General features: G+C 40.6%; 46 protein-coding genes (1 of these 46 only partly in view). 11 read left to right on the top strand and 35 right to left on the bottom strand.

The window, feature by feature from the left end; translation table 11 throughout:
• Positions 1-479: 479 nt before the first annotated feature.
• From HMPREF1246_RS09260 to HMPREF1246_RS09245, 4 genes are read right to left on the bottom strand one after another with little or no spacing between them, the layout of a single operon-like run.
• A complete protein-coding gene (locus tag HMPREF1246_RS09260) occupies positions 480-1,970 on the bottom strand; it encodes a tripartite tricarboxylate transporter permease (RefSeq protein WP_021737336.1) in 1,491 nt (496 codons plus the stop codon).
• 17 nt (positions 1,971-1,987) lie between these two features.
• Entirely contained in the window at positions 1,988-2,410 is a 423-nt protein-coding gene (locus tag HMPREF1246_RS09255) for a tripartite tricarboxylate transporter TctB family protein (protein ID WP_035224714.1), read from the bottom strand.
• Between the two features lie 24 nt (positions 2,411-2,434).
• A complete protein-coding gene (locus HMPREF1246_RS09250; protein ID WP_035224711.1) occupies positions 2,435-3,439 on the bottom strand; it encodes a tripartite tricarboxylate transporter substrate binding protein in 1,005 nt (334 codons plus the stop codon).
• Positions 3,439-4,002 carry an HD domain-containing protein gene (locus tag HMPREF1246_RS09245; protein WP_081690385.1) on the bottom strand — a complete coding sequence of 188 codons (564 nt, stop codon included), beginning with the start codon at positions 4,000-4,002 and terminating at the stop codon, positions 3,439-3,441. The genes HMPREF1246_RS09250 and HMPREF1246_RS09245 overlap by 1 nt, the downstream gene beginning before the upstream one ends.
• Positions 4,003-4,764: 762 nt before the next feature.
• Here HMPREF1246_RS09245 and HMPREF1246_RS11120 point away from each other — a divergent pair.
• Positions 4,765-4,980 carry a transposase gene (locus HMPREF1246_RS11120; RefSeq protein ID WP_155883611.1) on the top strand — a complete coding sequence of 72 codons (216 nt, stop codon included), beginning with the start codon at positions 4,765-4,767 and terminating at the stop codon, positions 4,978-4,980.
• A 204-nt stretch (positions 4,981-5,184) separates the two neighbouring features.
• On the opposite strand, the gene HMPREF1246_RS09240 is transcribed toward HMPREF1246_RS11120, so the two are convergent.
• From HMPREF1246_RS09240 to HMPREF1246_RS09190, 11 genes are all read right to left on the bottom strand, one after another.
• A complete protein-coding gene (locus tag HMPREF1246_RS09240) occupies positions 5,185-5,604 on the bottom strand; it encodes a RidA family protein (RefSeq protein ID WP_021737313.1) in 420 nt (139 codons plus the stop codon).
• A 180-nt stretch (positions 5,605-5,784) separates the two neighbouring features.
• Positions 5,785-7,185: a C69 family dipeptidase gene (locus tag HMPREF1246_RS09235; protein ID WP_021737345.1), complete on the bottom strand. Its 1,401-nt coding sequence runs from the start codon at positions 7,183-7,185 to the stop codon at positions 5,785-5,787.
• A 16-nt stretch (positions 7,186-7,201) separates the two neighbouring features.
• Positions 7,202-8,605, bottom strand: a complete 1,404-nt coding sequence (locus HMPREF1246_RS09230) for a YfcC family protein (RefSeq protein WP_035224708.1) — start codon at positions 8,603-8,605, stop codon at positions 7,202-7,204.
• 55 nt (positions 8,606-8,660) lie between these two features.
• On the bottom strand, positions 8,661-9,416 hold the full coding sequence (locus tag HMPREF1246_RS09225) for an aspartate dehydrogenase domain-containing protein (RefSeq protein WP_021737295.1): 756 nt from the start codon (positions 9,414-9,416) through the stop codon (positions 8,661-8,663).
• Positions 9,417-9,461: 45 nt separating this feature from the next.
• Positions 9,462-10,649, bottom strand: a complete 1,188-nt coding sequence (locus HMPREF1246_RS09220) for a Zn-dependent hydrolase (protein WP_021737301.1) — start codon at positions 10,647-10,649, stop codon at positions 9,462-9,464.
• Positions 10,650-10,719: 70 nt separating this feature from the next.
• Positions 10,720-12,105: an allantoinase AllB gene (gene allB / locus HMPREF1246_RS09215; protein ID WP_021737300.1), complete on the bottom strand. Its 1,386-nt coding sequence runs from the start codon at positions 12,103-12,105 to the stop codon at positions 10,720-10,722.
• Positions 12,106-12,132: 27 nt separating this feature from the next.
• Complete coding sequence (locus tag HMPREF1246_RS09210) at positions 12,133-12,765, bottom strand: aspartate/glutamate racemase family protein (RefSeq protein ID WP_035224706.1); 633 nt, start codon at positions 12,763-12,765, stop codon at positions 12,133-12,135.
• Positions 12,766-12,784: 19 nt separating this feature from the next.
• A complete protein-coding gene (locus HMPREF1246_RS09205) occupies positions 12,785-13,807 on the bottom strand; it encodes a TRAP transporter substrate-binding protein (protein WP_021737337.1) in 1,023 nt (340 codons plus the stop codon).
• A 13-nt stretch (positions 13,808-13,820) separates the two neighbouring features.
• The gene (locus HMPREF1246_RS09200) at positions 13,821-15,125 is read right to left on the bottom strand and encodes a TRAP transporter large permease (protein WP_021737328.1); all 1,305 of its coding nucleotides are present in this window, start codon (positions 15,123-15,125) and stop codon (positions 13,821-13,823) included.
• Positions 15,125-15,577, bottom strand: coding sequence for a TRAP transporter small permease (locus tag HMPREF1246_RS09195; protein WP_231368273.1), 453 nt, complete (start codon positions 15,575-15,577; stop codon positions 15,125-15,127). Before HMPREF1246_RS09195 ends, HMPREF1246_RS09200 begins: the two co-directional genes overlap by 1 nt.
• A gap of 48 nt (positions 15,578-15,625) precedes the next feature.
• The gene (locus HMPREF1246_RS09190) at positions 15,626-16,840 is read right to left on the bottom strand and encodes a pyridoxal phosphate-dependent aminotransferase (RefSeq protein WP_035224701.1); all 1,215 of its coding nucleotides are present in this window, start codon (positions 16,838-16,840) and stop codon (positions 15,626-15,628) included.
• Positions 16,841-17,045: 205 nt separating this feature from the next.
• On the opposite strand from HMPREF1246_RS09190, the gene HMPREF1246_RS09185 reads away from it, so the two are divergent.
• Positions 17,046-17,984, top strand: a complete 939-nt coding sequence (locus HMPREF1246_RS09185) for a LysR family transcriptional regulator (protein ID WP_021737280.1) — start codon at positions 17,046-17,048, stop codon at positions 17,982-17,984.
• Between the two features lie 61 nt (positions 17,985-18,045).
• Here the strand turns inward: HMPREF1246_RS09185 and HMPREF1246_RS09180 are convergent, their stop codons facing one another.
• From HMPREF1246_RS09180 to ilvD (HMPREF1246_RS09155), 6 genes are all read right to left on the bottom strand, one after another.
• Positions 18,046-19,380, bottom strand: coding sequence for a TRAP transporter large permease subunit (locus HMPREF1246_RS09180; protein ID WP_021737289.1), 1,335 nt, complete (start codon positions 19,378-19,380; stop codon positions 18,046-18,048).
• A 34-nt stretch (positions 19,381-19,414) separates the two neighbouring features.
• Positions 19,415-21,001 carry an amidohydrolase family protein gene (locus HMPREF1246_RS09175; protein WP_021737343.1) on the bottom strand — a complete coding sequence of 529 codons (1,587 nt, stop codon included), beginning with the start codon at positions 20,999-21,001 and terminating at the stop codon, positions 19,415-19,417.
• Between the two features lie 21 nt (positions 21,002-21,022).
• Positions 21,023-21,868 (bottom strand): MurR/RpiR family transcriptional regulator, encoded by an 846-nt coding sequence (locus tag HMPREF1246_RS09170; RefSeq protein WP_021737335.1) that lies wholly within the window; start codon positions 21,866-21,868, stop codon positions 21,023-21,025.
• A gap of 375 nt (positions 21,869-22,243) precedes the next feature.
• Positions 22,244-23,509, bottom strand: a complete 1,266-nt coding sequence (locus tag HMPREF1246_RS09165) for a GntP family permease (RefSeq protein WP_021737282.1) — start codon at positions 23,507-23,509, stop codon at positions 22,244-22,246.
• A 12-nt stretch (positions 23,510-23,521) separates the two neighbouring features.
• Positions 23,522-24,412 carry a dihydrodipicolinate synthase family protein gene (locus HMPREF1246_RS09160; protein WP_021737277.1) on the bottom strand — a complete coding sequence of 297 codons (891 nt, stop codon included), beginning with the start codon at positions 24,410-24,412 and terminating at the stop codon, positions 23,522-23,524.
• Positions 24,413-24,415: 3 nt separating this feature from the next.
• The gene (gene ilvD / locus HMPREF1246_RS09155) at positions 24,416-26,110 is read right to left on the bottom strand and encodes a dihydroxy-acid dehydratase (RefSeq protein WP_035224698.1); all 1,695 of its coding nucleotides are present in this window, start codon (positions 26,108-26,110) and stop codon (positions 24,416-24,418) included.
• A gap of 274 nt (positions 26,111-26,384) precedes the next feature.
• Here ilvD (HMPREF1246_RS09155) and HMPREF1246_RS09150 point away from each other — a divergent pair, with 274 nt between their 5' ends.
• Positions 26,385-27,161 (top strand): IclR family transcriptional regulator, encoded by a 777-nt coding sequence (locus tag HMPREF1246_RS09150; protein WP_021737342.1) that lies wholly within the window; start codon positions 26,385-26,387, stop codon positions 27,159-27,161.
• A gap of 73 nt (positions 27,162-27,234) precedes the next feature.
• Here the strand turns inward: HMPREF1246_RS09150 and HMPREF1246_RS09145 are convergent, their stop codons facing one another.
• Genes HMPREF1246_RS09145 through ilvD (HMPREF1246_RS09135) form a run of 3 tightly spaced genes read right to left on the bottom strand, consistent with a single transcriptional unit; the run spans position 27,235 to position 31,114 of the window.
• Complete coding sequence (locus HMPREF1246_RS09145; protein WP_021737340.1) at positions 27,235-28,143, bottom strand: dihydrodipicolinate synthase family protein; 909 nt, start codon at positions 28,141-28,143, stop codon at positions 27,235-27,237.
• A 13-nt stretch (positions 28,144-28,156) separates the two neighbouring features.
• Complete coding sequence (locus tag HMPREF1246_RS09140) at positions 28,157-29,416, bottom strand: GntP family permease (RefSeq protein ID WP_021737290.1); 1,260 nt, start codon at positions 29,414-29,416, stop codon at positions 28,157-28,159.
• A gap of 12 nt (positions 29,417-29,428) precedes the next feature.
• A complete protein-coding gene (gene ilvD, locus HMPREF1246_RS09135) occupies positions 29,429-31,114 on the bottom strand; it encodes a dihydroxy-acid dehydratase (RefSeq protein WP_021737286.1) in 1,686 nt (561 codons plus the stop codon).
• A 235-nt stretch (positions 31,115-31,349) separates the two neighbouring features.
• On the opposite strand from ilvD (HMPREF1246_RS09135), the gene HMPREF1246_RS09130 reads away from it, so the two are divergent.
• The 7 genes from HMPREF1246_RS09130 to HMPREF1246_RS09105 all read left to right on the top strand — a co-directional run bounded on the left by HMPREF1246_RS09130 (position 31,350) and on the right by HMPREF1246_RS09105 (position 38,362).
• Complete coding sequence (locus tag HMPREF1246_RS09130; protein WP_021737283.1) at positions 31,350-32,144, top strand: IclR family transcriptional regulator; 795 nt, start codon at positions 31,350-31,352, stop codon at positions 32,142-32,144.
• 55 nt (positions 32,145-32,199) lie between these two features.
• A complete protein-coding gene (locus HMPREF1246_RS09125; protein ID WP_021737297.1) occupies positions 32,200-32,880 on the top strand; it encodes a GntR family transcriptional regulator in 681 nt (226 codons plus the stop codon).
• A gap of 402 nt (positions 32,881-33,282) precedes the next feature.
• The gene (locus HMPREF1246_RS10620) at positions 33,283-33,642 is read left to right on the top strand and encodes a hypothetical protein (protein WP_196800436.1); all 360 of its coding nucleotides are present in this window, start codon (positions 33,283-33,285) and stop codon (positions 33,640-33,642) included.
• Positions 33,643-34,656 (top strand): sodium:solute symporter family protein, encoded by a 1,014-nt coding sequence (locus HMPREF1246_RS09120; protein ID WP_304412277.1) that lies wholly within the window; start codon positions 33,643-33,645, stop codon positions 34,654-34,656.
• A gap of 22 nt (positions 34,657-34,678) precedes the next feature.
• Positions 34,679-36,373 carry a gamma-glutamyltransferase gene (gene ggt, locus HMPREF1246_RS09115; RefSeq protein ID WP_021737325.1) on the top strand — a complete coding sequence of 565 codons (1,695 nt, stop codon included), beginning with the start codon at positions 34,679-34,681 and terminating at the stop codon, positions 36,371-36,373.
• 607 nt (positions 36,374-36,980) lie between these two features.
• Entirely contained in the window at positions 36,981-37,313 is a 333-nt protein-coding gene (locus tag HMPREF1246_RS09110) for a helix-turn-helix domain-containing protein (RefSeq protein ID WP_021737321.1), read from the top strand.
• Entirely contained in the window at positions 37,310-38,362 is a 1,053-nt protein-coding gene (locus HMPREF1246_RS09105; RefSeq protein ID WP_021737316.1) for a DNA cytosine methyltransferase, read from the top strand. The genes HMPREF1246_RS09110 and HMPREF1246_RS09105 overlap by 4 nt, the downstream gene beginning before the upstream one ends.
• A 24-nt stretch (positions 38,363-38,386) precedes the next feature.
• Here HMPREF1246_RS09105 and HMPREF1246_RS09100 read toward each other — a convergent pair whose 3' ends face one another.
• The 11 genes from HMPREF1246_RS09100 to HMPREF1246_RS09050 form a co-directional block, all read right to left on the bottom strand.
• Positions 38,387-38,821 carry a very short patch repair endonuclease gene (locus HMPREF1246_RS09100; RefSeq protein WP_021737319.1) on the bottom strand — a complete coding sequence of 145 codons (435 nt, stop codon included), beginning with the start codon at positions 38,819-38,821 and terminating at the stop codon, positions 38,387-38,389.
• Positions 38,822-38,866: 45 nt separating this feature from the next.
• Positions 38,867-40,717 carry a Z1 domain-containing protein gene (locus HMPREF1246_RS09095; protein ID WP_021737323.1) on the bottom strand — a complete coding sequence of 617 codons (1,851 nt, stop codon included), beginning with the start codon at positions 40,715-40,717 and terminating at the stop codon, positions 38,867-38,869.
• A gap of 15 nt (positions 40,718-40,732) precedes the next feature.
• Positions 40,733-41,878 (bottom strand): restriction endonuclease PLD domain-containing protein, encoded by a 1,146-nt coding sequence (locus HMPREF1246_RS09090; RefSeq protein WP_021737307.1) that lies wholly within the window; start codon positions 41,876-41,878, stop codon positions 40,733-40,735.
• Between the two features lie 851 nt (positions 41,879-42,729).
• Positions 42,730-43,431, bottom strand: coding sequence for a GntR family transcriptional regulator (locus HMPREF1246_RS09085; RefSeq protein WP_021737317.1), 702 nt, complete (start codon positions 43,429-43,431; stop codon positions 42,730-42,732).
• Between the two features lie 32 nt (positions 43,432-43,463).
• Complete coding sequence (locus HMPREF1246_RS09080) at positions 43,464-44,435, bottom strand: C-terminal binding protein (protein WP_021737314.1); 972 nt, start codon at positions 44,433-44,435, stop codon at positions 43,464-43,466.
• 15 nt (positions 44,436-44,450) lie between these two features.
• Positions 44,451-45,722 carry a TRAP transporter large permease gene (locus HMPREF1246_RS09075; RefSeq protein ID WP_021737310.1) on the bottom strand — a complete coding sequence of 424 codons (1,272 nt, stop codon included), beginning with the start codon at positions 45,720-45,722 and terminating at the stop codon, positions 44,451-44,453.
• 2 nt (positions 45,723-45,724) lie between these two features.
• Positions 45,725-46,216 carry a TRAP transporter small permease gene (locus tag HMPREF1246_RS09070; protein ID WP_021737281.1) on the bottom strand — a complete coding sequence of 164 codons (492 nt, stop codon included), beginning with the start codon at positions 46,214-46,216 and terminating at the stop codon, positions 45,725-45,727.
• 62 nt (positions 46,217-46,278) lie between these two features.
• A complete protein-coding gene (locus tag HMPREF1246_RS09065; RefSeq protein WP_021737309.1) occupies positions 46,279-47,298 on the bottom strand; it encodes a TRAP transporter substrate-binding protein in 1,020 nt (339 codons plus the stop codon).
• 35 nt (positions 47,299-47,333) lie between these two features.
• Positions 47,334-47,738, bottom strand: a complete 405-nt coding sequence (locus tag HMPREF1246_RS09060; RefSeq protein WP_014129110.1) for an aconitase X swivel domain-containing protein — start codon at positions 47,736-47,738, stop codon at positions 47,334-47,336.
• A 1-nt stretch (position 47,739) separates the two neighbouring features.
• Positions 47,740-48,945 (bottom strand): aconitase X catalytic domain-containing protein, encoded by a 1,206-nt coding sequence (locus HMPREF1246_RS09055; protein ID WP_014129111.1) that lies wholly within the window; start codon positions 48,943-48,945, stop codon positions 47,740-47,742.
• A 737-nt stretch (positions 48,946-49,682) separates the two neighbouring features.
• The gene (locus HMPREF1246_RS09050; RefSeq protein ID WP_021737339.1) at positions 49,683-50,609 is read right to left on the bottom strand and encodes a LysR family transcriptional regulator; all 927 of its coding nucleotides are present in this window, start codon (positions 50,607-50,609) and stop codon (positions 49,683-49,685) included.
• 182 nt (positions 50,610-50,791) lie between these two features.
• Between HMPREF1246_RS09050 and HMPREF1246_RS09045 the strand changes: the two genes are divergently transcribed.
• Positions 50,792-51,071 carry the 5' end (the start) of a DUF6282 family protein gene (locus HMPREF1246_RS09045; RefSeq protein WP_016459958.1) on the top strand. 611 nt of this gene lie beyond the right edge of the window, so 280 of the gene's 891 nt are visible here — the first part of the coding sequence; its start codon is at positions 50,792-50,794; its stop codon lies beyond the right edge, outside the window.

Here is a 51,071-nt window from a genome sequence, read left to right as displayed (position 1 = left end):
AGCAGCTCGATTCAGTTTCATAATAAATTCAATTTGTTGCTCACTGTGGATGCATTTTTTTATTACGTTACCTTTGACATTCAAGGAATTTGCTATATAATCAAATGTGGACATAGGCCATCTTCCTTTCATTTAGGTTTGGCGATTTAATTGTAAGAGTGGATGCCGTCTATGTCCACTTTTTTATGCAAAAATGGGGTGGGGAAAGAATATTTCCTCACCCCAACATTTATTATAGAACCTGTTAAAACGTATCTCATTTGGTCTGCGCAATTTTGAGCGCTTTCGTCATAGGATCTTGTACATTAACACACGCAACGAAAAAGGACACGCACTGTCTTCAGTGCATGTCCTCTCCAGGAGTGCATAGACACTTTAGCACCCCAAAATTTAACAAAGAATCCCTTTTTATTCTGCAAGGATAGGTTATATCTCGAAACACCTCCTTACTTTTTCAAATCTAGTTCCTATCCATTTCTTTATTTCCTTGCAACAAGCACTTTTTTCACTAATGGCCACAGCACTGTAACAACAATTAGCAACATCAACCCAATACAGATTGGCCTACCCAAATAGTATCCAATCGGATCTCCTTTAGCCATGACCAGAGAAAGCATTAATCCTCTTTCAGCAGTCTCACCTAAAATCAATCCTAAAATTAATGCAGCAGCAGAGAAATCAAACTTGTTCATAAAATAACCTAAAAATCCAAAGAATAAGGTTACAAAAACATCAAACATAGAAGCATTGATTGCGTATGATCCAATCAATGCTAATGATACAACAACAGGCATCAAGATAGAATTAGGGATTTTAGTCACATTAACAACATGTTTCGCAATCAGAAGTCCTACAATAACCATCAAAATATTAGATACTGCAAAACCGGCCAATATCGAGTAGGTTATTTCTGCTTGTGTGGTAAATAACCGATTACCCGGTACTAATCCCTGGATTAATAAACCTCCTAAAATAATGGCTGCATTGGGCGATCCCGGAATAGACAATGTCATCAATGGAATCATTGAACCACCAGTAACAGCATTATTGCCCGTCTCGCAGGCACATAGCCCCTCCAAAGATCCATTCCCGAAAAGCTCTTTATGCTTGGATCTCTTTTTGGCTTGGTCATAGGCAATCCATGATCCAATGTTGCCACCTGCACCAGGCAAAATGCCGACAACAATACCAATGATGGATGAAATAAGCATATTTACGACATAATCTTTCATTTCCATCAAAGTAGGCAGCATCTTTGAGCCAAGAGAAGAATTATTTTGCTCTAAAAGGGACATATTTGCGTGCTTGTAGTCTTCACAGTTCTCTAGCACTTGAGGTATCGTAAAAAGCCCAATTAATGCAGGAACCATCTGAATACCATTCATTAGATAATCAGAGCCAAAAGTAAATCGTAAGACCCCTGTAATATTATCCGTTCCGATAGTTCCTAAAAATAACCCCACTCCACCCATCAAGAGACCTTTTAACATGGATTTCCCTGCTAAGGACCCGATTACAGTTAACCCAAAAACAGCAATTAAAAAGCTTTCTGGTTCACTAAATTTTAAGCTTACCATTGCAAGAGGTGGGGCTACAAGTAATAATGCGATTGCGCTCAAAAATCCACCAACACCAGATGATAACATCGACATACTAACCGCTTCTAGTCCACGGCCTTGTTTGGTAAGAGGATAGCCTTCCATAGCGGTAGCGGCATTTGCAGGCGTGCCAGGCGTATGAAGAAGTATTGCTGAAATTGATCCCCCCGTCATTGCCGATGTATAGATAGCCATCAACATAACAAGAGCAGCAACAGGTTCCATTGAATAGGTAATTGGCAAAAGTAACGCAATTGCCATTCCCCCACTCAATCCCGGCATAGCCCCTACAATCATTCCTCCTACAACACCTACTATTAATCCTACAATAGATTGGAAGGATAGTAAGTTTGATATGATAGTTCCGATCATTCTAACCCCTCCAATCTTTATCCTGGCATGCTAAGCTGCAATTGCGATACAAACAGCAAATAGACAAATGCCTCTAGGCCGAATGTTATAGCAAATATCCAAGTTAACTTTCTTTGTCCCAATATAATCATACCCGCGGGTACAAAAATTGTTGTCGAAATAAAATAACCAGTAAATGACATTACTATGGCATACAAGGTCATAACTAACAAAGCAATCATGGCAGGTCCATAGTGATGGGCCATTTCACCTGATTGAAGATTTCCAAGCCTAAGACCTCTTAGTATTAGTACAACTGACAAGGAAAGACAAAACAGAAGAACTCCCTTAGGCCACACAGCAGAGTCTGGATTATGAAATGAACCAGTCACACGGTAGAAATATACAAATATGGCTGCCAGGAGAGAACCGATAACTACATCTGCATTGATCCTATTCATCTCACAATCCATCCTCCTTCTCTCTTATTTATTCCAACCAAGAATATCAGCAAAAGACTTCATAGCGTTTTCGCGTTCCTTTGCATATGAAGTATATTCATTTGTATCCATATAGTTGACTTCCTGTCCTAACGCTTCCATTTTCTTTACAAATTCCGGATTTGAAATAGCTTTTTTCATAGCCTCATTCCACTTTTTCACAAATTCTTTATCAGTTCCGGCTTTCAATGCAAAACCTCTATCAGAAGGACTGATAACATTCAGTCCAGACATCATTTCATTAAATGTAGGCACATCTGGAAGAAGTTTTGAACGTTTGGGAGCGAACACACAAAGGACCTTAACTTCTTTATCTTTGTAGGCCTGCATTACGTCCCCAACAGAACCCCAACCTACATCAACATGACCACCTAGCAAGGCAGAATAAGTATCACTCCACCCAGTTTGATGCACATATTTCAATTTTAGACCAGGAATGGAACGGTTCAGATTAACTGCGACAAGATGTTTATTAGTACCAACACCATTATCGCCTGCCAAGACCTCATTATTCTTAGCATATTCAACAAACTCTTTTACGCTATTAAATCTCGTATCCTTTCTATTCACTACCATACAGTCATAATCACTAATTTCATTTGCAAGGAAAATGAAACTATCCATTTTTTCGCTGCGTTTTTGCTGCGGGTCCATATACCCGGAATATACAGTTGGAATATTCATCTGAGCAATCGTATACCCATCAGCGGGCGCCTGAAGCAGGTCTTTCCATGCAATCCACCCATTTGCTCCTTTGGTATTGACAACGGTCGTTTTTACGCCAAGTTCCTTTTCAAGATAAGGCATTAAAGTTCTTGCAGCAAGATCCGATCCACCACCTGCACTCCACGGAACAATCACTTTAATTTGCTTATTAGGCCAATTAGCAGCTCCAGATTTAGTGTCTTTAGAATCCTTCCCGCCACACCCTGTCAAAGCAATGCATAGTGCACCAAGCAATGCCGCAGTCAACTTCAACTGTCTTTTCATCACAATACCTCCTTAGTTAATCCTGATACGGTTCCCCTAAAAACGAATTCATCAATTTCCCTAACAAAAGTAGCTTCTTGGGTTTTATAGGATTTTTCGCCTTCAAAAGAATGAAGCGCCACAATATGAACGATTTCTTCTGGTAAGCCTTCACTTGCGACTAGAATAGCCCCCGAAATTGGATGTCTTAGCAGCTCCTTTTTATGTCGATTTACAGGTTTCCCATCAAGCAACGTATATTCCAAAAATTTACCTACATCATGAAGAAGAGCTCCCGCAACGATATAATCTCTATTTAATGGGACTCCATTTTGAGTGTAGAAATCATCAAGAATCTCATAAGCGTTGATACAGGCTTGCGTGACTTTTCTAATATGCGTAATTAAATTACAAGGGCATCCTTTCCAATTAACAGTGACGGGTGCTTTGTCAATAGTGTCAGTTGTCCATCCTCCTATATTAATTCCCTTCACCAACGCGGAACATGTCAGTTTCCTAATCGTCTCATCTTGAATCTGATATAATTCAGAAAACAACTCATATACATTTTTTTCATCCATCATACCAACCCCCGATTATCCCAAAAGAAATATTTTGAAAATTATGCTTTCTCATGGTTATTTTATCTAAAAAGGCTACCATTATAAAACAGTTTTTATTTATAATTCCCACAGTATTCTATTGTTATAAGGTTTCAAATTAATAATACTCTATTATTACAAGAAACTTTTTTTAGTTGACGCACCGAATTCAGCTAAGCGATATACTGTTCCACGAAAACAGCTTGTAATTCCCCCCATGCAATTTCACTTCTATATTTTGTTTCTTCACGGAAATTTGTGGGGTCATGGACAAATAGATATTGAAAAAGGACATCAAATTCTCCAAAATATAAGGTGGCTAAACCAAAGTAAAGGAGAATTGAGATGTCCTCTATTTAGTACATTATTCAAGCAGATCTGTTTTGTCAAGACCCCGATTATCTTATTTGGCTCCCCGAAGATCCTTTAGACGATTCCACGGCATGGGTGGTCACCAGTCAGAAACGCTATACCGATTTTCTCTGCCCTCACTGCGGAGAGCCGATGCATGTCTATGGCACGTACCGACCCCGCCTAAGGACGGTGCCTATGCAGCCGAATGCCCGGTGCACTGTCCTTTTCGAGGGGCACCGCTTCCGGTGCCCTTGCTGTCAGGAAACGATTACGGAACTCAATCCGTACGATGTCCTGGAACGAGAATCACCAAGCGGGCCGCTGTGTGAATCAAATCACTGCTTTCCCAGAGACTTACGATTACCGGCGTGCAGAAGATAACGGGCATCCATTAGGACACCATTCGCCAAGCTGAAGGAAAAGCGAATCGACGGTCTGGTAAACCATGCCAAATACTCTATTGACACAGGTCGATTCGAAGGATACAACAAGATTAAAGCTGACAAACGCAATGCATATGGGTACAAGAACGACCGGTACTTTTTTACCTTGATTCGGAACCTGTCTGTACCTACGTATGATTTGGCATCCCACAAAAATACGTGAATAAACTATATTTTAACTGATCATAACTCTAGCGAACATTAACAAAACTGGCTTCAATATGCTACTTCAATCGAAGGTACGCCGTTTTATCGGAATTTGCTATTAAAGTTTGCGAAGTAAGGTTGAAACCGATACTCTCGAAAGGAGGGACGCATCGGTTTCTTATATCTGAACTCAATAATTTAGTTCTTTACAACAGATATACTACTTATAAGCTACGACCATCGAGACTTCCACTGGCGCATCTTTAGGAAGTCCCGCCATACCAAGAGCTGCCCTAGGTCCAATACCAGCCTTACCTAATTCATTGGCAAGATAACTAGACGCAAAATCTGCCAATGCGGTATGATCAATAAATCCTGGTTCAGCATTAACATACACAATTAACTGCATGACCTGAATAAGTGCTTCATCCTGCGCTAGAGTGTTCTTAGCCGCCACAAGAGCATTCTTTGTCGCTTGCTCAACAGCTTCTTTATAAAAATCAAGGGGTTTATCCTTTTCTACTTTCCCAACAAGAATTAACGTACCATCCCTTCGCGGCGTCATACCAGCAGTAAAAATAAAGCCTCCATGTTTTACAGCAGGAATATATTTACCTTGTGGTACAGGATTCTTGATCATATGAACTGCGACCTCCTTAGCGATATACTATTAATAAAATGAGTTCAGATAATATGAGCATTTTTTAGATAGAACAGTAGATTCAGCAGAATTTTCTATCATTTTATTTCACTTTGTTTTGAGAGAAGAAAAATCTTCTCTCAAAACATTCGCAATTATATTTGCAATAGGAAGTTATAATCACACCAAATTCATTTCCGTTATATCACAGTACTTCTTCAAAAAGTCAATTCGTGTTCCTTGAATCTTATCTACACCAAGCTCGGAAATTGCTGCCTGAAAATCTTCAATTAGGGAAACTAACAGTGTTTTTGCTTCCATTGCTGAATTTACCATCAAATCACTTAATAACTCCTGTGCTTCTTTCTTTTTCCCGCCTGCAATAAGCTTAATTGCTTTTTTCTCTGCATCTTCAGCCTTTTTGTTAATCTTATTTTCCAGAGCATACAATTTTTGATGAGCCACGGGAGAAAAACGGGCTTCATCCATGCCAATAAGTTTATCCAATCGATCAGTCAACCACCACAATGATTCAGAATCAAATTTTCCTTCTCCCTTTGTCATCAACTCTGGCAGCTTAATCCCAGGATAAACTGGTAGATAGATTGAACAGCAAGGCTGACAAAATGCATTTCGCACTACAGGGCCAAGACCATCTCGATAATAAGCAAGCATCGAGGCTCCTGTTTGACTAGCTTCCCAAGTGAGTGCATGACGGCAAACAGTTGGAAAATAACCTGAGGCAGCGCCATATCTTGGCTTAAGAATTGGATCATCTTCATAATGATCTCTGAAAATACGCTTCAAACTTTCAAATGTGTGCTTTTCATATTGATGAGCAAGCTGATTAACCCGTCTCCACCTTGGAATAGCCAGCGTTTGGGCTGGAATATTAGCCATATAAGCTTTAGCAAAATTAAAAGGTTCATCAGGGAAAAGCCATCTATTCTTTCTGGCATGGCTTTCCAAATCTGGACTGGCAAGGTCAAATACAGTTTCCACAGAGTAGCAATTTCCTATATTAAACATGCCTGTTTTAACAAGTTTGGCAACCCACCTTCTTCCCGCGGTTTCGAGAATCCAGATTTCTTTTTCGTCCATAATGATATATGAATTCTCATATCTTGCATCGAATAAAGCATTGGCATTATGGTTTTGCCCATATTCTTCCAGAAGGCTAACGATAACTTGAAGGGCTTCTTTGGCTGTTGCACCACGTTCCAAACCGAGTCTTAGCAGATCCATTCCCAATAGGCCATCATGCTTTTCAAGATTTCTATCTTTACTGTTTTCTGCTTCGTTTCCTATGATGACGCCTTTTTCATTTAAGCCCATTTCAAAGCCCCAGATCCAATAGGGCTTTGAACCAAGAACACCATAAGTATATTCGGCTTGAGGAATAATTGTTCCTGTGCAGTCAAGTCTTTCGCCTTTCTCATGGTGAGCCCCGGGTATCCAAATTAACGGCTGACATTCCCCGATTGGTCTATCACTGTTTTTAGCAAACATATTACTGCCATAGGCACTGGCATCTTTTGCCACAGCAAGGGTATCACATGACAGCTTATCCCAGTTATACATCCATACCACTCCTCTATTAGAACGGTCCATATCCAGTCATCACAGCATAGTATAAGAATGCAAGCTGCATTACAAAGAAGAAAATCTGAAGAGGAATAATGAATTTATACCAAATCTTCAAAGGAACTTTACCCAAGCTGCAGTAAATTAACAACGTTCCGTTTGTGAACCAAAGCGTATTAGAAATACCATCACCAAATTGGAAAGCTAGGACAGCTGTTTGACGAGTAATTCCAAGCATATCAGAAAGAGGAATCATAATAGGCATAACAGCCATGGCCTGTCCAGAACCTGATGGAATCAGCGCATTGATAAAGAAGTTGATAACAAACATTCCAGAAGCGGAAACAAAGGCAGAGGCTTCTCCCATAAAACTAGCGAGATAATAGACAAGCGGGTCAACAAGACTGCCTTGGTTCATTACCCACTGAATACTGCGGGCTACACCAATGATTAGAGCGCCTGGAAAAGCTGCTTTCGCACCTGCAATCAAAGTATTAACCGTATCCACAGCACTCATCCGATTGCTAATTGCAACGATAATACCACCAAATAGGAATACTGCGGCCATTTGATTAAGGCCCCATTTCAATTTCAGGAGTCCATAGATTGTTGCAATAAAGCATGCAACCATAATCAACAGCGAAATCATTTTTATTGTATCCATCCGAACATTTTCATCGATAGGGATACATAAGTCACTGGTATCAATATCTTTCATAAGGCTCTTTGTTGGATCTTTCTTTATTTTTGCAGCATACCTAAGAACCCAGAATAAGCTTGCTCCAGTAACGCAAACAAGCACCAGCATACGTAATTCCCAACCCGAAAACATGGGCAATCCGGCAATCGTATCTGAAATAGCTACTGTGTAAATATTAAAGGGCGCTACTGCAAAAGTAACCAAACATGCAAACCCAGAAATAGCCATGCCAACTAAGGAATCATATCCTAAAGATATGCAGAGTGAAACGATGATTGGGACAAACGGAATAATTTGCTCGCTCCACCCCAAAATTCCACCTATTACAGAAAATACAATCATGATAAGAGCAATAATTGCTTGGCTACCTATTTTATTGGATAACGAAAGAATTGATTTTATTGCTGCACCGATTGCTCCCGTCTTATTATAGATTTCAACGACCCCGCCAATAATCATAACGACAAACATTAAGCTTGCCGCGCCTTCAAGACCAGCAGGAATAGACATAAACATTTGAAGCAGAGATACCGGCGTACGACTGACCGGATGATAGCTATTTGGGATAACAACCTTTAGCCCATTCACTACCTGACGATCAAAAGCCCCCGGAGCAACAATATAAGATGCAATAGTACATAGCACAACAATAGACACTAGTACAATAAATGGATTAAAGCTATATTGTTTTTCTTGCTCCTTACCTTCCACAATCATCACTTCCTTTTCTTTCTATGACACCAACTTCTTCACTGTACTCTTTATTGTATAATTACGCAATAACAATGCCTTTTTTAAAAAGGATTCTCCTTACGCTAGAAGCAGCTGAGACAGGTGTATAAGCACCCGTAACACCAGATCCGGGCGTACTTAAAACATCGATAGCAAAACGGCAGCCATCTGCTTCAATCTCAATTTTGTGCGTATTTCCTGCAACATCAGGATCCGACACAATTTTAGAAACCGTGCGTTCAAAACCAAGACCAGCAAGCGCAAGCCCGGCATGAACATTAACGTTCCGCGGATAAGCTTTGCATGCTCCACGAGTCGGTCCTTCATAAAGGACGGTCCGTTCTTTATCCTCACGGCCTAAGTTCTTCGGTTTTTTAGTAGTGGTGATGGTTACTTTTTGCAGGACCTTTCTTCCGTCAAAGACGCCATCTAGGCCAAGAATAGCACCATGCGGAATATAGAAGGTATGATGATATTCATCGCACAAGGCATCCACCATTTCCTTAAATCCTTCTTCAGCAAATGCTGTCGTAGAAAACGCCATCATGTCCGTGTATTTTAAAATAATAGGTGCGAGCGCTATAACACTTTTTGAAATGGCAGCTTCAACAACTAAATCTACTCCTTGCTTGCATTTTTTCTCCATCTCTTCCGTTGAAAATATCCACAGCTTCTTCACTTCGTTCAAATCAGGTTCTTTTACATCAAAGATAAAAGCAATCTCAGCATCATTTTTGATATCTTCATAAATATGCTGTCCAATCGTTCCGAAACCAATCAAACCAATTTTTTTCATAATTTGCCCCTCCGTATAAAAATAGAAAAACATTTTTTTCAGTTACTACTCTTCTTTATCCAAATTAAGCATTGTATTATAAAGTACACGCACACCGTTATCCAAATCCTTCTCCTCAGTCCATTCCTCACCACAGTGGCTCAATCCATTTTTACTGGGAACAAAAATCATTCCTACAGGAACACGATGACCCATAGGATTAGCATCGTGCCCTGCACCACTCGGCATCACTGCCGAAGTAACGCCGCTGTCTTCACAGCTTTTTTCAATAACCTGCATTAAATGCCCATCACAAGGAACAGAACCCTTATCTACAGTCTTTTCAAAAGTAAAGGATACTTCGTTATTTTTATCAGCATATTGCTTTATTTCTTTTATAAGCCTATCTGTCTTTGCCGAATCCATATGTCTCATTTCAAAAGTACATTCTACTTTTCCCGGGATAACATTTGCTGATCCAGGATAACATTGGATAGTACCTACTGTAAAAACAAGTGTATCATCAATTTCTCGGCATATTTTGTCCCCTTCTGCAATTAATTTGGCCATGGCAACCATCGCATCCTTGCGATTCTTCATCATCGTAGTTCCCGCATGATTGCTTGCACCAATGGCAGTGACTTTAAAACGCACAATTCCAACAATTCCACTAACAACACCAACATCAAGATGCTCATTATACAAACGGTCACCTTGTTCAATATGCAGCTCAAGATAGCACTTAACATTTTTAAGCTCTCTTTGGCAAGCTAGAATTTCTTCTGGAGTATGCCCGTATTTTTCAATTGCCTCTTTAAATCCAGGTTGCTTTACATCTACAAGACCTGTAATTGCACGGGACCCAAACGTGCCTCCGATTGGGTTTGATTCCTCGGCGTTAAATCCATAAATTTCCAAAGGATGCTCTAATTCAATTTGATTGTCCTTGAGTCTGCGCAGGACTTCCAATGCGCCAGCAACACCGTATGCACCGTCAAATAGACCTCCATGAGGAACTGTATCTAAATGAGAGCCTATGATAATACTCTTTTTTGATGGATTTTTCCCCTTATAAAAGCCATGAATATTTCCAGCTGCATCACTTGAAGTCTCCATACCTAGCTGTTTCATCACTTCTTGGACAGCATTAAAAGCCTGAAAATACTCTTTGCTGTAACATCCGCGAGTATACGACCCATCAGGATTTTTGCCAAAATCACCAATTTTTAGGAGCATTTCCTTTATCTTATTCATCTGGAACAGCCTCACTCTCTGTTAGTTAAAACAGGATGGCAACAGATAAAATTGCCATCCTGTTTTCAAGTTACTTAGAGACTGGTCTAACGAATTCGCCCCATCCGGAGGCAGATTCATCAACGACCCCATTCTCCATAACGACACGACCGCGTACGAGGGTATAATCTACAGAGCATGCTAATTTCCAGCCATCATATACCTTGGCAATTTCTTTAGCATGGCTGTAATTCTTATGCCAGTCTACTGTGGTTTCTTTGTTCAAATCAATGATAGCAAGATCCGCATCAGCGCCTGCAGAAATGGTTCCTTTCTGTGGGAAGATATTGAAGCACTTCGCCGGATTTACCGAAAGAAGTTCAACAACTTTTTCTAATGAGATGCGGCCTTTCTGAGCTTCATTTACCATGAGCGGCAGTCTCAGGTCTACACCAGGGAAACCTGATGTTGCCTTGAAAATATCTGATTTTCCTCGCTCCTTTTCTTCCACAAGAAATGGACTATGGTCGGAACCAATGAAGTCTACCGTTCCATCTAACACATATTTCCACAATCCTTGCACTTCTTCAAGACTGCGCAACGCAGGATTACACTTTGCATAAGGACCAAACTTCTTAACATCTTCTTCAGTCAGCAAAAGATAATGCGGACAAGTTTCAACAAAAACCTTCTGCCCTTTTAGTTTTGCTTGCTTTGCAAGTTCCATTGCCCCACATGTAGAAACATGTACTAATTCGATAGGGCAACCAGTTTCTTCACCAAATCGAAGCATTTTAGCAATTGCTTCGATTTCGGTAATCGGAGGTCTGGATTCACAATGGGCTATGTAGTCAGTTCTACCTTCGGCCCTGAGTTTTGCAATATTGCCAGTAATAAGTTCGTTATCTTCTGCATGAGCAGCCAAACAAATTCCAGTTTTTGCCACTTCTTTCATAACATCCATCAACTGTGAATTTGTTGCTGAAGTAAGTCCGTCAAACTCTAATTCCCGTCCTTCAGGAGCCTGATGCAAAAACGTTTTATATGCAATAACCCCTTCTTTAGATAGAGGCACAATATCCTGTGTATACTCACCACCTGCTGCCCCAAAGAAGCAATAATCTACAGTACTTCCGGCTTTAGCTAGATTCATACGATTGTGCAGAATCTTTGCATTATGTTGCGGGGGAATCGAAATTGGATGTTCAAAATATGTCGTACAACCGCCTGCTGCAGCTGCGCGGCTTTCCGTAATAAACGTGCCTCGTTCAGCATGCCCCGGATCACGGATATGCATATGTGTATCAATGTTGCCAGGCAGAACATGTTTCCCTTTTGCATCGATTACCTTTGCCGCCTCAGGCAATGCCCCAGGCTCACTGATTAAAGCAAACTTACCATCTTTAATCCCAATGTCAGCCTTTCTAAAGGCGCCTTCAATGAAAACATCTCCGTTAACCACTGCAAGATCTAACATAGAAACCATTCCTTTCTACACAATCGACTAATTCTTTAATTTGTAGTAACATGCTAACCCACTAGCGAGTATTAGTGCACATGCGACGCCATCAAGAACCGGAACATGAAGTTTCTGCTCTATATACGCATCAGCACCTGCATAATTAGCACATCCTAAAACAATCACATCAACTCCAAACTCTTGAAGAGCTCTCTCTGCAGCCAAGAGCAAATCCTCATTAGAGTCACTTTTTGTTACTTGTATTGTTTTAAGTAGATCATCGCAATGATATTTATGCGCTAGTGCTATCTTTTTAGAGATAGATTTAAGAGATGGAGAGATAACTGCAAATCCATTTCCCATCATACTAGCAAACTTCATTGACGATTCACCTATTCCAACGACCGGTTTCGAAGTGATTTCTCTTATCAAATCAAGATTTGGATCAGAATGACAAGCAATTACATAAGCATCATAGATACCTGCGGTACTCTTTACTGCATTGACCATTTCTTCAATGGAGACAGTTTGCTCTTCATATGAGCAAACTAATTTAGGAGCTGATTTCATATGAATGACATCAACATCGACACCTGGTAACGATAATGCTTTCGCCTTCTCAGCCATTATGGCATCTGTATGCGTGTCACTATTAGGGTTTATTATAAGAATTTTCATGGTTATCGCATCCTAAGCGTTACATCTTTTTGGTGTAGGCATCCCATACATCAGGGGAAACCTGCGCCTTGATTTTATCCCATTCAGGCTTTACACGGTCCTTGAAGGCTTTCTGTTCTTCAGGAGTGAGTTTTACAAAAGTACATCCATATTTCTCAATTTCACTGCTCCATTTTGCTTCGTTATCCAAAGCATAATTTGTAGCAGCTGCACATGCATCCTGAATTGCTTTATCAAGGATCTTTTTATCATCGTCGGACAAGGAATCATAGAATTTCTGGCTAACTAGCCACTGCTGGGTCTGTTGAAGATGATTGGTCAAAGTAATATATTTTTGTTGTTCATAGAATTTTTGAGAATAAATCAGTTCAATTGGGTTTTCTTGAGCATCTACAGTTTTTTGTTGAAGTGCGGTATAAAGTTCACTAAACGAGAACGGTGTAGGAGTTGCTCCCATATCCTTCCACGCCTCAATATGGTAGTCATTTTGCATAACTCTGAACGTCAACCCTTTTAAATCATCCGGGGTTTTAAGTGGCTTATTTGCAGTAGATTGTCTAAACCCGTGCACACTAAATCCGCCCAAATAGATCCCTGCGTTTTTGTATTTTTCACGCATAGTTTTAAGGAAGTTTTGATCCTTCATGTATTTATTCTTTACTTCCTCAATGTTATCGAAGTTGTAGAATAAATCATAGATTGTTGCATCCTTAACATAGTTTACAATAATCGAATTTGCTAAGCACATCTGAAGATTGCCGTTCTGAACCATCTGAACCAATTCATCATCATTTCCCATCGAATTATTGGGGTAAATATTAACCGTAATCCGTCCTTTTGATTGTTCTTCAAGAGACTTTTTAAGTGCCAAGCAGCCAATCTGTTGTGCAGTTGATTCAGCCCCACCATGCCCAATGCTTATTGCAATATTTTGTCCACCAGTAGCCGATTTATTCTCATTAGATAACCCACCACATCCCGCTAAGCTAAACATTAACATTACGCCAGCTACCAATCCAACTATTTTCTTCAATTTCATCATAATTGCCTCCTTTTTATTTTACGCTCAGTATTTTCGGCAAAAACATTGTAATTTCAGGAATATAGGTTATCAATCCCAGTGCAACTAGAAACATCACAATAAACGGGATTGCATGTTTTGCAATGCGCGTAATAGGAATCTTTGTTAATGAATTTGCTACAAATAAGTTTGTTCCTATCGGCGGCGTTACAAAGCCAATAGCGAGATTTACCGTCATCACAATACCAAAATGAATAGGATCAACACCATATTGCTTAACAATTGGCAACATAATTGGTGCAAGGATAAGAATACAGGGAACGGTATCCATTATCATCCCTGCAAATAAGAGGAATAGATTTATTACCAAAAGTACAACGTATTTGCTTCCAACATGTCCTACAACATAACTTGCAAGCGTTTGAGGGATATTAAGTATTGTCAATACGCGTCCGAATACAATACAAATCGAGAGAATTAGCATAACAGGAGTTGCAGTACGTGCGGTATCCACGAGACAGCTATAGAGTTTCTTCATGTCAATAGCACGATAGACAACGACACCAATAAGCAGAGCATAAACTACTGAAACACATGCTGCTTCAGTCGGGCTCACTATACCACCATATATCCCGCCCAAAATAATGACCGGTGCAAGAAGCGCAAAGAAACTTTCCTTAAAGATTTTTGAAAATCCCAGATTTCTCAGTCTCTTCGTGTTTTCAGCTGTTGTGAGCTTAGTATTATCGCGTTTGATAAAGTACCCTATGATATAAATAATCAAACACAGTGCAATTAAAATACCAGGCGCAAATCCACCAATAAACAAATCTCCAATCGATGCACCCGTTGCTAATCCATAAGTAATAAATGGAATACTTGGTGGAATGATGACTCCCAAACCACCTGCCACAGCAATCATAGCCGTAACAAAATCTCTATCATATCCCAGGTCAGTTAGAAGAGGGATACACATAGTTCCAATTGCAGCGACTGTAGCAGGACCGGAGCCGCAAATAGCCCCATAAAACAAACAAGTAATAACAACAGCTATTGGAAGCCCCGCCGGAATGTCACCAAAAAAGTAGGAGAAAAAATTGAACAACCTATCTGACATTCCACTTTCCGCCATTATACTTGACGATAGCATAAATAAAGGAATAGCCAGCAAAACATAGGAATCCATCCCATTGACCATCGTTTTGGAGAAATAAACAGGATCACAAGCAAAAGAAGGATTTATGAGGTTCACTGACAATGTTGCCCAACCTACACTAAAACCAATTGGTATTCCAACTGCTAGAAACAAGAGAAAGATTGCAAACATTATAGAAGTCATTAAACCCTCCCGTCCTTTCTCTTTGTGAAGTATAGAACAAGCTTTTGAATAATGCGAATAACACTTAAACACAATCCCAAGAATAGTGATCCATATACATACTCCATAGGGAGATGTAGTCCAGCCGAAATTTGATGCCGCATGTTAACTTGTTGCAGTACCTTATACGAAGCTGGAAGCAAATAAAGTACAAACAGGGTTGTAACTATAAACTGAATTTTATTGAAAATAGGAACCACCTTAGGATATAAAGTTTCAATGATGTTTACTCGAATATGAGTATCATTTTTAATACCATAACTGATACCCAAAAATACAAACCAAATAAATAAGTACCGTGTGGCTTCTTCTGACCATGTTAGAGGAGATTTAACAACATATCGAAAGAACACATGAACAGCCATCATAATGACAACTCCCGACAAAGAAATTGCCATCAGTAATTCTTCCACATGCTTATCAATAGCAGTTAATATCTTTTTCAATCTCAACCACCCCGCTTAAGCTTTTCTATAGCGTTCCATTACCTTTAATACACGATCGATTGCATCAATGGCTTTATCATGATCCTGCGAAAAATTAACACGGAAGTTCAGAGTAAACTGAGGCCCAAACTCTGTACCAGGCGTGATAACAACCCCCGTCAATTTACGAACGATCTTCGCAAAATCACTGATGGAAACGTCCAGCGGTGGAAGCTGTGGGAAGATATAGCTGCCGCCTTCCGTTTTTCTTACCTTACAGCCTTCATGAGATCGTACAAGTGCCACCAAATCATCACGAATGCGCTGATGTTCAGCAACTCGCTCCTTCATGAATCCCTTCGGTTCATTAAACCAACCGTTGAGGACATACTGGGAATAGCCTGGGGCACGAAGCGTCACGATGGCTTGCAGTTTTTCCATACGGTCAATAATCCATTTCGTGCCAAACGCCGTACCGAGACGGAAACCACTCAAAGACTCCGTTTTAGAAGGTCCCATGATTGTCAGCATATCATCAGGACGATTGTCCAACGCTCTCAGATGAGTGTAGGGATGATTATCAAAAACTTGCCTCGAATAAAGTTCGTCAACGAGAAGAATAACATTATACTTTTTAGCAAGTGCTGCGATGCCTTCAATTTCTTCTTTGGAATAAATGACGCCCGTAGGATTGTTCGGGTTGGAGAAGAGGAAAAGTTTGACCCCTTGCTTAAAGGATTCTTCCAAGTCTTTAAGATTGACGCCAGCGCAGGCATCCTGACTCAGATAATCGAGCTTGACCGGTACAAGTTCTCCTTCAAAAAACTCTACAAGTTTCCGGTTATCGAAGTAGTCAGGTTCTACGATAGCAACCTTGTCACCACGTCCAACAAGGCAGCCTAGTGCCAAGAACAGTGCACCCTGCGTTCCAGGTGTAATAATCAGTTCACTATCTGGATCAATGGGTGCCCCCGTAAATTTAGCAAGCTTTTCCGCCACAACATAGCGGGGTCCCTTCCCGCCACGATATTCTGTATAGGCAACGCACCCGCCCTTCTTGAACCCCTCTACAAAAAGGTCTAACGACCCTGGAGTCGGGATATGGGCATCAACATCTCCATGAGAAAAGTTAACTTCTGGACCTTGCAGAGGTTCCCCTCGTAAATCAAGAACGGTTTCTTTCTGAAGAACCTCTTGCCCAGGCGCATTTTCGATTCCCAATCTCATGAATTTTTCAGCAACATTATCCATCATAACAACTCCTCTCAAATATATTTAGTCTAACTTTCTACCCTTATATTAACATTTTAAACAGTATTAATATAATTGTTTAAAATTGACTTTAATATATATTTAAAGTTATAATATTTTTTACTAAAAGCATGATGAAATCTAGCTTTTTTGTATTTTTATTTTAATATTTTTTATAAATTAATTTGTTATTTGAGGGATGTATATGGAAAAAGCAATGGAATATATTTTAAAAGTTCATGAATGTAAGAGTATCTCCAAAGCCGCGGAACAACTTTTTATATCCCAACCAGCATTAAGTAACATTATAAAAAAAGAAGAAGATAAGTACGGGGTTATATTGTTTGATAGAAATTTTAAACCTATCATCTTAACAAAAGACGGTGAAAAATATATTCATTATGCGATGAAGATAAAGTCACTTGAATCAGCATTAAAAAGAGATCTTCGTAAATCCAGCACATCTCTTACCATTGGGAGCTCCGCATTTTTCTGTTCAAATGTTTTACCTGGTCTCATCCATGATTTTTTAAAGAAAACCAAATACAAAACTAAGATTCAAGTGGTAGAAGGGAATGCCAGCACATTGGTTTCTAAATTTAACAGTGGTGATTTAGACTTTGTCATTACAGTAGATTCAAACTACGGAAAGAAGGCTCATTTTACAGAACTAAAAAAAGAATTATTGATTTTAGCAGCTCCTATCCACATGTTTTCCTCTACGTTCATTGTCCATAACGCTATTCCCTCCCCACTCTTAGGAAACCCATACATGATACTGGACCGATCACCAAAATTATCATTAAGAGAATTCATCAAATATCCATTTATATTATTATCAAAGGGTAATGACATGTATTATCGCGCCCATTTAATGTTTCGAAACATTAAATGCCATCCAACCAAAGTTATATACATGGATCAACTACAAAGTGCATACCTAGCTGCAAAGTCAGGACAAGGAATTACTTTCATAAGAGCAGATCTACTTAATTTCATGGATACAAGTGATTTATGCTTTTTCCAGATTGAAGACCCCCTTTCAATAAGAGAAGTAAAAATTTTTTATAAATCTCTTGACTCTTTAAGCGATGCAGGACAAACATTTCTTAATTTTTGTTTAAATGAATTTGCCAGCATTTAAGGGTTAAATTAAATATCCCTAGAGGGCTAAATCCTCCAGGGACATCTAATATGGTTATTTATTATACAGGGAAGAAAATGGGCATTCCTATAATAGCCCAAAGTATAATGAAAATGATAGATATCAGGGAAACAGCCCAACCACCAAAGAGCATAGCCTTAAGACTTTCACTTCTTGCAAGTCCCATCGGCGCAATCATATTTGAGCCTGGATAGATGGACGTCGTAACACGAGACCCGCAAATAAGCGCTAGTGCCCAAACTTCCATGGGAACTTGGGTCGCTTTCAACGCATCAATAAACAAGTCATTCGTAACTTTTAGTTGAGCTACAGCACCACCATTGATTCCAAAAGAACCAACGAGTGTTCCCATAATAACAACCATTGCACGACTTCCTTCTCCTGCTAAGCTAAGGAAAAGGGCTCCTAAGGCTTCGAAGCCACGACCATAGTTGATATATTGAAGCATTACGTCAAGGAGAATAAACAGGAAAAACGTTCCTGCCATAGATCCCATACCCTTAACAAAACTATTAATTGCCTTTGTAAGACCAATACCACTTACAATTGTAATTTCAAGCATCAGTACAAGCATAACAAAAATGGTATACGCAGTGCTCTGTTTTGTCAGCATGCTATAAATCAATAAACCAATGAAACCTAGGGCGAAGGCAATCGTAGTCAATTTTTCACGTTCTGTGATTTCTATCTCTGTAGATTCATCCTCCCCAATCTCATATTTTTCATCATAGGAAGGATTTTTTTGAATTCGGCATCCCACAAAATAAATTACAACTAACCATATAATTCCATATGGAATTGCAGCCCATAACATCATACGACCATAACTTAGACCAGTAATAGCTAGCAACGCAACGGTTGGGCCAGTAAAGGGTCCCCAAATCAATCCGGTTTCACCAGACGATTGGAATAAAGCTGCAACAGTAGCGGGTTTTAATCCTGCGGTTGCCACAACAGGGATAAGAATAGGAGCAACAATAGCGCATCCACCTGCAAGAGTCCCTAAAAATCCACAAATTAAAGTTGTTGTTACAATGACACAAATAATAGCCCTTTTTTCAGTTTTTACACCAATGTACTTTATAATCCATTTAACAAAGGTGTGACTGACATGCGCTTCACTCATTACAGCCCCTAGACCAGCTCCACACATAATTATCAACCCGATAACACCGAGCGTAGAACTAAGTGATTTTGTAACTGTTTTTGCGAACAAAGCTGGTGTCTGACCTGTCAGGAAATATCCTGTAATAACAGCAAGCAATCCAGCAGTGACAGCATGAGCTTTTGGCTTGAATGCAATAACGATATACACTAGCATCGGTATTAAAGCCCATAGCGATTCTTTTGGTATTAAAGCATAATCTCCCAACATCGTTTTCATCTCCTTTTCAAACACCAGACCTCATTCAACGCCCATGTCGAACAAATTCACCTTTTCTAATGCCTGCATCCTCACCATCCTTTAAAACTAAGGTTCCTCCTAATATTACTGCATTGATTCCTTCCGGCTTTTCTAGAGAATCGATATAGGTACTCTTATCTCGAATTGCTTTTTCGTCAAATATAACAATATCAGCGATATAACCTGGTCGTAGTTTTCCACGGTCCTTGAGTCCTAAAATATCAGCTGTTACCCCGGTCGCTTTAGAAACTGCTTTTTCAATACTCATCATATTATGTTCTCTAATAGTTTGGAAAAATCGTGGAAACGTCCCGAAACTTCTCGGGTGAGGATTTGTCGTCATGTAGGAATGATCATAGGTATATGCATATCCATCAGAACCAACTGCAATATATGGTTCTTGCATAATCGTTAGCATATCCTCCTCTGATAGACAAAAGTAGCAACAATCAACACCACCGCCGGCATCAATGAGTAATTTTGCGACTGCAAGAGAAGGCGACAATTGCAAAGTCTCAGCTATTTCATCTAGCCTCTTACCTTCAAATTCCTTATGTTTTCCGCGGTCCCCCACAATCATAACAGCATGTGGTCCACCACGGCGTTCTATTTCTTCCTCAATTTCCGTAAGGAGCCGTTCGTCTGGCACAGTCAAACGTTCGCACATTTTCCCGGAACCACCATCATGTGCCCACTTTGGAACAAGTGCCGATAAGCCTGTTGAGGTAGCCGTGTACGGGTATTGATCACAGGTTACATTAATGCCCTCTGCTCGGGCCTTACGAATTCTTTGTATCAATTTATCAGCTTGGCCCCACTGACTTTTTCCTATAAGTTTTAGATGAGAGATTTCCAAATGCACACCCGTTGCCTTAGCAACCTCAAGCATCTCATCAACGGCTTCAAAAATCTTTGTGCTCTCACTCCTCATATGGACAGTAAGAAGCGCCTCATATTCCTTCAATACTTGAGCCAACGCAACAAATTCATCTATATCACCATATGAACTTGGAGGATAAATGAGCCCCAAAGACATTCCAAATGCGCCTTTTTTTAACTCACGTTCCAGAATTTTACACATTGATTTAATTTGTTCTATGTTGGCCTTACCCATTTCCATACCAACTACACAGCCGCGCAGAGTTCCATGCCCAATCAGCATCCCCATATTTGTATAGGGCAACGTGGCCTCCAAGTGTTGTGCATAATCATTTAAAGTATCATCTTGAAGTGATCCGTCCAGAGGTAACTGAAGTGCAGTTCCGAAGAAATTCGTTAAACGTTCTCTAGATTCGTCCGTGATGGGTAAGCAAGAAATTCCACAGTTACCAGTTATTTCTAAAGTAATACCCTGATATAACTTACTTTTAGCTTCTGCACCTAAAATAAAAGGACATACATCAGAATGTGAATGGATATCAATGAATCCGGGCGCTACAATATGATCTTTCGCATCCAGTATCATTTCTGCCGGTTCATTAAAATCTCCAATCACTGTAATTCGCCCGCCTTTTATACCAATATTCCCATAGTATTCAAGGCATCCTGTCCCATCAACAATTCTACCATTACGAATAACCATATCGAGCATACAAATCCCTCCTTTTTGTTCTCACTCCGATTTATCTTTGCAATAAATCCTAAGTTTTCTTGTAACGTCGTTCTCCTCTTGAAACGTCGCAATGTTGCTTTCAGGGTTTATTTGGCCAAGCACAATCAACAATGCATTTATAACAGCAAACGTCGTAATAAAATAGATTTTCAATTTATTTTTCACAACTAATACATAAGTGGCAGATTTTGCTATTGGTGAAGTTAGTCTATCTGTGATGCTAATGATTTTACATTTTCTTTGATTAAAATAGTCTACAATTTGCTCACTAAATCTTGTATATTTTGGATAACTGATTACTAATAATACATCTTTCTCATCCACATATTGCAAATCAATCGATAAATCTTCATTTCTATTTTCAATCAATCGAACATTCTCTTTAATTCGCTTTAGGGAGAAATATGCATAATAGGCAATTGAGAACGATGATCTAGACCCCAAAATATAGATATTTTGCGCCTTATTAAGTACCTGTGCTGATAAATAAATCTTTTCATTCAGAGAATTACTATACAGAGAATCAAGAGCAGCCTTCGCATCACCAATTTGATCCAATAGTACATTTTGCTTGGAATCTGAAAGAATATATGATTGATACTCAGTAATCGGCGTAATTTCTGCTTTTGCAAGAGACTCAAGTTCTTTTTGAAAAGAAACATAAGAAGAATATCCAAATCTTCTCACAAATCTTGTAATGGTTGCTGTACTAACGGCTGCATTCTCACTTAATTCACGTATGCCCATAAAGGATACATCTACATAATTATTTAGGATATAATCAGCAACCTTACGGTGTTGCTTTGATAAATTTGAGTAGGATTCTCGAATGACAGCTAAAATCATGATGTGTCCTTTCTTAAAAAATATATGGAAAAAATTTCTTTCTTTATTGTACTAACTCACTGCATTATTTGTCAAATTATTTTCATTATGAAAATAATAATAAAAAATATTTTACATTTTTTGTGTAAAAAGCGGAAAATGATGACGTTTTTAATCAAATTATGAAAAATTTCACCCGTCAAATTTTCACTTTTTTACAGTTAAAATATGAATTATCTCACCTGCTGTATCAAAATTAGACCTATCTTATTTTGATAGAAAATCAAAATAAGATAGGTCTAATCATTTAGCTCTGACTGTTAAGTTTATAAGTTTTAGCGAACGAATTTAAATTAAAGATTCATTCAACTCGCCTATGCTATCTTCGCTTCAAATTCAAAAAGTAAATCTAAGGAATCCAAAAATGATCGTCGCAACAACGGTCATACCAAAACCAATTAAAGATTCATAAGGAAGCACTCTCATTCTTTCGTTGATGCTCATGCGCAAAGTACCCGCACTGATATGGAAGAAGGAACCATGTGGCAAACAATCAAACACACAGCATCCGGTATGAATCATAGCAGCCGCTTGTACTGGTGTTACACCAAAGGAGAGAATTGTCGGCCCAAATACTTGCGAAGCTACGGTTGCGCCGGCTACACAAGACGCTGTTGCTCCACCCATTAAAATACCGGAAAGTGGAGCCAAGATATATCCTGGCATTCCTAAGGCATCTACTGATGTAATCAATAGTTCCTTGAGTGCAGAGTTAGATACGATTCCTGCAATCGTCCCCGTTCCTAAGAGAAGCAGAACAATTCCACTCATTCTAGAAATACCGGTTGTGGCATACTGCAGCATCTTCTTCGTTTGTCCATTAGCGATGGTGCCTACTACTCCGCCCAACGGTAGGGCAAGAATCGGATCAATAGTAATACCTACAATCGGTCTTAACATTAAAAGCACTATTGTAAAAATCGGGCCAATAATGGCTTTACTAAAAGGAGGAAGTCCTTCTTCACCTTGCGGTACTTCCAGTGAAGATTCATCAACTTTCTCACCATACTCCTTTAACATCAATACAAATATGTAAGTTATGGCAAGTCCGACTAGCGCAGGAATAAATCCAGCCATAATAACCGAAGTCATTGGAAGTCCAAGGTTTTCTGAAAGTGCAATGGTATTAGGATTCGGAGAAACAACATTACCAGCGTGAATACCGCCAATCAGTGCAATTGATGCAGCCGCCTTGGAGTAATTTGTTCTGCAGGCAATATCCAAGGCAATTGGTGCCACAATAATTACAACAACATCGCCAAAAGTACCTACAGCTTGAAGAACCCAAGCAGCTACAATGATTGCGAGGAGGGAAAACTTCTTACCCATCTTTTTAACGATAAAATGTGCAATTGTCTGCGCCGAACCAGAATCAATCAAGAATCCCGCAAGCATACCTGCGGCAATAATGCGTAGTATGCCAGACGTCATACCACTTGCCCCTTTGACCATAAATCCAATTGTTGAGGCTAGACTTGCTCCACCAACTAATCCACCAACAATTGCGCCTAACATCATTCCATATACTGGTGGAAATTTGTAAATAATCAAAGCAATTGCAACTACTAGGCCAATAACAGCACCCAATGCAGTAATAGTCATAATTGACACCCCTTACAGCAAATCGAGATCCTTTAATAATTTTCGGATCTTTTTATCTTCAGCATCAGTCGCTACGACAAAAGGACTGCTTCCATACTCGTTTTCAATGAGTCCCCTAATTTTCATGGCACGTTTTACAGCAGTCAGAAATGGAGAACAAATTTCAAATAACTCCATCATTCGGTTTACCTTATGCTGCATAATTTCAACATCATGCCAACGCCCTTCATTCAAGGCCTTTGTAAGTGCTACAAAAAGTTCAGGATACATATTGGTAAGACCCCCAATACAACCGCTTCCTCCAGCTAGGTAATTAGGGACAAAGCAGTCATCAAAGCCGCTATAGACCTCAAAATCCGGAAATTCACGATGCATAGTAAGGCACAAATCTCTCGTGTGAGCAAAATTATCAATTGTATCCTTATATCCTTTAAGGTTCGCATATTTTCTTCTGAGACGCAGTGCAATCTCCGGTTTTAAATCATATCCTGTGCATCCAGGATAGTTATATAAGTAAACAGGGCCATGAATATTTGGTACAATTTGATCATAATAATTTTCAATATTAGCATCGGAGAGTTTAAAATAATACGGACTAATAACAATTACGGCATCTGCCCCTTGCGAAAGTGCAAAGTTCCCCACCTCCACGGATTCAGAAGGAATCATACGAGACGCACCTACGATTACATCCATCTGATGATTAACCGTTTTCAAGGCAAATGCAGCCAGATCCTTTGCTTGGGTAAGGGTGAGGTTAAAAAACTCACCCGTACTCCCCATTAAAACAATACCATCGCTATGATTGCGAATTAAATTTTCATAAACGGACTTGTTGCCGTTATAATCCAGTGATCCATCCTTATTAAAGATTGTCACAACAGCAGTGTAGAACTTTGCCATCGTTTACACCTCTTCATCAGCTATGATTGCGCCTTTATCTGCAGAAGATGCGACTTTGGAATAAAGTCTAAGGTATCCTTTAGGAATGTCTTTATGCGGACGCTTCCAAGAAGCAAAACGTTTCTTAATTTCTTCATCAGAAACATGCAATGTAAGTTTGCCTTCAATAACGTCAATGGAAATTTCATCACCATCTTCAACAATGGCAATAGGACCGCCTTCAGCAGCTTCTGGTGAGATATGTCCTACGAAGCAGCCATTATTCGTGCCTGAGAAACGACCATCTGTAATGAGAGCTGCCTTCTTAGCAAGGCCAACTCCATACATATACTTCATCGCTTTAAACATTTCACGCATACCAGGACCACCCTTAGGGCCCTCATAACGAATTACCACAACATCGCCTTCCTTGATTTTCCCTCCAAGAATGGCCTCCTCTGCCTCTTCTTCGGAGTTGAAGCATTTTGCTTTACCAGTAAAACGATGAAGCTTGGGATCAATTGCACCAGGTTTTGAGATAGCCGTATGAGGCGCCAGGTTTCCTTGCAAGACGGCAATGCCACCAGTTTTAGAGAACGGAGCTTCAACAGTTTTAATAATTTCAGGATTATCAGGGTACTGATAATGGAATCCTTCCAAATTGGCCTTTACAGTTTTTCCAGTGCAGGTAAGGCAAGAGGGATCCAACAAATTGCCTAATCTGGTCATGACTCTAGGAATGCCACCAGCCTTATAGAAGTCTTCCATATCCCATTTAGCAGCAGGATTTACTTTCGCAATCTGAGGTGTAACTTTGTTCAGTTCTCTAAACTCTTCTACAACATTCATATCGAGATCAGCTTCATTAGCAATTGCGGCTAAATGAAGGACTGCATTTGTGGATCCACAAATGGCCATCATAACCTTGATTGCATTCCTCATGGACTCTTTTGTAATAACTTGCCGTGCGTTAATCCCTTTATTAACAAGATCGACAATCTGACGGCCGGCTTTAAAGGATGAGGCAAGTCTTTCACCATATGGAGCAGGAATTAACGCGCTGCCGGGTAGGCTCATACCCAATGCTTCAGACAAGCAGCACATGGAGTTTGCTGTACCAAGGAAAGAACAGGATCCACAACCTGGGCAAGCAGTGTTTTCGAGGCTCTTATATTCATCATTGCTGATTGCACCCGTTGCAACCATGCCCTTAGCTTCATCAATAGAAGTCAGATCCGACTTTCTGCCATCAAATACAATGCCACCAAGCATTGGGCCACCAACACAAACAATAGCAGGAATATCTAGGCGAGCAGCTGCCATCAACATACCAGGAACGATTTTATCACAGGAACACAGGAGAACTATACCATCAAGGCGGTGGGCCTGAACCATAATCTCTACAGAATTAGCAATAATTTCACGAGAAGGAAGAATGAAATTCATTCCAATATGACCTTGTGCGACACCATCGCAACATCCAATAGTTCCAAATTCAACAGCGGTACCGCCGGCACTATAAATTCCTTTTTTCACAAATTCATTTACTTTGTCAAGGTTAAAAGAACCTGGGCAAGCTGTGCTCCAAGAATTAGCAATACCAATCAACGGTTTATGATCCAATTCTTCATCAGCATAACCCATTGCTTTAAATAAGGACCGATAAAACGGTGCATCCTCACCATGCATAATTTCATTACTTCTGTACTTAATTGCCATAATCAATACATCCCCTTTCGTTACACGTGCGTTCTACATTCCCGTTTTTAGTTTTATAATATAGAATGCTGTTCTGCATTTCAAAATATACTCTTTTTTCTTCTTTATGTCAACATATAATTCAGATAATTTTTAATATTGGGGCCTCCCAAATTCCTAGAAAAAAGTATGAAATTATGTTATATTTTCCTTATTAGAATGTGCAAAGCACTCAAATTAATTAACCTATCGATTTCACGGGTATTTTTATTTATACAGATTGGGGATTGAACTCATGCCGACGACTAAGATCATTCAATCAATTGAACGAGCTGCAACAATTCTTGAGTTATTTGATGACAATATTCCTGAGTTGAGTCTAAAGGAAATTTCGCTTAAATCAAATCTAAATAAAAGCACCACTTTTGGTTTGGTCAATACGTTGACAGCTCTCGGGTACCTAGTGCAAAACAAAGATACCCAAAAATATTTTCTAGGACCAAAGATTCTCACCTTAGCTTCTGCCATTAAAATGAATAACGTCTTAATTAGTTTGACTCATCCCTTTTTAGAAGAATTAGCCCAAAAGTATCACGAAACATGTCATTGTGCGATTGATTCTGGCTCTGGGTCTGTTATTTATCTTGATAAGGTCGGGTCTTCGTCCTCATCTATATTAATCACAACTAAAATAGGTATAAAAAATTATATGCATTGCACTGGGATTGGCAAGTGTCTCCTAGCCTATAAATCCGAGAATGAGATCGATCAGCTTTTCAAATTTCCACTTGTTGGAAAAACCTATAACACAATAACGACACGAGAATCTCTCATGAAAGAGTTGACAGTCATTAGAAAGCAAGGGTATGCAATGGATAATGAAGAGATTGAAATTGGCTTATCCTGTGTTGCTGTTCCCGTCTTTCAATCCAAAGATAGTCCAGGTTTTGCCATTAGTGTGGCAGGAGCCACGCCTAGAATCGAAGATAAAGTTGTACATACTGAACTACTGAAAGATTTAAAATCTATTTCAAGCCAACTGTCATATACAATTTTTCATTATAGTTTATAATTTGATTTCATCTCCAATATATAATTAAAAGGAGTTCCTTGAATGCTATCAACATTTAAGGAACTCCTTTTAATTAATTTTTAATAGGTTCCAAATCCAACGATTTCATAAGTTTAATTATTTTCTCTTCTTGCGTTTTTGTTGCTTGTAAAAATGGGACTGTGGAAATATCACTAATTTTAATTCCCCGCAAAACCATGGCTCTTTTAACAATAGGAATAAATGGAGTCCCTATTGAATACAGTTCCATAGCTTTATCAATCTTTTCTTGATAGCTTGCAACTAATTCAAAGTTTTTTTCATTAATGGCCTTTACATAACCACTTAAAACCTCAGGCATAAAATTTGAAAGACCACCAATTGAGCCACAACCACCACTCATAACATTATGAGCAAGAAATTCATCAAAGCCTGAATAGACTTCAAAATTCGGATAATCACTTTTTACCGCTTGAATTAAAGATCTTGTGTGCCCCATTTCAGTAACAGTATCTTTATATCCAATAATATTTTTATGTTTTTTCAATAGATTAAGCACAATATCAGGGCTTAAATCATATCCGTTGCGTTCAGGGAAATTATATAAGAATACGGGACCATGAATCTTACCTACGACGTTGTCATAATAGGACTCAATACTTTCTTTCGTTAGCGCAAAATAATACGGTCCAATGATAACTACACCATCCGCGCCTTTATCTAAAGCGTAGTTAGATAAAGATATTGTATCATCAGCTCTCATGCAGCTAGTGCCAATAAGCAATCTAGTACGACCTTTTACAAAACTAACAGCGGCATCAATCAAATGGCACTTGTCAGAATCATGCATAGAAAAGAATTCTCCAGTACTTCCCATAATAAGAATTCCATCTACACCACCCTCAATGAGAAACTGGTATACATTAATATTGCCCTGAATATCAAGATTTCCTTGTGAATCAAAAACAGTAATAACCGGCGTAATAATTTGTGCCTTATGCAATGTAGGTCCTCCTTTATCCCGCAATCTTTAAAATACCAACAAAAAACACACTTACAAGAACCATAGCAACCCCATTTAACGACTCCCAGAAAATCAACTTCAGACGTTCACTAATTTTCATGCCAATTGTACCTGCACTAACATGGAAAAAAGAGCCATGAGGAAGACCATCAAAAACAAAACTACCACAGTGAGTCATTGCGGCAGCTGCCAATGCGCTTGTACCGCCCGCAACTACGGTAGGTCCAAAAATTTGACTTCCGAGAGTTGTTCCTGCAGTTGAAGATGCAGTTGCTGCCCCCATCAAAGTTCCTGCGATTGGGGCAAGCATGAAACCGGGTAATCCAACGGATTCAATAGCTGCAGTAATTACATCTTTTAGAGCAGAATTTGAAATAATGCCAGCTAGGGTTCCTGTTCCGATTAGTAACATGGCAACGCCACTCATTTTTGCAATTCCGACATCAAAATAGTGTCCAATGTACTTCGCCTTTCTCATTGCTAGCATCCCAGCAATTCCGCCCAAAGGAAGAGCAATTAAAGGGTCGACCGTAACACCAAGGAGAGGTCTAAGCAATAAAAGTGCAATTGTAACCAAAGGTCCTGAAATAGAAGCTGCCAATGTAGGTAATTCCTCATCTACTCCAGCGCTCATTTCTACATTTTCAAAATCGGTACCTTTATTACGCAAATAGTATGCAATAAATCCGGTAGCAATCAAAGCTGTAATGGCTGGGATTATTCCAATTGCCATGACGGAAGTAAGAGGAACATTAAATCCTTCAGAGGCAGCAATAGCATTCGGATTAGGGCTCATTACATTCCCTGCTTTTACACCACCAATCATAGCCATTAAAACCCCAAGTTTTCGATACCCAGATTGCTTAGCCATCAAAATTGCGACTGGTGCAACTGTTATAATAGCAACATCACCAAATACGCCAACAGCAGTTAAAATCCAGGTTGCAAGCATCATTGCAATAAGACTTCTTTTAGTTCCTACTGACGCAATAATAGAGTCAGCAATCCTTTTGGCAGCGCCGCTCTCGATCAAAGTACCCGCTAGTATACCAGCCGTAATAATTCTAATAATAGCGGATACGATCCCTTGGGTACCAACAATCATAAATTTAACTGTATTTGTAAGCCCGGCTCCTCCAACAAGCCCACCAACTACAGCACCTATAATCATGGCATAAGTTGGATTAATCTTACGAAGAATTAAAATTATAGCAATGCAAAGACCAACAATTGCTCCATATGCTGTAATCATGTCAAATTCACCTCATTTTAGCTTATCAAACTTAAGAATTGCACCTTCGGAACCAGATGCAGCAATTTTACAATACAAGCCTAACCAACCTTTCTTGAACTTAGGCTCAGGTCTAACCCATTTCTCAAGTCGATTTTTGATTTCCTCATCACTAACAAGCAAGTTCAGCTTCTTATTATCTACATCAATTTCGATTTTATCTCCATCATGAACGATAGCAATCGGTCCTCCCTCAGCTGCCTCAGGAGAAATATGCCCTACAAAACATCCATTATTGGTTCCGGAAAAACGACCATCCGTAATCAGTGCAGTAGTTAATGCCAAACCTCTTCCATACAAGTATTTCATAGCCTTAAACATTTCGCGCATACCAGGGCCGCCCTTAGGACCTTCATAACGGATAACGACAACATGACCTTCATGTACCTTGCCCGCAAGAATTGCCTCTTCAGCAAGCTCTTCACTATCAAAGCAAATCGCTTCCCCAACAAAATGGTGTAAGCTGGGGTCAAAAGCCCCTGGTTTAGTAATCCCCGTGTCTGGAGCAAGGTTGCCTTTAAGAACAGCAACACCCCCTGTATATCCAAATGGATCCTTCAGCGTATGAATAACATTATGACTATGAGGGAACATAAATTTATGATTATCGATAGTTTCCCCTAATGTCATACCGGTTACTGTCATGACATTGGTAGCAAGTATACTTTTCATTTCTTTCATCATGCGGTAAACGCCACCATCATGATAAAAATCCGTCATATTGTATTTTGAAGCAGGATTGATCTTAGCAACCTGTGGCGTTGTATCACTCAAAGAATCAAACTCTTGAAGGACATTGATTGATAGCTCAGCTTCATGTGCGATTGCAGTAAGGTGCATGACTGCGTTCGTAGATCCACTCATAGCAAGACAAACCTTGATAGCATTACGCATACTATCATTAGTAATAATTTTACGAGCAGTAATCTGACGTTCGACAAGTTCCATAATCTTGATGCCCGTTGCTTCAGCGACACTAAACCGCATGGCAGATGTAGCAGGAATGATTCCTCCATCAGGAAGGCACATGCCAAGGGCTTCTGAAAGAGAGCACATCGTATTAGCTGTTCCCAGATAAGAACAAGATCCGCAAGAAGGACAAGATAAATCTTCAAGGACCTTATACTCATCTTCAGTAATTTTACCTGCTGAAAGCATCCCAAGGGCCTCAGCACTGGAAGTCTGATCAGACTGCCGTCCATCAAACTGAACCCCGCCTTCCATCGGTCCACCAGGAAGGAAAATACAAGGAATGTCCAAGCGTGCAGCAGCCATAAGCATCCCTGGAACAATTTTGTCACAAGATCCAAGTAATACTAACCCATCAAACAAATTAATCTGTGCCATTGATTCAATCGAGTTAGCAATCAATTCTCTAGAAGGAAGAATATAATGCATTCCATCATGGCCCTGTCCCATGCCATCACAGCCACCAATCACTCCAAATTCGACAGGAGTACCACCAGCCTGATAAATACCATCCTTTACTCTTTGAGCAACCTGCCGGAGATTGTAATGTCCTGGTACACACTCACTCCAAGCATTGGCAATGCCAATAATGGGTTTCTTCAAATCATTTGTTGAAAAACCCATAGATTTCATTGTTGCACGATAGTACTGGTTGTTGATTCCACTCAAGATTTTTGAACTTCTTTCCATTTTGACCCTCTCCTTTTTGTTCGTAAATACGAATATAATTCGTTATTACGAACTTTCTTACGCGCATAATAGCATGTCATTTTATTTTTTACAAGAATTTTCATATTTTTAACATCAAATTAAAAATTGTTGATTCACTTTATCATTTGACAGATTAACCTTTCTATATGAAAATAAAAGCATAGAAATATCCATGAATTATGGTCTTTTTGTTTGTAAAAGGAGCTTTGCAATTATGAAAGACTTTCTTCCTCATAAGCCAACTGAGCGTGTTCTTGATATACTTGAGTTGCTTTCACAAAATCATGATGGTTTGCCTTTATCTAAAATCGCATCTCTATTATCAATTCCAAAGGGAACATTATCCCCTATTATTCACACTCTTAATAAAAGAAATTTTCTCTCATATAACTCTGACGCAGGCACATATTCAATTTCACTACATGCATATCTCGTAGGCGAAACATTTGCTTCACAAAAATCCGCATTTCAATATGTTCATGAACAAATGTCTGCTATCGTCAATAGAATTGATGAAATATGCCAATTAGGAATCTTGGATCAAGGAAATGTCTTATATATTTCAAAAGTTGATTCCAAAGAACCTATCCGGCTTTTATCGTACGTAGGGAAGAAATTGCCTGCTTATGCTACGGCATTAGGTAAAGCATTGATTTCACCACTTAATGAATCTGATCTCCGGCAATTGTATCCTATGGGGCTACATCCTCTTACACCCTATACCATCACTGATTTTCACGTTCTAGCTCAAGAATTAGACACTATTAAAACTTCAAGTATTGCACACGAAAAAGAAGAGAGCATGGCTCACTTAGAATGCTTTGCCGTTCCTCTCTTTTCAGGGGCTGAATTAATTGCGTCTATAAGTGTTAGCGTGCCCATGTTTAGATTATCAAATGATAAGTCTGAAACTATAAAGCAGACTCTTCTTTCCTCAAAACAGGCTATTGAAAGTTACTTTGCCTCTCAAAGCATTTCAAAAAAAACATTTCTTTCTCAATCCAGTTAATTTCTTCTTCATCAGTTTATTTTTTCTGCGGTTTACTTCAAAAGGATGTGGTTATATGATTTCCAATAGTTACAATTCAAAACACAAGAGCACCTTGTCCCTTAAAGAGCAAGCCTACAAAAAGCTAAAAGAAGCCATCCTATTTAACCATTTTCGAACTGGAGCTATTTATTCACAAGAAAATATTCGGCAAGATTTGGGAATTGGATTAACACCATTAAGAGAAGCCTTATTAGAATTACAAAATGAGGGGTACGTTTCATACTGTCGGGGTCGGGGCGTACTCATTAAACCAGTATCAAAAGAAGAAGCAGAAAACATTCTCAATGCTCGAATTTGGATTGAGGGACTCACTGCCTCAATTGCAGCTAAAGAGGCCTCTTCTGAAGATATTGTTTCCATGAAAAATTGGATAATAAAACTTGAAGAAGCCTTGCCTTCTCAAGATCCACAATATCTTTATCGACTTGATCATGGATTTCATAAAGCAGTAGCTCAAAGTACCCATAATCCTTTTATTTCAACTTTTTGCAGTAATATTCTTGACCATTACCTTCGTTTTGAAGTTAAATCTGTGTACAGCAACTCAATTGATAGCCATAAAGTTTTTAATGAACATAATGATATTTTTAATGCCATAGAATCTCATAATAGCAATAAAGCAAAGAATATGATGATTAAACATTTGAATAAATCTTTCAAAAGAACGTTATCACAATACTGGCATAATATATAAATGCTGCTTTAGGAAAAGAGCTGCAAAGAAATGAAGATCTCATTTTTTTGCAGCTCTTTTTTTACCATTTTCTTTTCGCAACAAACAATAAAATATGGAATACCACCCCACCCGAATTTTCCCCTCATATATCACGGAAAGAATAAATATTTTTTCTCGTATTTTATTACAAAAGTAATATATTACTTTTGTAATAATCTTGTTTGTAAATAAATTTATTTTTTGTTTGACACTCCGAAAAATATAAATTATTCTTTAGGAAATAGACGGATTGTAATATATTTCTTTTTTGTTTTTATGACAACTTTATTAAAACTAAATATATTATATCTGATTTTTACGCCTAAGTTTCTATACCGAGATAGGAACGAGGTCGTAACAACATAAAAAGGAGTGATACAAATGTTAGTTGCCGTTTGGATCATAACTTTCTGTCTCATTATTGGGATAGGGGTTTATGCCGGAACAAAGATCACCTCTTCGAACCAATGGTCCGGTGGTGATAAGACACTCAGTGCTCTATCACTAGGCTGTGTATTTGCTGCCTGGCAAGTTGGTGGTATGGCCATTGTAGGAGCGGCTCAAAATGGCTACAATCTTGGAATTGCCGGCTCATGGTATTCTATCGCAGGATCATTTTACTTTATATTTTTAGCATTATTTGCAAAAACGATTCGAAAAAACATGCCAGGGCAATCGGTTCCTGAGTACTTACAGGCAAAATTTGATATTAGAACAACCAGATTATACTCTTATGCCTAGATTGTTTATGGTTTTTTGTACATTCCGATTCAGCTAAAAACCGTTTCCAGTATCATTCAAATAGTTTTACCTGGATTGAACTTGAGTATTGCAATGTTTATCGGCGTAACGATTGCCGTTATCTATACCAGTTTCTCTGGTATGAGGGGTGCCTCTGCCGTTGGTCGAGTCGTTTGCATCGGGATCTATATTTTATTAATTGCATTCGTTGCCATTAACCTACCAAAAGTTGGCGGATACAATGGATTAATTGACAAACTCCCCGCAGAGTACAATGATGTGTTTAATATGCCACTCCATCGTATTATTGCTTGGATTTTGGGTGGATGCATAAGCACGGCTGTCATGCAATCTGTACTCCAACCCCTATTATCAGCAAAAGATCCTGAAGCTGCTACAAAAGGTTCAATTTTAGGTTACGTTATTGCCGCACCAATTTGCATCTTGACTGCATTGTGTGGAATGATGTCAAAGGCCTCCGGTGCAAATCTTGGAAACGGAACTACTGCATTTGCATATGCGATTAAAACCTTCTCTTCACCTTTATTCGCAGGCATTGTGTTTGCCTTTGCAACGATGATTATTGCTGCAACAATGGCTACTATGATGCTTGCTACAGGTACAATCATCACAAATGTCTACAAAACAGAAATCAATCCCAATGCAACAGATAAACAAGTTTTAAAGATTTCAAAGCTCATCACCTTTGTATTTGCTTTCCTAACACTTATTCCGGCAAACTTGATTCCCAGCAATTCACTTACAAATCTCTTTTTAACATTGCAGCATGTTGCCGCTGCACCGGTAAGTTTCTCCATTCTCGCTGGGTTAATGTGGAAAAAAGCCACCAAGCAAGGTGCCTTTTGGAGTATGCTTTGTGGAATGATAGTAGGAATCAGTTGGATGCTTCTTGGATTAACAGATAAGTTAGAAGCAGTTTATCCGGTGGTATTAGTAACCTATTCAGTCGGCATTATCGTTTCTCTAATGACTTATAAGAAGGTGAGAGTATGAATAAAGAAAAAAAGCAATCTATATGTGGCCTTCATGTTGGAGAAAACCAGTAGCACATGGAGATTGTGGAGCCATTAGCAACAATAACATTTATGCAACACGTGCTGGGCTATCTATTCTAGCTAAAGGTGGGAATGCTTTTGATGCCGCAGTTGCAGTTTCCCTAACCCTTTCTGTTGTAGAACCGCATCACTCCGGAATCGGAGGTGGATGTTTTTCACTTCTTTATTCTGCAAAGAATAATGAAGTAATTGCGCTCGATGGTAGAGGGATTGCCCCCCAAAAAGCGACTTCAGATCTTTTCATAAAAGATGGCGAAGTGCAGGATGACTGGAAAGATCTTGGTGGACAATCAGTTGTATTACCTGGATTACTTAGGACATTGGATACAATTCTAAAGAAATATGGAACAATGTCCCTTGAGCAAGTATGTGAACCAGCAATAACTTGTGCTCTTGAAGGATTTGGTACGAGTTATACAGGTTCCCTTACGATGTATGACGACTCAGTGGAACGAAAGCTGAAGCTTTCCGAACCATTTCGTAGACTATATTTAAAAAGAGATGGGAGCTTTTATAAATTTGGAGAAGTACAGAAAAATCCCGAATTAGGAACATTATTAAAAAAAATTGCTACCACAGGCGTCGATTATTTTTATACTGGAGATATTGCTAAGAAAATGGTCGACGTAATCAATGAACGCGGGGGGTGCTTTACACTCCAAGATTTAGAAAAATATGAGCCCAAAATAAGGACTACTGTAAAAACTTCTTACCACAATTACGATATAGTATCCTTTGGACCTCCTAGTGGTGGATGTGCCGTTATTGAAATGCTCAATATCCTTGAAAACAAGGATATTCGTAAAACAGGTCATAATACCGCCAAAACTCTGCATACACTTGCTGAAGCAATGAAATTAGGCTTTTCTGATCGTAGTGTAGCCCTAGCAGACCCTGATTTTGTAGATATTGATACCGATTATTTGACAAGTAAAGAATTTGCTGCCCAAAGAGCTGCATTAATAACAGATTCTGCAAATGAATATAAGAGTGCTGAAAGTATTACGCCCAAAGAATATCCTGGAAATACCTCTCATTTTGTCGTAATGGATAAGTATGGTAACGCATTTTCTCAGACTCAGACTGTTAGAGATTGGTTTGGTAGCGGCATTGTTGTAGACGGTTTTGGATTTGTTCTTAATAATGCAATGTCAGACTTTTCGGCAGCTGTTGGCGCCCTCACTAGTCAAGGTCTTACATATGGGATGGCAAATGCTATTGAAGGTGGCAAAACACCGCTTTCAAGCATGTCTCCAACACTGGCCTTCAAAGATGGTAAACCGATACTTGCCATTGGTGCTGCAGGTGGTCCCAGAATTATAACGGGAATTGTTCAAGGCATTGTTAATGCCATCGATTATCACATGTCCCCTGAAACACTGGTCAACATGCCCTATGTCAACTGTTTGACAAAAGCACAAGGGTTGGAAGTTGAATGTGGCATTTCTGAAGATACTCTAGATTTGTTACGGAACATGGGACACTCTATTGTAAAAGTGCCTATCGATCAAGCAATGAGTACGATGCTTAACAGTGTTATGAGAATTGACAATGAATATTTTGCAGCCGGAACAAAGCGAGTTGATGGATGTGGTGGCGCTTTAACTAGTAGTAATCACATAATTCTCGAAGGCATTTGTCAGGAAGATATCTAAATATTCATCAGCCACACAACAATGTGACGAATCTTTAAAAAGGCAGAGAAGCAATAATTGAGTAGGAGAGGGGATTCCTAAATGAAATCCCGCTCTCTCACGTACTGTTCGGTACACAGCAGTTTCCTAGTTTTTACAAACTTGCTTGTAATAGCCCGTCATGGTTATATAGCCATGACGGGCTGTTTCTTTGTTAGTAAGGATCAAGTTCAGCATAAAGGCCACTCTTCATGGTTCTTTTCGGCAATTCGCCATGCACTTTCCGCTCCAGAATTGCATGAAACCTTATCATCTGGTATCTCGTTCATAGTGTCTTCCAATGTTTTCAAAAATTTCCTTCATTCAAATCACTTGTTGAACTAAGATAAGTTCTCAAGGCTTCGTCTTCTAGCAATTGGGGCTTTTCTAGAAGGGAAAAAAGTATGAACAAATTGTATGTGAATAATCTTTAATTATTGAAAGTAATTCAAGATTGCTAATGAATTCGCATTCTCCTATATTTTCCAAGACGAAACGAAAACGCACAATCGCTGCAAAATCGCAGCAATAAGTCAATATTATTGACACAGTGCAGCATTGCTGCTATTATAATCATGTGAGGTGCAATATGAATAATTTGGGAAAACGCTTAAAAGAGCGCCGAGAGCAATTAAAATATTCACTGAAAGAAGTGTCTGTAAAAACGGGGATTACCGATTCCCGACTTTGCAGAATAGAAAATGGTCAGTACCCCTGTCAGGCAGGCGACCTAAAACAGCTCGGAACGCTGTATAACCTTCCTGTAATTTCGCTCTTTTTGGATGCCGGTTTTTTGGATAAGAAGGACATTGAAATCTATCAGCATGTATTTTCCGATGTATCTGAATTAGACGACGAAGAAAGAGAACATATCCAGTGGCTGATCAGTCACCTCGCTAAGAAGAAAGGAACAGGCAAATGATTTATAGATTGGGAGAATTGTTCTGCGGACCCGGCGGTATTGCCTGGGGCGCAACGCACGCTGATATTGGAAATCCAGATTTTTGCATTGTTCATCAATGGGCCAACGATTATGATGAAAGCACGTGCGACACGTACAGACGGAATATCTGTCCTGATAAACCGGGAACCGTTTACCATGCAGATATCCGCAAATTTGATATGACCCAACTTGCTCCTATTGACGCGTTAGCTTTTGGCTTTCCCTGCAACGACTACAGTGTCGTAGGCGAGCAAAAGGGCATGGACGGCATCTTTGGTCCTTTATATTCATATGGCGTCAAAGCACTGAAACTCTTCAAACCGCAGTGGTTTTTGGCTGAAAATGTAGGCGGTCTAAGAAATGCCAATGAAGGAAAGGCCTTCACAAAAATTTTGGCAGAACTCCGCGAAGCTGGCTATACTCTGACGCCAAACCTCTACAAATTTGAAGATTACGGTATTCCGCAAGCAAGACATAGAGTGATTATCGTAGGGATTCGGAATGATCTTGACGTAACGTACCATGTTCCCTCTCCTGCGCCTTATGCAAACGTTGATAACACGTGCCGTACAGCTATTGAAAACCCGCCTATTCCGAAAGATGCGCCCAACAATGAGCTTACAAAACAATCCGCTACGGTCGTAAAGAGACTGGGATATATCAAACCGGGAGAAAACGCCTTCACAGCAAACCTTCCGCCGGAACTGAAGCTCAATATCAAAGGGGCAAGAATCAGTCAGATCTATAAACGGCTCGACCCCACCAAGCCTTCTTATACAGTAACGGGAAGCGGTGGTGGCGGAACCCATATTTATCATTGGTCGGAACCCAGAGCCCTCACCAACCGGGAACGCGCCCGTCTGCAGACCTTTCCTGATACCTATGTGTTTGAAGGCAGCAAGGAGAATGTCCGCAAACAAATTGGAATGGCAGTCCCCTGCCGCGGCGCCAAAATAATTTTCGAAGCTATCCTGAAATCCTTTGCCGGAATTGAATATAAATTTGAAAAGCCCAATATTGATGAATAAAAGAAAAAATCCTGGAAACAGAACTCATTTGGTTCTATTTTCAGGATTTTTTACGATTTTCTCATAGAGATTCTGCAAATTCGTTAGTGCATTTTTTCGTTTCAGCTGGCATTCCCAGATGACAAGAACCTGCCAGCCCAACTCCTCAAGAGCCTGTTGGTCTTCCTTATCCCGTTCAACATTGCGGTCGATCTTCTTATGCCAATATTCCTCATTAGTCGATGGCCAGACAAATCTCCCACAGTCGTGATGATGCCAAAAACAGCCATTTACGAAAATCACTGTTCTATACTTTTTCAAAACGATGTCAGGACAGCCAGGCAGCTTCCTGACATTTTTTCGATATCGGAGTCCCTGAGAAAATAAATATTTTCTAACCGTTTCTTCAGGCTTTGAATTTGTACTCCGTATATGCGACATATTCATACTGCGCTGTTTTTTCGTATGATTATCCGCCATATTCCAATCGCTTTCTTTCGCGGCCTTATCGCTCCAATGCGTTCATTAGGATTCATCAACTAAATCATAATATATAGCCCCGTCAGGGAGCTTGATATTCGGGACCCATAAAGGCTTTCCGTGCCAGCCTTTTGTTCCCGTTACTTGATACATAGTAAGAACAACCCGATCCGTAAAGGATTTCCCGATTTGCCAGTCATTCGGGGAAAGCAGGGCACCAGTTCCCTGTGCCACATCTCTATTTCGTCTGACAAGCAGGATTCCCTGCGCTGCCGGACGCTCTGCAAGGAGTGTATTAAGAACAGACTGGAATGCCTTCATATGAAAATCAGGGCTGGGAATGATATGGGAAAGAACGGCCTTCATGATTCGCAGGCTGACCTGATAATAAGGTTCCTTCTCCGAAAAATTTTTGAGAAGATCCGAAATAGCGTCTATATCATCATTATCCGGATGGAAAGGATAATAATTGGTTCCACCCGTAACAGTTAGGACGTGATCATTATCAAGAACATTCTTCCTTGTTGGCATCAGCCCATCAGGATAATAGATTTTGATGTCATCAATACCCTTTTCCACCTGAGCAATGATCGAGTTATTCGTCGCATTGATATCGGCAAACAGTTTGTACAAATGCTCATCCATATAAACCATCATCATCCCCGCATCCCGGTCATATCCGAACATACGACTGTGCTGCCACATTGTATCGGCCTGTGGCTTTTTGCTGGTCCGCGTGTAATAAATCGTTTGCAAAGCTGGGAAAGTAACACCGCGTCCAAGCGTATTCCCGCCGATAATAAAATTACAGCCTTCAGAGTAGTCGCTGCTTTCACATTCTGATCTGCCGTTCATAATGAGGACCTTGATTTTCTCTGGATCGTTCAGGAGTTCCGATGCAAAGACAAAGAGTTCCTCAAGGGGCTTTTTCTCAGATTTTGCCGGAGAAAAAGTGCTCCAGGCTTTTTCGAAATAGGCCTTAAATCCGTTATTCAAATGACTGCTGCACCATTCCAGTTCCTTCTTTACCTCTTCTTTAAAATCTTCATGGACAGAAATTCTCACGCTTGGATGAAAGAGACAATTGCAGACAGTTCCGCCGGAAGAGAGCATCTGGGCAGATACGGCCAAATGTCTAACAACAACTTCGCGCAGAGGGTTTTCCAGTGTATCGATGAAGGCAACGTGTTCCGGATTCCCCGTTCCCGGGAAAAAGAAATCACCGCCTAAATAGGCACTTCCAGGCTTGAAGTAATAGATAAAGTAAGGATGCCAGCCAGATTCCATGGTCTGAAGCAAAATGGACTGAGGCGTTCCCGTGACCTGCAGATAGATACTGCTCGAGGAATCATTCTTGATTTTATCAAGATACTTGTTGATGGAAGACTGTTCTCCCTGATTCACCATGGTATTGAGGGATGCCGCATCGGCTTCATCATCGATTACAAAAAGCGGATTGCCCTTCATGAAGCCCGTCGCGCCCAGTATATTGGACCACAGTTTCAATACACGAGCATTCTTCTTTAAGACGATGACAGTAGGTTTGACCAGATTATTTTCGGCAAACAGAGCCGCATCATTTTCCCCACATACACAAAAACCGACAAGGTCGGCTTTTACTCTGTCCAAGGTCTGCTGCTGCAGTACGACGTTATCTGTCGTCAGCAGTACAAAGACAGGAAATCCAAGATCTGCGGCTTTGCACATAATGCCAAACATTTGGCCCGTCTTACCGGATTGGATATTGCCTAGGAGCAGTCCGATCTTGTGTTCCGTAAAAGAAAAGGTCTTTAAATACTTGTTCCCTACATTTTCGGCAGTCTCTTTCACAGACTCAGCTAATTTAAGATTGCCGCGGTCAATTATATTTTGTAAATAAGCATCTAAATACGGCATAATAACACCTCGACATTATTGTTTATCACTCGTGAAAGCAAGCGTCCAGACATCCAGCATATTCCCATCTTCATCAGCGGCCTGCTTGTCCGTTTTCTGGAAGAGGAGCCGGTCACAGCCATATTCAGCCAGCATTTCTTCGGTAATCATCCCCAGCCTCTGTTCATCTTTAGACGTATCGTTCACAGGCGCAACCAAACCAGCAGCTGCGAGTCTACCCTTCAGCCACCGTCCCATAATAAGCTCATCACCAACAGCACTAAACTGCTTGTTGTTGTCACTTGTCGTATGACCCTTGAACCAATACCCATCATCAGTAACGATGAAAAAAGGCTGATTTTTCTGTGGATAGCCTTCAAGATGGTAAATATCTGCACCAACGGTCAGCTGTGTTTCAAACCAATCACGGGCTTTTCTTTTGTTCCTCGGTGCCGCATAGCAAACATTGATGTTTGACTTCGTATAATGCTTGCCATCATCAAGAAATCTTTCAGCCGCTTTAGGAACTTTGAGTTTGAGATAAAAAGAAATCTTGCTGTCCCGGTTTTGGTAATATTCCACCATATTAGGAGCCAACGGTTCCACAAGTTCAACCTGATTCAAAGAATTATTGTGTTCCCGAATAATCGGCATATCCTTGATTTCATCAATATTTTGGGAACAGCGAGATTCGGCAAGCGTCTCCACATGCCTTGCAATTTCAGCCAGTGCTGCTCTATCTTCAATCAAAACAGAAAGCTCATACTGTCTGCGATTGCCCGCTTCCAATTTCATGACGCCCAAGTTGGCTGATCCGACGACAGCTGAAAATGGCTGCCCATTTTGATAAAAACAGTAAACTTTACCATGATATTTAAAAGGAAGAACGGCCTTTACGGACCCAATTTTTCCAGCAGCCCATTTCTGGTGAAGTTTGACTGCCCTTCGATAGGCTCTTTCATTCATGCCTTCTGTATAATACATTCCCATAACCAAAGAAATCCGCTTGATGCTACAGGATTCCACCATCTGATCAAGCTCATCCAAGGATGCAGCGGAAACATACCCCACTGCAATCCGAACTTCATCAGCCAGTTCCATTTGATGTTTAATTGTTTCCGCAATAGTTTGCTGTCCATCCTTGAGGCCAAGCGGCAGGATATCAGAATATAGAACATCCATAACGATTCTCCTTGCTGTGTCTTTTCATGAAAATTCACGGTCCATGCGCTCTGTATGATATCCCTAGTATAGCATATAAGGTGTAGGAAAAATAAAAAGTATTTCTTCATGTATGGATCAACATTTTCTCGGGAGACCCATATAAGATTGTGTTGCAGCCTAAATAAATACGGAAAATGGAGCTTAAGTGACCTATGGCATGGCTGTACTGCTGGCCGTATACGCACCAATTCCCCTGTTTCTAATTCCTACATGTGGAACCATGGGAGATTTCTTCAGCGCGCTCCTCAAGGCTTTTCGCAGCTCCGCGCTCTTCGGGGCTTCTACGGGCTTGAACTTGCTGGACAGTGCTGCTTCCAGCTCTTCATTTTGCAGGCCCGCAAGGACCTTGGCTATGGCTAAGCAGCCTTCTTTCCCCCAGCGACGGCCTTGCTTTTTCCTTCGGTAGGAATACCGTCTTTTGGGCCACGGCCGCCAATTTCATGGCTCCGGCCATGTCCGTGAGGCCTCCCCGGGTAAGAACGCACTCTTTCTCTCCATTCACCTGCCGCATCTACCCTTTGGGATTCCGAGTCGTTATGGGACTTCGGTCTGTTTGGTAGCTTTATCTATCCCGAATTGCCCTTATGCGGTTTCTGTTCGTCAGGTCAGAGATTTGCCTGCACCTCCCTTCAGATTCCACCTCACGGTGTTGCCTTTGGTGTTCGGCTGTGACTTTCCCACGACAAGGGCAGTCTAGGAACTTTCACCTTTAAGAGTGCGCCCATGCTGGGCGCACAACCAAGCCGGTCATTGCAGCGCTGTTGCAATGACCGGCTTGTTCGTTTCCAGACCAACCCAGAATGGAAACTTCACATATTATTTTTCTGGTATCTTTGTAATAATGCATCAAACATAACAGCAAATGACCATTTTAGGTGTTCTTCCAGAAGAAGTTTTGCCCTTGCCAGATTTTTCATTGCGATGGCTTCCAAAATCTCAAGATGCTGCTTCGTGCTGGTTTCAAAGGTATCTGTAATCTGGTATGCCTGCAATTGCCTGACATTGATGCGTTCTGACAAGCTGGGCATTAACCGCCGAATATAATGGTTAGATGTATAATCGACAATCATGTTATGAAATTGGTTATCGAGTTCATACATCATTTCCGGAGATACCAGGCTCTTGTCTTTTTTATAGAGCGCCAATGCATTTTGAAAACTCTCACACGCTTGCTGAACCATTTTTTCACTCAAGTTATGAATCGTTGTTTCAAGCGCCAAGACTTCCAGAACAGTCCTCACGTTATAGATATCTCTCATATCCGCAATAGACAGTACATTAACAAGTGTTCCCCGGCCATTTAGGGTCGTAACAAAATTCTCACTTTCGAGCTTGCTAATTGCATTTTTGACCGGTGTTCTTGAAATCCGCAGTTCGTTGGCAATGGATTGCTCTGTAATGACATCCCCTTGATGAATCTTTCCACTGATAATCTGCTCCTTCAGATAGTTGTAAGCCTCTTCTGCAAGGGACAGTTTCTTGATTTTTCTTGCTTTATAGGGAGTGTTCATTATCGCCTCCAATTCCCACCGCTCAGGTGTCATCAATTCACTAGGTCACGAGGTCTCTTGCCAGCAAGCATATTTTCCAAGTTTTCCAAAGCTCGGTCCTTCAGTGCCTTGAAAGATTCAATGGAAATATATGATACATGCGGAGTTACATAGATATTAGGAACATGGAGGATGGGCTCATCCCCTGCAGGGGGTTCTGTTTTTATAACGTCGAGAATGGCCCCGCCAATTTTTTTACTTTTAACCGCATCTATCAAAGCATCTTCACTGACGACCTTTCCACGGGAAGTGTTGATAAGCCAAGCGGTATCTTTCATATAGGAAAGTGCTGCCGCATCGATCTTATCCGTGTTTTCATCACAGCCTTTTAGATGAACACTGATATAATCAGACCGCTTGAAAATATCTTCCCAAGAAACTTTTTCAACGCCAAGATTGGACATCGTTTTTTTGTCTACGAAGTCATCGAAAGCAATGACATGGATACCCAGTGCTTGAGCACGTTTGGCTACTGTCTTTCCAATGACACCCAATCCTACAATACCCAGCGTCTGGTTTTCAAGACGGTGTACCGGTGAAAGAGCCGCCATGGCCCCCCATTTCCCCGCCTTGACATCTTCTACAACCGTACGGCTGTAAAAAGCCAGCCCTTTGTTGACAAAATACATAGCTGCGACAACATAGTCCGCAAGATCCTCTGCACAGTACCCACTGATATTGGTTACAGAAATATTTTTAGTCCGTGCGGCAGCGACATCGATGCGATCATAACCGCCGCCATACACAGCAATGCCTTTGCAGTTTTCCAAGCGATCAATAGTACTTTTAGGAATGGACGCATACACTTGGGCAAGAATCCCGTCCGCGCGATAGCCAAATTCCTTCAGGTCCTTTTCATAATCATAAGTGGAATGACGAATTTCAACACCTGGATACTTTGCTTCAAGCACTTCTTTTTCTACATCATAGTCTTTCCATTCTTCGTCAATGATCCAAATCAGCATAACAAGTTACCCTCCTTATTTCAAGAAAATGGTCGTAACCGATGGAATATACGTAACCGCGCCGAGAACAAGAATCAGCGCACCAATCAGCATAATGAGTTCCTTTGACAAGGCCTCCATTTTGACCTTTGAAATGGCTGTTGCAACAAAAAGGTTGATGCCATAAGGCGGTGTGCAGAACCCAATGGCAAGATTCATGGTCAACATGATGCCAAAGGTAATGGGGCTCATGCCAAATTTCCTACAAATCGGCAACAGAATCGGCGTCAAAATGATGGTTGCAGGAATGTTGTCAATGAACATACCGACAAGGAGCAGGAGCAGGTTGATGAGAAGGAGAATGACGAATCCATTTTGGCTGATACTAGTAATGAACCCGGCAATCTTCATCGGAATCTGTTCCATGGTCAAGAGGGCGGCAAAGGCGGTCGACAGACCAACCATGAACGTCGTCGCCCCGTTGATAACAATGGCATCCTTGAGCGCCTTATAGGTGGAAGATCCATCCAGTTCCTTATAAACGAAACGCCCTACGACATAGGAATAAACAACAGATATAACGGCTGCTTCCGTCGGCGTAAATTTGCCGGAGTAGATACCGCCCAAAATGATAACAGGGGAAAGAATGGCCCAAATTGCATCCTTAAACGTGGCCCAAATGACACTGGCACTGGGTGGTTCCGTGCTGCCTCGATAGCCGCGTTTTTTCGAAACAATAAAGCACACAATCATAAGGGCGACGCCCATTAATATGCCTGGAAGGAAGCCTGCTGTAAAAAGACTGGTAATGGATGCGCCTGAAACCACACCATAAATGACAAAAGGAACAGAAGGAGGAATAATAACCCCGATGGTTCCTGCCGCTGCAGTCAGTGCAGCGGAAAAAGGCTTGCTATAACCATGCTCCACCATTTGAGGAATCATGAAAGCCCCCACTGCCGATACGGTTGCTACTGCAGAACCGGAAATTGCTGCAAAAAACATACAGACAATAATGGTGACCATACCAAGTCCACCCGTAATATGCCCAATGAAGCATTCAAAAAAATTGACCAAGCGTTTTGCAATCCCGCCGCCGCTCATTAGGTTACCAGCGAGCATAAAAAAGGGGATGGCCAAAAGAGGAAACGAGTCCACACCAGCAATGCTGTTTTGAGCAATCATAAGTGTCGGCATGGATGTAAAATGCAGCATAGTAACGAGGGTTACCATACCAATCGCGTACCCAATCGGGACACTGAGCATGAGCAATAAAATAAAGAGCCCAAACAAAAATACAGCTTCCATGATTATCCCTCCCGCCCATTATTTTGGGACACGCAGCGAGTATACAAGCTGTATACTAAGCGCAGGCTTAAAAAGAAGGATGCCACAGGCAGCGCTGCATATACATAAACAAGAGGTGCCCGCATCCCAGAAGAAAGGGTATTTCGGGAAACCATGGACTGACAGAGGTCGGCGCCCTTTACTACTAGAAAAATGTTAAAAGCAAGCCACGTAGCCTCTACAAGAATTCTGAGCATATTTTTTGCTTTTTCACCAGGAAGCCAATTATAGATCATCTCCACTTTGATATGTTCTCCGTAAGCAAAGGCAAGGTCAGCCCCAAGCCAAATCTGCCAAATGAAGATATAGCGGGATAATTCCTCAGACCAAGACAGGGAGGAATTAAAGGCACCTCGCATAATGATTTGGAGAAAGATCAATAAAGTGTTGAATATCAGGCTTCCAATAAGGACCTTTTCTTCAATATAGGTCCATTTATTGAGTACGGCCTTCATAGCAGTCCTCCTTCTAATAGAGGGACTATGAAGCAAACGCCTCAATAGCCCCTATTCCCTACTTATTGATTATATTTTTCACACAGGTCAAAGAGCGCCTTACCAAACTTAGCTTCATACTTGTCATACATAGGCTGCAGGGCCTTTCTCATAGCAGATTTCTGATCAGCTGTCAGTATGTTGGTCTGCAGCTTGCCAATCGTTTCCAAATCTTTGATGGCCTTTTCGTTATCTGCAAGTTCCATCTTGCGCTGTTCATCTACATATGCTTTTGCTTCTTCCTGCAGAATCTTCTGGTTGTCGGCAGAAAGGGATTTGAACTTCGCATCGTTAATGAGGAACGCCAAGAAATTATGAACATGTTCATCAATAGTGGAGTACTTCTGAACTTCATAGAACTTATTGGCAAAAGTCAGGGATGGTAGATTTTCCTGAGCTTCTACCGTACCTTGCTGAAGTCCTGTGTAAAGTTCCGTAAAGCTCATCGGAGTCGGATTAGCACCCAGCGTTTTATAAAAATCGATGAAGATTGGACTTTCCATGACGCGCATCTTAAGTCCCTTCAAATCTTCTGGCGTTACGATTGGTTTCACCTTGCTCGTTGTACTCCGAGGGCCATTATAGGAATACCCTAGAATATCGATTCCCTTGGAGGCAATCTTCCCGTTAAGTTCCTTCCCTACATCACCATCGAGCGCCTTAAATGCGGCTTCGCTGGATTTAAATAGGTAAGGCATGTCAAGGACACCGAATTCGTCATTATAGGTTGTCAGAACAGACGTGGAAGGCAAGGCCATATCGAGCGATCCCGTTGCAACCGCTTCGGAAAGCTGAACATCGCCGCCTAGCGCACCATTTGGATAAATTTCAATCTTGAGACTGCCTTTGGACCGTTCTTCTACTTTCTTTTTGAAGTTGAGGAGTGCTTTATGGGTAGACCGGTCTTCCGGTTCTACATGACCAATTTTTAAAACTGTTTCAGAAGCCTTGCCGGCCTCTTTCTTTTCCCCGCCACATCCGGCCAATAAACCAATACTTACCAACAAAGATAGGGACAAACAAACCAGTTTGCTTCTTTTCATAGGAACGCCTCCTTAACAAATACTCATAGAATCGGTCAATCCATAATGGTCACAGTTTCATGATCAGCATCAATAATGACAGTGTCTCCCTCCTTCACGGTTTGATAAAATTCGGGCTCAACTTGAGAAACCATGGGAATCTCAAAGAGAATCGCACTGGTTACGAGCACAGTTTCTGGATGTTCAACAATCATGCCTTTGGGCTGGGAATTTTCCTTCATCAGCTGGAAAAGACCGTCAGCCTGTACAACAGAACTGCCTTTCCCGCTTGGAAAAATCATAATTTTACCAGAAATACTCTTGTGCTCCAAGCTATGTCCTTCTTCAATCACAACACCCGTTTTGGGGTCAATCAGATAGAACATGACATCATCTGTGGAAATGATAGCTGGCCCTTCGCTGCGGCCATCCGAGATTTTATGGCATTTAAAAGATTTCATGTTATTTGACCTCCCCTGCTACGGCCGATTCGATACAAGTATCGAGGTCGCGAATGACAAAGCGGATTCCCCTGCGCTGCGGATAATACGCACATTTCGGGGATTCCGTAATTCCGATTTTACCCTTCAGGAAGTGCCAGCACGGCTGATCCGGGCATGTATCAGGAATAACATGGGCACCAAGAGCCTCCAGTTCATCATAGATTCCCGTACGTTTGGTCATCTCGCATACATGTTCACCCGAAAGGATATACATCGGGACAGCAAGTTTTCGACCATTAAGCTGTTTCAGGATGTGATCACATTCATGGAAAGAAAAATGCGGACAGCCAAACATGGCAAAATCAATCGGCTGATGACCAGGAAGAGAAATGCTTTCAAGAACCTCCGCCAAATCATCATTGGTAATCGTCACGACCCGTTCAGGCTCCTTCCCTCCAAAGGCAGTCTTGATATCAGGAGCTTCCGGCGTAAATCCTGGAATATGATACATATCATAGGAACCAGATGTATTGAGTTCAGCCCCTAAGTTGCGGAGCGCTTCCTTGGTAATATTCTTTGGCAGTCCGGCAAAAACCGGAATCCCATGACCAATCTTCTTCCCGCACATACCAAGGATATGGTAGTCTGCATCGCATTTAATATCCGCCTCGACCTGTACGAGGATATTGCCATGACGGTTTTCATCAAGAAGAAGGCCATATTCAGGAACATACCCCGTAATTGAAGCAAAGAGTGCCGAATTTGCACCTTCCCTGTTGGAACGAGCCCCCCAAATCGAATTCACATAGGGTGTAGCACTAGATTCCGAGAAGGCACATATTTCGCCAAACAAAGGAACATTCGTATCCATATAAGGTGTGCAATTATAGCTAAGTTCAGCACCCAATGCACGATATGCCCTATCTGTGCGTTCCATCTCCTCGTAGTCCTTATTCGTTACAACCCCCATCTTCTTAAAATAGCTTAGGCAAAAGCCGGGGTTGACCGTCGGACGAACGCGGCACTTAGCACCTAATCCAGCAAGCTTTTCTGCAAGCCAGCGATCTGCGTCCTGATTACTTAGCGCTACGTGGGCTCTAGTAATAGGGACCATTCGTTCCGCACCAAAAGATTCGCCAATCGCAACCTGGACTTTCATGGCAAGTTTTGCGCCCTCACCAAATTTACCATCCAATAGGTCTTGCTGGTCCTGTGTTAATTTCATCAACTTTCCCTCCCTCTTAAGCTGTATACAGGTCGAATGCATCTTTGATGCACCCAGTATACTCGAGGACAAAAGAGGCAAGCAAATTTTTGAACGTTTAGCACATGCGATCGGCTTATCTTTTGGTTTTTTATTACTTTAGTGTAACATATGCAATGGTCAGGAACACATTTTCCTATTTTTGATTGTTCGCTTTTATCTAAGTCATTAAATTTACTCTCTATTATATAACGATCAGCTTAGGATTTATTTATTTTATGACTATATGTTTTAAAATTATTCATCAAACTGATTTAGTTATTTAAAAATAAGAAACTGAATTCAGTGATACAGTATACAAAATCCATTAAAATCGCCATTTTTGGTTGTTTAAGCCCAGAAATCAGAACTAACACCATTATTTTTGTTTCTTTTTCCGCTGATCATTGCCCTATAGCGAAAAATAATCCTGCCGCAATTCAGATGAAATGCGGCAGGATTATTATCTGTCTATTTTTATTTTAATATCTTATGAAATGTTCCATTTTATTATTTTTGTCTAAATTTATCCCATTAAAGCTTTTTAAGCTCATTTTTCAAGGTAAGTTCAAGTGTTTTCAGTTTTTTACTGCCAATAATATCGTTCAATCCATATCGAACATTTTTCACATAAATAAGATTTCCTTTTTTCGTTTCCTTCAACTGATAACCCCTCTACCGACCATTCGCGCTGAGATAGAAAATCGCTCTTATCTTGTTTACCGATTTGGAGTCAAAACTTCTTTCATCACATCAGCAAGAGCCAAGGCGGCCTTAGAATGATAGCCACCTTTTGGCATGGCAATCGAAAGCTCAACAGAAGTTCCATCTTTTCCTAATGAGATAAATTCAGCGCCCTGGAAATATCTCCGAGAGCTGTAATAGGTAAAGGCAAGGCCAATTCCCCCGGATCCCATTGAAGCCGCAAACAAAGCAGACAGATTTTCATTATGGACAATCGGGGAAATATGATGGCGGGCAAATATTTCACGTGCTTTTTTCCCGAGGATGGTATCATAGCCGCTTAAGATAAATTCATATTGCGAAATCTCATGGATATCAATGAACCAAGGCGGCGTCTCTTGAAGGTTATGCCGAGTCCCTTTCCTGACTTTCTTCATAATGGGATGATGGGGATGCGCAATCAAACAGACTTCATCGTCCATAAGAAACGCTGAGTCAAGATTTTTCGCTGCTTTCCCAAGAACAAGCAGAGCCAGATCGAGGTCGCCGCGCTGCAGCATATACTCTAGGTCCACAGAATCTCCCTCAACAATATTGACATGCACTCCGGGGTATTTGTTGGCAAAAGCAGTAATCACGGGTGGCAGCAGATAAGATCCTCTAAAGGTGCTCACACCAAGGATGACTTGTCCACTATGAAGTTCACTGATATCCTGCATAGCATCTTGGACTTGATGATATGCATTGATCGTTCGATAAGCAAATTCAAGGTAGAGCTTTCCCGCTTCCGTTAATCTGACTCCCTGATGACGCCTTACAAATAAGGGATATCCCAGAGACGTCTCCAAGGTCGTCAAATATTGGGATAGACTGGATTGGGCCATATAAAGCCGTTCTGCGGCTTTTGAAATGCTCTTTTCTTCAGCGATGGCGATGATATATGAAAGTGTACGGGTATCCATCAATAAGCCTCCAATACGAATGATTTTTACGTTTTTCTTAGGCAGTATCTTTCCGTTCCGCTATTTAATTCATCGGTTTTTCCTATACATATTATAACAAATTATCTGATTCTTATATATTTTCCTTTTTCTTATAATGAATTCATGAAATCGTCGAATCATTCAAAAAAGGGGGATAATCCATGAGTCGTGTTTCTTTAAAAGGTATCTGTGATATGCATGTCCACACCAATCCAGATCTGCGTCATCGGGCCTATTCAGATTTGGAGCTTGCTGACGCGGCCGTCCGTGTTGGGGCGCGGGCCATCGTCATCAAGAGTCATCTTGGGTTCACGGTCAATCGTGCGGCAATTGCTACTGAGTATGTACAGAAACGGTATGGGGACAAGACCAATTTCACCATGTTCGGCGGCGTTGTCATGAACAAAATTATCGGTGGCATTAACCCTGAAGCGGTCGAAA

The sequence above is a fragment of the Acidaminococcus sp. BV3L6 genome (genome assembly GCF_000468835.1).
Classification (GTDB): Bacteria; Bacillota; Negativicutes; order Acidaminococcales; family Acidaminococcaceae; genus Acidaminococcus; species Acidaminococcus intestini.
The sequence above is the reverse complement of the archived record's forward strand: the minus strand, read 5'-3'. Positions and strand labels throughout refer to the sequence as shown.

Excerpts from the sequence above, each read along its gene's own strand:
- HMPREF1246_RS09130 (WP_021737283.1), top strand. The coding sequence starts at position 31,350 with ATGAAAGACTTTCTTCCTCATAAGCCAACTGAGCGTGTTCTTGATATA.
- allB (WP_021737300.1), bottom strand. The coding sequence starts at position 12,105 with ATGTTAGATCTTGCAGTGGTTAACGGAGATGTTTTCATTGAAGGCGCC.
- HMPREF1246_RS09065 (WP_021737309.1), bottom strand. The coding sequence starts at position 47,298 with ATGAAAAGAAGCAAACTGGTTTGTTTGTCCCTATCTTTGTTGGTAAGT.
- HMPREF1246_RS09050 (WP_021737339.1), bottom strand. The coding sequence starts at position 50,609 with ATGGATACCCGTACACTTTCATATATCATCGCCATCGCTGAAGAAAAG.
- HMPREF1246_RS09220 (WP_021737301.1), bottom strand. The coding sequence starts at position 10,649 with ATGAATAAGATAAAGGAAATGCTCCTAAAAATTGGTGATTTTGGCAAA.
- HMPREF1246_RS09260 (WP_021737336.1), bottom strand. The coding sequence starts at position 1,970 with ATGATCGGAACTATCATATCAAACTTACTATCCTTCCAATCTATTGTA.
- HMPREF1246_RS09205 (WP_021737337.1), bottom strand. The coding sequence starts at position 13,807 with ATGATGAAATTGAAGAAAATAGTTGGATTGGTAGCTGGCGTAATGTTA.
- HMPREF1246_RS09255 (WP_035224714.1), bottom strand. The coding sequence starts at position 2,410 with ATGAATAGGATCAATGCAGATGTAGTTATCGGTTCTCTCCTGGCAGCC.
- HMPREF1246_RS09090 (WP_021737307.1), bottom strand. The coding sequence starts at position 41,878 with ATGGATGTTCTATATTCTGATATCCTGCCGCTTGGCCTCAAGGATGGA.
- HMPREF1246_RS09240 (WP_021737313.1), bottom strand. The coding sequence starts at position 5,604 with ATGATCAAGAATCCTGTACCACAAGGTAAATATATTCCTGCTGTAAAA.
- HMPREF1246_RS09075 (WP_021737310.1), bottom strand. The coding sequence starts at position 45,722 with ATGGAAGCTGTATTTTTGTTTGGGCTCTTTATTTTATTGCTCATGCTC.
- HMPREF1246_RS09190 (WP_035224701.1), bottom strand. The coding sequence starts at position 16,840 with ATGGATAATGTTGCTGAAAAATTCATGAGATTGGGAATCGAAAATGCG.
- ilvD (WP_021737286.1), bottom strand. The coding sequence starts at position 31,114 with ATGGAAAGAAGTTCAAAAATCTTGAGTGGAATCAACAACCAGTACTAT.
- HMPREF1246_RS09085 (WP_021737317.1), bottom strand. The coding sequence starts at position 43,431 with ATGAACACTCCCTATAAAGCAAGAAAAATCAAGAAACTGTCCCTTGCA.
- HMPREF1246_RS09230 (WP_035224708.1), bottom strand. The coding sequence starts at position 8,605 with ATGATTGTGGAAGGTAAGGAGCAAGAAAAACAATATAGCTTTAATCCA.
- HMPREF1246_RS09170 (WP_021737335.1), bottom strand. The coding sequence starts at position 21,868 with ATGATTTTAGCTGTCATTCGAGAATCCTACTCAAATTTATCAAAGCAA.
- HMPREF1246_RS09150 (WP_021737342.1), top strand. The coding sequence starts at position 26,385 with ATGCCGACGACTAAGATCATTCAATCAATTGAACGAGCTGCAACAATT.
- HMPREF1246_RS09055 (WP_014129111.1), bottom strand. The coding sequence starts at position 48,945 with ATGAAATTAACACAGGACCAGCAAGACCTATTGGATGGTAAATTTGGT.
- HMPREF1246_RS09165 (WP_021737282.1), bottom strand. The coding sequence starts at position 23,509 with ATGACTATTACTGCATTGGGTGCTGTTATTGGCCTAGTAGTTGCAATT.
- HMPREF1246_RS09225 (WP_021737295.1), bottom strand. The coding sequence starts at position 9,416 with ATGAAAAAAATTGGTTTGATTGGTTTCGGAACGATTGGACAGCATATT.
- HMPREF1246_RS09175 (WP_021737343.1), bottom strand. The coding sequence starts at position 21,001 with ATGCTCGATATGGTTATTCGTAATGGTAGAATTGTTGATGGGACAGGA.
- ilvD (WP_035224698.1), bottom strand. The coding sequence starts at position 26,110 with ATGGCAATTAAGTACAGAAGTAATGAAATTATGCATGGTGAGGATGCA.
- HMPREF1246_RS09080 (WP_021737314.1), bottom strand. The coding sequence starts at position 44,435 with ATGCTGATTTGGATCATTGACGAAGAATGGAAAGACTATGATGTAGAA.
- HMPREF1246_RS09060 (WP_014129110.1), bottom strand. The coding sequence starts at position 47,738 with ATGAAATCTTTTAAATGCCATAAAATCTCGGATGGCCGCAGCGAAGGG.
- HMPREF1246_RS09235 (WP_021737345.1), bottom strand. The coding sequence starts at position 7,185 with ATGTATAACTGGGATAAGCTGTCATGTGATACCCTTGCTGTGGCAAAA.
- HMPREF1246_RS09105 (WP_021737316.1), top strand. The coding sequence starts at position 37,310 with ATGATTTATAGATTGGGAGAATTGTTCTGCGGACCCGGCGGTATTGCC.
- HMPREF1246_RS09070 (WP_021737281.1), bottom strand. The coding sequence starts at position 46,216 with ATGAAGGCCGTACTCAATAAATGGACCTATATTGAAGAAAAGGTCCTT.
- HMPREF1246_RS09110 (WP_021737321.1), top strand. The coding sequence starts at position 36,981 with ATGAATAATTTGGGAAAACGCTTAAAAGAGCGCCGAGAGCAATTAAAA.
- HMPREF1246_RS09250 (WP_035224711.1), bottom strand. The coding sequence starts at position 3,439 with ATGAAAAGACAGTTGAAGTTGACTGCGGCATTGCTTGGTGCACTATGC.
- HMPREF1246_RS09125 (WP_021737297.1), top strand. The coding sequence starts at position 32,200 with ATGATTTCCAATAGTTACAATTCAAAACACAAGAGCACCTTGTCCCTT.
- ggt (WP_021737325.1), top strand. The coding sequence starts at position 34,679 with ATGTGGCCTTCATGTTGGAGAAAACCAGTAGCACATGGAGATTGTGGA.
- HMPREF1246_RS09100 (WP_021737319.1), bottom strand. The coding sequence starts at position 38,821 with ATGGCGGATAATCATACGAAAAAACAGCGCAGTATGAATATGTCGCAT.
- HMPREF1246_RS09180 (WP_021737289.1), bottom strand. The coding sequence starts at position 19,380 with ATGTTGGGAGATTATGCTTTAATACCAAAAGAATCGCTATGGGCTTTA.
- HMPREF1246_RS09095 (WP_021737323.1), bottom strand. The coding sequence starts at position 40,717 with ATGCCGTATTTAGATGCTTATTTACAAAATATAATTGACCGCGGCAAT.
- HMPREF1246_RS09210 (WP_035224706.1), bottom strand. The coding sequence starts at position 12,765 with ATGAAAATTCTTATAATAAACCCTAATAGTGACACGCATACAGATGCC.
- HMPREF1246_RS09140 (WP_021737290.1), bottom strand. The coding sequence starts at position 29,416 with ATGATTACAGCATATGGAGCAATTGTTGGTCTTTGCATTGCTATAATT.
- HMPREF1246_RS09160 (WP_021737277.1), bottom strand. The coding sequence starts at position 24,412 with ATGGCAAAGTTCTACACTGCTGTTGTGACAATCTTTAATAAGGATGGA.
- HMPREF1246_RS09200 (WP_021737328.1), bottom strand. The coding sequence starts at position 15,125 with ATGACTTCTATAATGTTTGCAATCTTTCTCTTGTTTCTAGCAGTTGGA.
- HMPREF1246_RS10620 (WP_196800436.1), top strand. The coding sequence starts at position 33,283 with ATGTTAGTTGCCGTTTGGATCATAACTTTCTGTCTCATTATTGGGATA.
- HMPREF1246_RS09245 (WP_081690385.1), bottom strand. The coding sequence starts at position 4,002 with ATGATGGATGAAAAAAATGTATATGAGTTGTTTTCTGAATTATATCAG.
- HMPREF1246_RS09185 (WP_021737280.1), top strand. The coding sequence starts at position 17,046 with ATGGAAAAAGCAATGGAATATATTTTAAAAGTTCATGAATGTAAGAGT.